General features: G+C 58.6%; 41 protein-coding genes and 1 riboswitch (2 of these 42 only partly in view). Of the genes, 21 read left to right on the forward strand and 20 right to left on the reverse strand.

Annotated features, from left to right (window positions below):
- Nucleotides 1-3,268, forward strand: partial view of a helicase-related protein gene (locus ACGHP5_RS01440; RefSeq protein ID WP_390551691.1) — the 3' portion only. The gene continues 2,855 nt to the left of window position 1, outside the view; only the last 3,268 of its 6,123 coding nucleotides appear in the window; its start codon lies beyond the left edge, outside the window; its stop codon occupies nt 3,266-3,268.
- A 63-nt stretch (nt 3,269-3,331) separates the two neighbouring features.
- Here ACGHP5_RS01440 and ACGHP5_RS01445 read toward each other — a convergent pair whose 3' ends face one another.
- The 9 genes from ACGHP5_RS01445 to ACGHP5_RS01485 all read right to left on the reverse strand — a co-directional run bounded on the left by ACGHP5_RS01445 (nt 3,332) and on the right by ACGHP5_RS01485 (nt 13,675).
- The gene (locus ACGHP5_RS01445) at nt 3,332-4,345 is read right to left on the reverse strand and encodes a YhcG family protein (RefSeq protein WP_118423738.1); all 1,014 of its coding nucleotides are present in this window, start codon (nt 4,343-4,345) and stop codon (nt 3,332-3,334) included.
- 135 nt (nt 4,346-4,480) lie between these two features.
- Entirely contained in the window at nt 4,481-4,807 is a 327-nt protein-coding gene (locus ACGHP5_RS01450; protein WP_004295487.1) for a helix-turn-helix domain-containing protein, read from the reverse strand.
- A gap of 3 nt (nt 4,808-4,810) precedes the next feature.
- The gene (locus ACGHP5_RS01455) at nt 4,811-5,122 is read right to left on the reverse strand and encodes a helix-turn-helix domain-containing protein (protein ID WP_004295488.1); all 312 of its coding nucleotides are present in this window, start codon (nt 5,120-5,122) and stop codon (nt 4,811-4,813) included.
- Between the two features lie 398 nt (nt 5,123-5,520).
- Nucleotides 5,521-6,381, reverse strand: a complete 861-nt coding sequence (locus ACGHP5_RS01460) for an RteC domain-containing protein (RefSeq protein ID WP_004303821.1) — start codon at nt 6,379-6,381, stop codon at nt 5,521-5,523.
- Nucleotides 6,382-6,486: 105 nt separating this feature from the next.
- Complete coding sequence (locus ACGHP5_RS01465) at nt 6,487-7,344, reverse strand: helix-turn-helix transcriptional regulator (protein ID WP_118423737.1); 858 nt, start codon at nt 7,342-7,344, stop codon at nt 6,487-6,489.
- A gap of 366 nt (nt 7,345-7,710) precedes the next feature.
- Nucleotides 7,711-9,813: a GH92 family glycosyl hydrolase gene (locus ACGHP5_RS01470; RefSeq protein ID WP_337771504.1), complete on the reverse strand. Its 2,103-nt coding sequence runs from the start codon at nt 9,811-9,813 to the stop codon at nt 7,711-7,713.
- A 308-nt stretch (nt 9,814-10,121) separates the two neighbouring features.
- Entirely contained in the window at nt 10,122-11,306 is a 1,185-nt protein-coding gene (locus tag ACGHP5_RS01475; RefSeq protein ID WP_390567881.1) for a hypothetical protein, read from the reverse strand.
- Nucleotides 11,307-11,440: 134 nt separating this feature from the next.
- Nucleotides 11,441-12,733 (reverse strand): threonine synthase, encoded by a 1,293-nt coding sequence (thrC, locus tag ACGHP5_RS01480; RefSeq protein WP_390567882.1) that lies wholly within the window; start codon nt 12,731-12,733, stop codon nt 11,441-11,443.
- A gap of 15 nt (nt 12,734-12,748) precedes the next feature.
- Nucleotides 12,749-13,675 (reverse strand): homoserine kinase, encoded by a 927-nt coding sequence (locus tag ACGHP5_RS01485; RefSeq protein WP_390567883.1) that lies wholly within the window; start codon nt 13,673-13,675, stop codon nt 12,749-12,751.
- Between the two features lie 869 nt (nt 13,676-14,544).
- Here ACGHP5_RS01485 and ilvD point away from each other — a divergent pair.
- The 6 genes from ilvD to ACGHP5_RS01515 all read left to right on the forward strand — a co-directional run bounded on the left by ilvD (nt 14,545) and on the right by ACGHP5_RS01515 (nt 21,994).
- On the forward strand, nt 14,545-16,371 hold the full coding sequence (gene ilvD, locus ACGHP5_RS01490) for a dihydroxy-acid dehydratase (RefSeq protein WP_015546321.1): 1,827 nt from the start codon (nt 14,545-14,547) through the stop codon (nt 16,369-16,371).
- A gap of 15 nt (nt 16,372-16,386) precedes the next feature.
- Nucleotides 16,387-18,123: a biosynthetic-type acetolactate synthase large subunit gene (gene ilvB, locus ACGHP5_RS01495; RefSeq protein WP_390567884.1), complete on the forward strand. Its 1,737-nt coding sequence runs from the start codon at nt 16,387-16,389 to the stop codon at nt 18,121-18,123.
- Nucleotides 18,124-18,136: 13 nt separating this feature from the next.
- Nucleotides 18,137-18,688 carry an acetolactate synthase small subunit gene (ilvN, locus tag ACGHP5_RS01500; protein ID WP_337755898.1) on the forward strand — a complete coding sequence of 184 codons (552 nt, stop codon included), beginning with the start codon at nt 18,137-18,139 and terminating at the stop codon, nt 18,686-18,688.
- A 38-nt stretch (nt 18,689-18,726) separates the two neighbouring features.
- Nucleotides 18,727-19,773 carry a ketol-acid reductoisomerase gene (gene ilvC, locus ACGHP5_RS01505; RefSeq protein ID WP_290531704.1) on the forward strand — a complete coding sequence of 349 codons (1,047 nt, stop codon included), beginning with the start codon at nt 18,727-18,729 and terminating at the stop codon, nt 19,771-19,773.
- Nucleotides 19,774-19,908: 135 nt separating this feature from the next.
- Nucleotides 19,909-21,015, forward strand: coding sequence for an ROK family protein (locus ACGHP5_RS01510; protein WP_337755897.1), 1,107 nt, complete (start codon nt 19,909-19,911; stop codon nt 21,013-21,015).
- 13 nt (nt 21,016-21,028) lie between these two features.
- Entirely contained in the window at nt 21,029-21,994 is a 966-nt protein-coding gene (locus ACGHP5_RS01515) for a type I phosphomannose isomerase catalytic subunit (protein ID WP_390567885.1), read from the forward strand.
- 76 nt (nt 21,995-22,070) lie between these two features.
- On the opposite strand, the gene ACGHP5_RS01520 is transcribed toward ACGHP5_RS01515, so the two are convergent.
- Genes ACGHP5_RS01520 through ACGHP5_RS01540 form a run of 5 tightly spaced genes read right to left on the reverse strand, consistent with a single transcriptional unit; the run spans nt 22,071 to nt 32,733 of the window.
- Complete coding sequence (locus ACGHP5_RS01520) at nt 22,071-24,320, reverse strand: PL29 family lyase N-terminal domain-containing protein (RefSeq protein ID WP_390567886.1); 2,250 nt, start codon at nt 24,318-24,320, stop codon at nt 22,071-22,073.
- A 19-nt stretch (nt 24,321-24,339) separates the two neighbouring features.
- Nucleotides 24,340-26,916 (reverse strand): DUF4955 domain-containing protein, encoded by a 2,577-nt coding sequence (locus ACGHP5_RS01525; protein WP_390567887.1) that lies wholly within the window; start codon nt 26,914-26,916, stop codon nt 24,340-24,342.
- A 13-nt stretch (nt 26,917-26,929) separates the two neighbouring features.
- Entirely contained in the window at nt 26,930-28,468 is a 1,539-nt protein-coding gene (locus tag ACGHP5_RS01530; protein ID WP_390567888.1) for a sulfatase, read from the reverse strand.
- 6 nt (nt 28,469-28,474) lie between these two features.
- Entirely contained in the window at nt 28,475-31,507 is a 3,033-nt protein-coding gene (locus ACGHP5_RS01535; protein WP_390567889.1) for a chondroitinase family polysaccharide lyase, read from the reverse strand.
- Nucleotides 31,508-31,518: 11 nt separating this feature from the next.
- Entirely contained in the window at nt 31,519-32,733 is a 1,215-nt protein-coding gene (locus ACGHP5_RS01540; RefSeq protein WP_390567890.1) for a glucuronyl hydrolase, read from the reverse strand.
- Nucleotides 32,734-32,927: 194 nt separating this feature from the next.
- Between ACGHP5_RS01540 and ACGHP5_RS01545 the strand changes: the two genes are divergently transcribed.
- The 9 genes from ACGHP5_RS01545 (at nt 32,928) to ACGHP5_RS01585 (ending at nt 47,807) form a co-directional block, all read left to right on the forward strand.
- Entirely contained in the window at nt 32,928-35,870 is a 2,943-nt protein-coding gene (locus tag ACGHP5_RS01545; protein WP_390567891.1) for a chondroitinase family polysaccharide lyase, read from the forward strand.
- Nucleotides 35,871-35,899: 29 nt separating this feature from the next.
- Nucleotides 35,900-39,037 (forward strand): SusC/RagA family TonB-linked outer membrane protein, encoded by a 3,138-nt coding sequence (locus ACGHP5_RS01550; protein ID WP_390567892.1) that lies wholly within the window; start codon nt 35,900-35,902, stop codon nt 39,035-39,037.
- Nucleotides 39,038-39,060: 23 nt separating this feature from the next.
- The gene (locus tag ACGHP5_RS01555; RefSeq protein ID WP_295904687.1) at nt 39,061-40,890 is read left to right on the forward strand and encodes a RagB/SusD family nutrient uptake outer membrane protein; all 1,830 of its coding nucleotides are present in this window, start codon (nt 39,061-39,063) and stop codon (nt 40,888-40,890) included.
- 23 nt (nt 40,891-40,913) lie between these two features.
- Nucleotides 40,914-41,909: a DUF5017 domain-containing protein gene (locus ACGHP5_RS01560; RefSeq protein WP_290531715.1), complete on the forward strand. Its 996-nt coding sequence runs from the start codon at nt 40,914-40,916 to the stop codon at nt 41,907-41,909.
- Nucleotides 41,910-42,053: 144 nt separating this feature from the next.
- On the forward strand, nt 42,054-43,151 hold the full coding sequence (locus ACGHP5_RS01565) for a phosphotransferase enzyme family protein (RefSeq protein WP_295904681.1): 1,098 nt from the start codon (nt 42,054-42,056) through the stop codon (nt 43,149-43,151).
- 3 nt (nt 43,152-43,154) lie between these two features.
- Nucleotides 43,155-43,796, forward strand: a complete 642-nt coding sequence (locus tag ACGHP5_RS01570; protein ID WP_390567893.1) for a carbohydrate-binding family 9-like protein — start codon at nt 43,155-43,157, stop codon at nt 43,794-43,796.
- A 25-nt stretch (nt 43,797-43,821) separates the two neighbouring features.
- Entirely contained in the window at nt 43,822-45,771 is a 1,950-nt protein-coding gene (locus tag ACGHP5_RS01575) for a 6-phosphogluconolactonase (protein ID WP_290531718.1), read from the forward strand.
- 48 nt (nt 45,772-45,819) lie between these two features.
- On the forward strand, nt 45,820-46,620 hold the full coding sequence (gene nagB, locus ACGHP5_RS01580; RefSeq protein ID WP_290531719.1) for a glucosamine-6-phosphate deaminase: 801 nt from the start codon (nt 45,820-45,822) through the stop codon (nt 46,618-46,620).
- A 161-nt stretch (nt 46,621-46,781) separates the two neighbouring features.
- Nucleotides 46,782-47,807: a LacI family DNA-binding transcriptional regulator gene (locus ACGHP5_RS01585; protein ID WP_337772034.1), complete on the forward strand. Its 1,026-nt coding sequence runs from the start codon at nt 46,782-46,784 to the stop codon at nt 47,805-47,807.
- Nucleotides 47,808-47,918: 111 nt separating this feature from the next.
- Here ACGHP5_RS01585 and ACGHP5_RS01590 read toward each other — a convergent pair whose 3' ends face one another.
- Nucleotides 47,919-48,755: a DUF4465 domain-containing protein gene (locus tag ACGHP5_RS01590; RefSeq protein ID WP_337772032.1), complete on the reverse strand. Its 837-nt coding sequence runs from the start codon at nt 48,753-48,755 to the stop codon at nt 47,919-47,921.
- A 159-nt stretch (nt 48,756-48,914) separates the two neighbouring features.
- Nucleotides 48,915-49,118: riboswitch (cobalamin riboswitch) on the reverse strand.
- A gap of 49 nt (nt 49,119-49,167) precedes the next feature.
- On the opposite strand from ACGHP5_RS01590, the gene fabD reads away from it, so the two are divergent.
- The 3 genes from fabD to ACGHP5_RS01605 all read left to right on the forward strand — a co-directional run bounded on the left by fabD (nt 49,168) and on the right by ACGHP5_RS01605 (nt 51,970).
- Nucleotides 49,168-50,049, forward strand: coding sequence for an ACP S-malonyltransferase (gene fabD / locus ACGHP5_RS01595; protein ID WP_295904665.1), 882 nt, complete (start codon nt 49,168-49,170; stop codon nt 50,047-50,049).
- 161 nt (nt 50,050-50,210) lie between these two features.
- Nucleotides 50,211-51,440 (forward strand): ROK family transcriptional regulator, encoded by a 1,230-nt coding sequence (locus ACGHP5_RS01600; protein WP_290531723.1) that lies wholly within the window; start codon nt 50,211-50,213, stop codon nt 51,438-51,440.
- Nucleotides 51,440-51,970, forward strand: a complete 531-nt coding sequence (locus ACGHP5_RS01605; protein WP_337772028.1) for a GNAT family protein — start codon at nt 51,440-51,442, stop codon at nt 51,968-51,970. Before ACGHP5_RS01600 ends, ACGHP5_RS01605 begins: the two co-directional genes overlap by 1 nt.
- A gap of 70 nt (nt 51,971-52,040) precedes the next feature.
- Here the strand turns inward: ACGHP5_RS01605 and galK are convergent, their stop codons facing one another.
- The gene (gene galK, locus ACGHP5_RS01610) at nt 52,041-53,168 is read right to left on the reverse strand and encodes a galactokinase (protein ID WP_337772027.1); all 1,128 of its coding nucleotides are present in this window, start codon (nt 53,166-53,168) and stop codon (nt 52,041-52,043) included.
- A 262-nt stretch (nt 53,169-53,430) separates the two neighbouring features.
- Between galK and ACGHP5_RS01615 the strand changes: the two genes are divergently transcribed.
- Nucleotides 53,431-54,195 (forward strand): glycerophosphodiester phosphodiesterase family protein, encoded by a 765-nt coding sequence (locus ACGHP5_RS01615; RefSeq protein ID WP_290531726.1) that lies wholly within the window; start codon nt 53,431-53,433, stop codon nt 54,193-54,195.
- Between the two features lie 51 nt (nt 54,196-54,246).
- Here the strand turns inward: ACGHP5_RS01615 and ACGHP5_RS01620 are convergent, their stop codons facing one another.
- From ACGHP5_RS01620 to ACGHP5_RS01635, 4 genes are all read right to left on the reverse strand, one after another.
- Nucleotides 54,247-54,792 (reverse strand): hypothetical protein, encoded by a 546-nt coding sequence (locus tag ACGHP5_RS01620; protein WP_290531727.1) that lies wholly within the window; start codon nt 54,790-54,792, stop codon nt 54,247-54,249.
- A gap of 22 nt (nt 54,793-54,814) precedes the next feature.
- Entirely contained in the window at nt 54,815-55,087 is a 273-nt protein-coding gene (locus ACGHP5_RS01625; RefSeq protein ID WP_290531728.1) for an NVEALA domain-containing protein, read from the reverse strand.
- A gap of 30 nt (nt 55,088-55,117) precedes the next feature.
- The gene (locus ACGHP5_RS01630; RefSeq protein WP_390567894.1) at nt 55,118-56,281 is read right to left on the reverse strand and encodes a 6-bladed beta-propeller; all 1,164 of its coding nucleotides are present in this window, start codon (nt 56,279-56,281) and stop codon (nt 55,118-55,120) included.
- Nucleotides 56,282-56,413: 132 nt separating this feature from the next.
- Nucleotides 56,414-57,208 carry a DeoR/GlpR family DNA-binding transcription regulator gene (locus ACGHP5_RS01635; protein WP_290531730.1) on the reverse strand — a complete coding sequence of 265 codons (795 nt, stop codon included), beginning with the start codon at nt 57,206-57,208 and terminating at the stop codon, nt 56,414-56,416.
- Nucleotides 57,209-57,411: 203 nt separating this feature from the next.
- Here ACGHP5_RS01635 and ACGHP5_RS01640 point away from each other — a divergent pair, with 203 nt between their 5' ends.
- A protein-coding gene (locus ACGHP5_RS01640) for a glycerol-3-phosphate dehydrogenase/oxidase (RefSeq protein WP_337656595.1) crosses the window boundary here: on the forward strand, nt 57,412-57,671 show its 5' portion. It continues 1,312 nt past the right edge of the window; only the first 260 of its 1,572 coding nucleotides appear in the window; its start codon is at nt 57,412-57,414; its stop codon lies off the right edge, out of view.

Genomic DNA, 57,671 nt, shown 5'->3' on the forward strand with positions numbered 1-57,671 from the left:
GCTGGAGGCTCTGCGCGAGGCGACGCCCAAACCCATCGCTTTCGACGACCTGGATTTCAACCTGGGCGAACGGTGGATTCCAAAAGGTGTTTACGAGCGTTTCGCCTCCTCGCTCTTCGATACGGAGGTGAAGATCACCTTCGCCTCCAACCTGGACGAGTACGGCGTGAAGGCGGAAGCGACGAACGTGAAGATCACGGAGCAGTATGCCGTCAGCGCGCAGACCCGTAAGTACAACGGCCTGCACCTTTTGAAACACGCCCTGCAAAACACTTCGCCCGACATCACCAAGACCGTCCTCAAATGGGTGGACGGCGAACGGCGGGAGGTCAAGGTGCGTGACGGGGAGGCCATACAGCTCGCCAACAGCAAGATAGACGAGATCCGGGGTGCTTTCCCCGAATGGCTGCGCGAGCAGTCGTCCGACTTCAAAGACCGCCTGACAGACCTCTATAACCGTACTTTCAACTGTTACGTGCGCCCGAAGTACGACGGGACGCACCAGGAATTCCCCGACCTCGACCTCAAGGGGCTGGGAATCGACAAACTGTATGACAGCCAGAAGGACGCGATATGGATGGACAAACTGCTCGGCGGCGGGATAATCGACCACGAGGTGGGCGGCGGAAAGACCCTTATCATGTGCTGCGGGGCCTACGAGAAGAAACGCCTCGGGCTGGCCAACAAACCCATGATTATCGGGCTGAAAGCCAACATCCATGAAATAGCCCGGACGTTCTGCACCGCTTACCCAATGGCCAAAGTCCTCTACCCGGGCAAGGAGGATTTCACGCCCCGGAAGCGTGAGCGCATCTTCCGGGAGATACGCAACAACGACTGGGACGCCGTGATCCTCTCGCACGAACAGTTCGGCATGATACCCCAGTCCCCGGAGATACAGCAGGAGATATTGCAGGCCGAGCTGGACTGCGTGGAGGAGAACCTCGAAGTGCTCAAAGCACAAGGCAGGGACGTTTCCCGCGCCATGATGAAAGGGTGTCAGAAACGCAAGGCCAACCTGGAAGCCAAGTTGCAGAAGGTGGCGCACGCGCTGGAAACACGCAAGGACGACGCCGTGGACTTCCGCCTCATGGGTATCGACCACCTCTACGTGGACGAGAGCCACAAATTCAAGAACCTGACTTTCACGACCCGGCATGACCGGGTGGCGGGCCTCGGAAATCCCGAGGGGTCGCAGCGGGCGCTCAACATGCTTTTCGCGCTGCGTACCATACAGCAGCGCACGGGCCGCGACCTGGGGGCGACGTTCCTCTCGGGAACGACCATCTCTAACTCGCTCACGGAACTGTACCTGCTTTTCAAGTACCTGCGCCCGAAGGAACTGGAGCGTCAGAATATCCGCACCTTCGATGCCTGGGCGGCCATATTTGCCAAGAAAACCATCGACTACGAGTTTTCCGTGACCAACGAGGTCGTGCAAAAAGAACGGTTCCGATATTTCATCAAGGTTCCCGAACTGGCCATGTTCTACTCCGAGATTACAGATTACCGCTCGGCGGAGGATATAGGGATCGACCGACCGCAAAAGAACGAGATATTGCACAATATCCCGCCGACACCCCAGCAGACGGAGTTCATAGAACGGCTGGTGCAGTTCGCCAAATCGGGCGATGCCACGCTCCTGGGCCGCCTGCCGCTCTCGGAGCGGGAGGAAAAGGCGAAAATGCTCATTGCCACAGACTACGCCCGCAAGATGTCGCTCGATATGCGTATGATAGACCCCGAACTATACAGCGACCACGTGGACAACAAGGCGAGCCACTGCGCCCGTATGATTGCCGGTTACTACCGCCGTTTCGAGGCGTACAAAGGTACGCAGTTCGTATTCTCCGACCTGGGAACCTACAAACCCGGAGCGGGGTGGAACGTCTATTCCGAGATACGGCGTAAACTCGCGGAGGATTACGGCATACCCCAAAGCGAGGTGCGGTTCATCCAGGAGGCGACCTCGGAAAAAGCGCGCAAGGAGATGATCGCTGGTATGAACGCCGGAAAAATCCGCGTACTCTTCGGATCGACCGAGATGCTCGGGACGGGAGTGAACGCGCAGAAACGCTGCGTGGCGATACACCACCTGGACTGCCCCTGGCGTCCCAGCGACCTGGAGCAGCGCGACGGGCGGGGAATACGCACCGGGAACGAGATCGCCAAACTCCATGCCGACAACAAGGTGGACGTGATATTATACGCCGTCGAGAAGTCGCTCGACGCCTACAAGTTCGGGCTGTTGCACAACAAGCAACTGTTCATCCGCCAGCTCAAGACCAACAACATGGGAAGCCGTACCATCGACGAGGGGGCCATCGACGAAAAGAGCGGCATGAATTTTTCCGAGTATGTCGCCGTCCTCTCGGGAAATACAGACCTGCTGGACAAGGCCCGCCTGGAGAAGAAGATTGCCACGCTCGAAAGCGAACGCCAGGCATTCGTGCGCGGCAAATCATCGAGCCGCTACAAGCTGGAGCAGATCACGGAGAAGATAGAGAAGAACAACGACCTGATACGGCGTATCGGCAAGGATCTGGAACACTTCAAGGCCCGCGTCGAGTTCAACGAGGACGGCTCGTACCGCAATCCCGTGAAACTGAACGGGCTGGAAACCTCCGACCCCAAGCTCATCGGGAAACAGCTCAACCATATCGCCGAAACGGCACGCACGCTCGACAGGCTCGAACCCATCGGGAGCCTCTACGGGTTCGAGCTGCTCGTCCAGAGCGAAACGACCGGGAAAGACGGGCTCGACCTGGTGCAGAACCGTTTTTATGTCCGGGGTGAAGGGGATTATCTATACCAGTATAACTACGGGAATATCGCCTCCGACCCGCGACTGGCGGCGATGAACTTCATCCACGCGCTCGCGACCATCGAGCCGACACTGGAGAAATTCCGGAAAAAGAATGAGGAACTGGAGAAAGATATTCCCGTCCTGCGGGAAGTGGTGGAAAGTTCCTGGCGCAAGGAGCCCGAACTGACGGCCCTAAAAGCTGACCTGACGGAAATAGACCGCAGGATACAGCAAAGCCTCAAACCGATAGAAGAGAGCGAGGGAAAGGAGGCGGAGGAGGATAACGACGTGTGCCGGGAACGGCATGACACGGCGGAAGAACTCCCGGGGAAAGACAACACGGCGACCCGTATTCCTTCCCGGCTGCGGCAGATTGCCGACGCCTCCGGGGGGCGCATCGTCATCGCGGGCGTGGGCAGCCCGCCGGAGAACGGCCCTGCGAAGAAAGGGATCAAGATGTAAACGAAAAGCCGACGGAAGTACAGATTTCCGTCGGCTTTTTTCATATGCCCGTGAGCGTTGTTGTCACACTTCCTGCAAGAGTGTTTGCAGCTCCTCCTGCGTGGGAAGATAGGTCATGTACTGGGCGGCGAAGACCTGCTTTTCATCTTCGGGCAGCGTGTAACGGACGACCGCGTCGTTTTTCTCCGCGCAGAGGACGATACCCACCGGAGGGTTATCCCCGGGATTCATCAACTCACGGGTGTAGTAATTGACATACATCTGCATCTGCCCCAAATCCTGATGGGTCAGCTCCCCGGATTTCAAATCTATTAAAACGAAACAACGGGCCAGGTAATTGTAAAAGACCAGGTCGATGTAGAAATGCTTGTCGTCGAAGGAGATACGCTTCTGTCGCGCGACGAAGGCGAAGCCTTTCCCAAGTTCGAGCATGAAGCGCTGCAAGCGGCTGATGAGCAGTTGCTCCAGATCGGTTTCCAGAAAATGCTCTCCCTGCGGGATCCCGAGAAACTCCAGGATATACGGGTCGCGGATGATCTCTTTGGGTTCGACACGCCCGGGTTCGGTACGGGAAATTTCCTCTTTCACGGCTTTCTTGTCTCGGCTGGCCAGCAGGCGGTCATAGAAAAGCGTGTTGATTTGGCGGTCGAGCTGCCGGACACTCCAGTTTTCCTTGACGCACTCGTGCAGGTAAAAATCACGGGCGGCATCGCCCGACACCTTGAGAAGCGTGCGGCAATGCGACCAGCTCAATTTATCACACAGCGTGTGATATTTCGGGTAGCACTGGTAAAACTGCCTCATGTACCGCAGGTTGGTGGCCGTGAACCCGTTTCCGAACTCCGCCACGAGCCGCCTGGAAAGGGTGTTGATGACAGCCTTGCCATATCCGGCACGGTCGGTTCCCTGCTGCTCGTACTCCACTATGTATTTCCCTACCTGCCAGTAAGCCCTCACGAGGGTCGAATTGACATGATGTATCACCTTCGCGCGCGCTTCCTGCAAGATATGGCGCACGTTATGCAGCAGCTCTTCCTCCCCTTTGTCGGCAGGATGTACTTTATCTGTTTCTTTCATTGTTCATTATTATATAGGCTTCCAAGTGCAAACATACTGATTTTACGGCAAATATCGAACGGTTGTACCGTCTTGTCGTGCCTTATTCCATGTATCTCCGCGTTTTTCCATGACGCCGGACTCTCGGGACAGGGCCTAACCGGAACCGGCAGGACGATCCTTTTTCAGCTTGCGGAAATTACTGAAGTTACGCTCGATGAACCGCAGGACGTCCGATTCCCGGTAGAAGGTCTTGTGATAGATCATCTCGTAAGGCAGCTCTCCCGAGGTACGGTAACGCTGGAGGGTGCGCTTGCTGATATTGAGCATACGGCACAGGTCGTAATTGTCCAGAAGACGCTCCCCGTCAGGCAGGATGGAAAGCGGTTGCTCCACGTCCCCCGCGCACAGCTTCTCGATACGTTCCAGCCGTTCCGAGAGCCGCTGCATCCATCCGTCGAAATATTCCTTGTCCAGAAACATGGCCTACTCCTTTGGTTGGTTCTTGCGCCGCACGGAACGCTCCTTCAGCACACGGCGGATTTCCGTGAGGGAATAATACAGCTTCCGGTTGATGGCCGAATAGGTGATCACGTGATCCGAGCGGAGGCGTTGAAGGGTACGCCCGCTGATGCCCAGGTAACGGCAGACCTGCTCGCCGTCCATCCATTCGTCGTTTATATACTCCTTATTCCATGCACGCCCCTTTTCAGGGAGAGAGGCGATTGCAGCCTCTATTTTCTCTATACGCCCGACAAGCTCGTTATAGGCTCGCGAACCGATCACTATGATTTTCATACTCCTTTGTTTTTTAGTCTGTTACAAAGGTCGGGCTTATATGGACAGCTTAAAACGAGGTCGGTACGACTTTTTTTTGATAATTTGCAGTGAACTGATTCTCAACGGTTCATGCGGTGAAGAAGGCAGTGTTTTTTACCGAAATCCGCGGCCCGTACTCGGTATTTTTATTGGCAGAAATGCGATTGAATACTGTGATTCAACGCTTAACGGTGTTCTAATCCGGACGGGGCTACAACGGAACACCCGTATCGGCTCCTTATACGGGTGCAAATACGGGCGTTCGGGAAAGTTCCTTTCGAGAGTTACGGGGGAAAACCGACCTCGGTTCTTTTGTTATATACAACGCTGATTATCAGTGTTTCTATAAGGAATAGAGTGCTTTACCGGTTCATATTCTACTCGGAATTGCCGTTTTTCTTGTTTCGCTTCCATGTCTGCATACGTTTAAGCAGGGCCTCTTTCGCCTTGTCAAGCCACGGTGTCGGGTTGTTTCGGATTTTCATATCGCAGAATGTCCTCGAAAGGTTCATGTCGAGGTGTACGTTGAAAGCGTTGGAAATGTAGCTGGCAAGTTGCGTGAGTGGCACATTGCCGAAACAGCCTTTACTGTCGAGCAGGTAAATAAGTTCCGTCAGATCCGTCTTCGAGTCCTGCCATGTCGGACGCACGTCAGACAATGGCAGAACCATGTTCCGGAGGTTCGTGCTCTCCAGTGATTCCAATTCGCCCATAAGATAAACCGACAACATATCGTTGGCCAGGATTTTAGCCACCTTGAAATCCGCGTTTGTCGAAAACTGCGGGTCGAGTTCATAGTAGAATGTTTCCAGGTATTGTTCCGTGTCGGTCTGCCCGCGCAGGAAATAGAGGCTGTCCAGGTGTGTAGCGCCGCTGCGGAAATAGCGGATAAAGTCGAGGCGTTTCTGCGTGTACGCGTTGATGGCCCGAACATGGGCGTCCAGGTACTCCCGTTGTGCCTCGATACTTCCTACCGGACGGTTCATCTCGATATTGTAGAGCTTGCGGTAATAGATCAGACGGCAAAAAAGACGGGGTTTGATTTCTTTGAAGAACTTTATTTCCTCGTCATCGTTTTGAAAACGGTAGCCGATGATATATTGTTTCAAACGGTCGAACGCTTCTCCCAGGACACGTGACGCTTCAAGCGACTTTTTCAACACGTCGGTATCCCGCGATTCGATACGTTCGATACTCCGCAGGACTTCGCTGTTTAATTTTTCTATAAATGCAATCATAATCCGTCTTGTTACTTTCGCGTATAAAGTTAGCGAATCGAAAAACCGGCGGATTACGATTTTTATCTTTCTCTTCGTTTTTTTATCACGGAGCCGATTTTAATGTCAGATCCGGCCTTCCTGGCGGATGGAAGTGGGATTGCTCCCCATATTCCGCTTGCAAAAGTCCGTAAAGTGGGATTGGGCGGAGAAACCGCACATGTAGGCTATTTCCTGCAACGTGTAGTGTGTCGTCCGCAGCAACTCCCCGATACGTTCGATACGGCGCTGACGTAACCACGAGGAGGCCGAGCAGCCGAAAACCCGCTGGAAACGCCGGCGGAAGGTAATCGTGCTGGAATACCCGCAAACCCCGGCGAGTTCCGTGACGTTATCCGAGGCAAGATAATTCGATTTGACACGGGAGATGAACTCGTAATCGTCCCCCAGGTGCAACAGCTCCTCGAACTCCCCGACATCGGCGGGAGTGAGATGTTCATAAGAGGCGTCGAGCATTTTCAGCATGACAGCAGCGTTACATTCAACGGGCATACCCAATGTCTTACGGGCTTCACGCAGGTAATTCTTGAACCGCAGCCGCAGCGTGTCGTGATGCGGGTAGGAACACTGGGACAGAATGGTGCAGACCGTCCGCAGTTCATCGACACAACAGTAGCCGAAATACCACGTTACAAGACGCTCGACGTAATGGACGGCATGAAACTCCTCCGAAAGCATCAGAAGAAGCAGGAACGGGGTGAAATCCTGGTATTCCCCCGTTATGGGACGGGGTGCTTCGTCAAGCAAGGAGGCAATGTCCCGCATCAGAAGAGAATCTCCCGAGTACGCTTTTATTTGTTCGGAACTGCGGGCATAATCCCGGTAACGCGATATGACCGCCGACAAAGCATTGAACTTCACGGCGTGAACGCCTTCTATAAAGGAAGGGCGAAGACTGTTGTAAATGGATAAGTCGGTTTGCATAAGTCATTTCTATAAAACGGAGCCGCATCCCCTTGTTGCCAAAGCTCCGCAAGTCGTTACTTATGAACCGCTTGGAACACGGTACGAATCCTAATTACAAATATATCGTATCCGACAATCCGGAACAAATATCAGCAGGCAAAAATGAAAATAAACCTCGTTATTTTTGATTTTTACCTGCAATAATATTATATTTGCAAACAAATAAGAGTTGTTTGACAGCATGAGAAATATAGTGTATCAAAGCACTTTACCAATTTCTTATCCGTTGCCTATTCTCATGCGAGTTTCTTTTAATCTATTTGTAGTCAATTAAATACCTTCAGACTACATCAAATATAGTAAAAAAATCACAACAGACAATCCTTACCGTTTCGGCCGGACCTTTTTCAGGTGAAATACGATCTCGGCCCCCCGGGCTATATCGCCGTGACGCAGCCAGGGATGCTCCAGACGACGTCCGTCGAGCGTGATATAATCCACCTCATTGCGCTCCGCAGACAAACCGGGAGCCTTCACAACCAGTTTTCCCCCATTCTCCATTGTCAGAACCGCCTCGGGAATACCCGGTGTAAAAAGGTAATAGAGATCCTGTCCGGCATTGGGGAAAAGTCCCATCGACGTAAAGACGTACCATGCCCCCATGGCACCGCTGTCCTCGTTGTCCGGATAACCCCGCGTCAGCGAAAAATCCTTTTCACGCAAACGGTGCACGTAACGGGCCGTCAGATCGGGGCGTCCGCAGTGATGAAAAATGAAGGGCGACAAAAAGCCCGGTTCGTTCGTCAGATTGATCAGGCGGTTGTCGAAGCCGTAACAAAGCCGCTCCGCCATCCGTTCGGGACCGCCGCACAGCGAAATCAGACGTTCGAAATCATGCGGAACGAAAAGCGTATAAATCCAGGAATTCCCCTCGTAGATATACTCCAGCCAGGAGCCATAGTGTTTGGCAGGGTCGATGTCGATCCATTCGCCGTTTTCTCGTCTCGGAGCGATGAAGCCCTTGAATCCCCGGCTTTCCAGCTCCGGATTGAAGATCCTGTCCCAGTTGCGCGAACGTTTCCGCAGCAACTCCGCATGCTCCGCATCGCCGACCATCGCCGCCACTTCCGCGGCGCAGAAATCATTATAGGCGTATTCCATTTCGTAGCTGCAACTCATGATCGCACCCGTTTCGGGCTGCCATCCCAGACGCAGATAGTCACCGCTCCGCCCGCTGAACGCATGGTATTTGATCAGTTCATACGCCCGGAGCGGATCGAATCCCTTTACCCCCTTGACCATCGCATCGGCGATAACATTATCCACATCGTCACCACCCTGCTTCTTCGGACCGTCCCACGAACTGGTAAATGTCGGCTGACACATTCCGTTATGCGCATAACGATCGATGAACGAATTAACCGTCCGGGCCACATAGCTCTCCTCGAGAAGGATCATCAGCGGATATTTGGTCCGCCAGGTATCCCAAACGCAGTAATGATCATCCAGATGAGGCATGTCGCTCTCCCAGCGGGGATTGTCACCCGTCCGGTCGCGCGGCATGACATGACTGTGGTAAAGGGACGTATAAAACAGCTTCTCCTGCTCGGGAGAGACACCTCCGATACGTATTTTACCCAACGTGCGGTTCCAGATACCTTTGGCATCGGCGCAGATCGCATCGAAACTGCGGCCGACGGTCTCCTTTTCCAGAAAAGCGAGCGCATTACCGGAATTTTTAAGCGAAATCCCGACATCCAGCCGCACGTGTTTCACACCGTCAGGCAGACTGATCTGCGCATACAGCGATTTCTCTCCACCGTCGGAAATCTTCACTTCGCTCGGAGCAACGTTCAGCTTTACAGCAAAATACACCTCATAGGGAAGCTTGCTGCCGAACCCGCCGTAATAGCGTCCGAATCCCGTCAACAAGGATTCCCTGGCATCGTAACGGATTTCGCCGCCTTGAAAACGCCCACCGACGAAAGGTACGATGTGCTGGGTCAGATTATGAGCGATGTCCAGCAGGATATGCTGATCGTCACCCCCCGGAAAGGTCATCCGGTACACCGCGCAATGATGGGTAGGGGTGATTTCAGTCCGGATTCCATACCGGTCGAGCGTCACGCCGTAATAATAAGGTGTCGCCTTTTCGTCCGACTTCGGAGAGTCGTGCCCCTCCTCCGAAGGATCAAATCCTACCTGGGGAGAGAGGAATACCTGTCCGTAACGCCCCCAACCTGTTCCTGAAACATGCAATTGCCCGAATCCCCGGATCGGTTGTGCCGGATCGTAACCGTCATGCCCGCCTTTCGGAGTTTGCGGAGAGGGATTGGTCGAGCCGTGGGGAAGCTGCGGTCCGATTACACAACTGCTCCGGCCATATACACCCATAAACATATCGACCCGGTCCGCCGGAGCGACAGCATAACACAACGTGTTGAAACAGAATATAAAACCAATTAATGAAAGTACCTTGATACGCATACGCTAAAATTTCGCCACAACAATATGTATTGATAAACTTCAATATGTTCATGCAAATAAACGCAAAATATCTGAAAAATCAAACAATATGTTCGAAATATCAAAAATACGGACCTAAAAACATACAGAATCACTCCGAAGAAGATGTCCGAATCTACTATTTCGCAACCGGAGAATCGACGAATAACCCACGGCCTGACGACACGCAAGCGTATTCCGCCGAGATGTCCTCCGTCCTGCTTCATCAAAAAGCAAATGCCCGGCCGCTCCTGCGAGCAGCCGGGCGCTTGTCACCGACCGGGGAAAGGTTATTCGACCAGCTGGAAGGGGGCATCCGCGTCGCCGGTCCACCGGTAGAGACGAACGGTACTGCTCTGCTGTTTGGTCTCCTTCGAACGGGCGTTCTGCGAAATGTAGAAATAGCCGCCGCCGAGCGGGCACAGGCCGGTCGTTCCCCATTTGAAATCCCAGCCGTAAATGCCGCCGGCCGATTTCCCGGCGGGAACCAGCGAGAGCACCTCTCCCTCGGTGGGCGTATCGAATCCCTGCAAAAGTTCTTTGCGGGCGGGTTTGCCGCCATCGATCACAAAGAGCGAATAGTTCGGATACTGCAATTTCTTGCCCTTGTAAACCGCCGCATAGCAGTTGCCCGACGCAGGGTCATAGGCCAGATTCTGAATTCCCCACGAGGTATTGCCCGTGCGGACGAAATATTTGTGGTCGGGCGCCGCAGGACCGCTTTTGTGCAGACTGCCCTGCGAGAGCGGCTGCTCGAAACGCTTCCAGTCCTTCGTGTCGTAGGCCAGCAGCACCTGGTAATCGTTGTCCGTGCGCAGCGTATCGCCGTAAACGCCATAGGCCACATAGAGATAATCGCCGCCCTCCTTCGTCCCGAACCGGGGCGCGAAGGTCACGCCGTCGATGCCCGAACAGCCGAACCGGTGCTCGACCGTCCGTCCGCCGTTCTCCGCCGTTGCGAAATAGTCGTCGACGGCCTCCCTGATATAGACCGTGGTCATCACACGATCCTTTTCGGCATCCATGTCCGGGCGCGTGATGCGGTCCACGTCGAAAATGGCGACGTAGAATCCCGTCTGGTCCTTTTCGTCTTCAGGCGCCACCTGCCCGGCGTCGAGCGTCCTGCGGATGCCCTTGCCGATCGCATCGTCCTTGTATTCCAGCGAGCCGTAAACGCGGCCGTCGGCAGGATTCATCGTCAGGCAGCCCAGATGACCTGTCATGCCGTCCACGCTGCCTATCAGGTTGCCTTCGAGGTCCATCTTCAGCAGTTTGGTCGTGAAGGAGAAATAGATGTAACCGCGTTCGAGATCGACGGCAATGCCCTGTACATGGAACGGGCCTTGTTCGCCCGAGCAGATTTCGCGCGGCAGGTTACGCAGATCGGGAGCGTTTTTCGTCCGGTTGGTGCCCGACGGGCAGGCCGTCAGCAGCAGTGGAACGATCAGCAAAGGAAGCAGACGTTTGAGGTTCATCGGAAGTTTTTTTACGTTAGTATCGGATTTATTTGCTTTTTCGCAACAAATATAAGCAAAAGCAACCGAAAACACAACCGAAAATACAACAAAAGAAAGAATCCTCCGCCCGGTCAGGCGGAGGATTTTCACATTCAGACGTTCGCGACGAACTCTTCGAGGGCGGCAAGATCGACCGCCAGCGGTTCGGAGGATTGCGGCCGTTGCGTCAGCCATTCGAGCCGCTCCGGAAGCGGGACCCGCGCTCCGGTCACCGACTCGATGACCTCCCCGAACTTGGCGGGATGCGCCGTGGAGAGGTAGAAGCCCGGGCGATTCAAAGCCATCGAAGCCGCATAGCCGACCGCGCTGTGAGGATCGGAGAAATAGCCGTGACGCTCATACAGCTCGTCGATCGTCCGGCGGATGCAGGCATCGTCGCAGCGGAATCCCTCCAGTTCGGCGCGCAGCATCTCCGGATCGCCGTCGCAGAGCCACAGCATCCGTTCGAAATTGCTCGGTGCGCCGACATCCATCGCATTGGCCGGGGTCCGCACCGACGGCCGCGGACGGTAGACGCCCGTGCGGATGAACTCGGGCACGACATCGTTGACGTTCGACGCGGCGACGAAGCCCCCGACAGGCAGCCCCATACGCTGCGCCAGCATACCTGCGGCGAGGTTTCCGTAATTGCCGCTCGGCACGACGACGACGGGACGGTCGCCGCCCGTGGCCTGCCGCCACTGACAATAACCGTAGAAATAGTAGAACGCCTGCGGAATCCACCGCAGCAGGTTGATCGAATTGGCCGACGTCACCCGCCGCCGCTGGCGGAACGAGGCATCGGCGAACAGCTCCTTCACGAGGCGCTGGCAGTCGTCGAACGTCCCGGCGACGCGCAGCGGATGGATGTTGCCGCCCAGGGCGGTCATCTGGCACTCCTGCAGGCGGCTGATCTTCCCCTCGGGATAGAGCACCACGACCTCGACGCCCGGAACGTTATGGAACCCGTGCGCCACGGCGCTGCCCGTATCGCCCGAGGTAGCCGTAAGAATCACCAGTTTCTCCTCCGCGGCGCCCAGCAGGCCGGTCATCCGGCCCATGAACCCGGCGCCGAAATCCTTGAAGGCGCAGGTCGGACCGTGGAACAGCTCCAGCGTATAGCGGCCCCTGCCGACCACGCGCAGGGGCACGGGGAAGTCGTAAAGGCCGTCCAGTTCCCGCTGCACGGCCTGCGGATCGAAATCGCCGTCGAAGAACAATCCTGCCAGATAACCCGCCAGCGCCGGGTAAGACTCGGCGGCCAGGCGTTCCGCCACGGCCATATCGGCCTGCGGAATCCGTTCGGGGACGAACAGCCCTCCGTCGGGGGCCAGCCCCATCATCGCGGCCTCGCGCAGCGAACAGCCGTGCGCCCGTTCCCGATCTCTCGTACTGTAATAGTTCATCGTCCTTCGTTTTTGCTATTCGACAACCCGCGCCCCAGCGTTCGACACGCGGCCCGCATAGATGTTACACCCGATTCCATGCCCTTCGAAATGCCGCTTCATCTCCTCGGAAATCCGCACGGCAGCCTCGTAGCTTGAGGCCAGCGCGAAGACCGAGGGGCCAGATCCGGCGATGTTCATGGCCAGCGCGCCCCCGGCCAGCACACGCTCCTTCAGCGCGTCGTACCCGGGGATGAATCCCTTGCGGTACGGCTCCGCCACGACATCGTGCATCGAACGGCCGATCAGCGCCACGTCCCGCAGCGCAAACCCGGCGACCAGTCCGCCGACGTTGCCCCACTGCTCAACGGCATCCGACAGGGGAATCTGCTTCGGCAGGACCTCGCGCGCCTCCTTGGTGCTGACCACGATGCCGGGATGTGCCACGGCGTAGAAAAAGTTGTCGGGCACGGGCAGCCGCACGATATCGAAGGGCCGGTAACCGCGGACCAGCACCACGCCGCCCAACAGCGCCGGACCGACGTTGTCGGCATGGGGCGTACCGCCGTTCAGCGCCTCGCCCATCATGGCGAATTCCACCAGCTGCTTGCCCGAGAACGGGCGGCCCAGCAATTCGTTGACGCCGTAGACGGCGGCGGCCGACGAGGCGGCGCTCGACCCGATGCCGCTGCCGGGAGCGATCTTTTCGAGAATCTCCACCTCGACCCGCACCGGACGGCCGTAGGCTTCGAGCAAAGCCCGCACGGCAGGCGTAATGACGTTTTCCTCCACATTTCCGGGGAGTTCCACCCCGCTGCGGTTACGGATTTCGAATCCCTCGGCGTTTTCCGCAACGCCCACTTCCAGCACGTCGCCCACGCCGTCGAGCGTAAGCCCCATCACATCGAAACCGCACCCCAGATTCGCGACCGTTCCCGGCGCGAAAACCTTACTATGTTTCATACCAATTTTTTTGATGAATTGAACTACCGTTGTCTGATTTTCTGCTTCCGCTCCGGCAGCCTTGGCCGGAATGTGCACACGCGGGTATGCGGACGGAATATTGACTACTGAACCCCCACGGGGGTCGTGGTAGTCGTCGCGGTAGTTGTAGTGGTCGTGAAGATACCGGTATAAGCACAAGCGACGGGATTGCCGATAAATCCGCAACCTCGCCCAGTCGTCGTGTTATGCCGTTTGGTAACCATCATCGGCAAATATAAAACAAATATTTTAATAATCCAAATCCATATAACAATTTGTAAGCGGCCCACAGCTGCACGGACAGCCCTTTATATATATAGGAGTAGTACAAAAGGGCTGCAAAAATAGTTCCGGGAATAAAAATGAAAGCCGTTCGGCGCATACCAACCGGGCCACAGAAGGAAAACGCCCGTAAACTGCATCCGGAAGCCAAAATACAGGTTTCAGATTGTAAGCAAACACGAACTGCCACGCACAGTTGAGAACTTCAGAAAAGAATCTGCTTTCGGACTGTTACAATATTAAATTTTTTTAGGAAATTATTTGTTCAACTGATTTAATATCCATATCTTTGCCATAGTCAGATAGAAAGCACCCGGCATAACAAGCGGACTTGCCCTGCACGCGGATGCACTGTCGCTGAAAACAAACAAACACGGAAAACCGGCTATGAACGCCCTGAATCATTCGAATATTCACGTCATTACCCTGCTGCTCGTCGTCCTTCGGAGATAACGGGAGAAAGGTGGCGTGCATAGTTGATTGAAAATAAAGCCTTTCTCCCACCGGGGAAAGGTTTTTTTGTTGCAGGACCGGACCCGGCAGGAGACTGAAACGAAAACGGAAAGATGAAACACACACTCAAAAGCGCCGTCACCACGACGGGCCGCCGGATGGCGGGAGCCAGAAGCCTCTGGCGCGCCAACGGCATGCGCGAAGAACAGTTCGGCCGGCCGGTCATCGGCATCGCCAATTCGTTCACCCAACTCGTGCCGGGGCACGTACACCTGCACGAAATCGGACAATATGTCAAACAGCGCATCGAAGCCCTCGGGTGCTTCGCCGCGGAGTTCAACACCATCGCCGTCGACGACGGCATCGCCATGGGCCACGACGGCATGCTCTACTCGCTGCCTTCGCGCGAGATCATCGCCGACAGCGTCGAGTACATGGCCTCCGCCCACAAGATCGACGCGCTGGTCTGCATCTCGAACTGCGACAAGATCACCCCCGGCATGCTGATGGCCGCCATGCGGCTCAACATCCCGACGGTCTTCGTCTCGGGCGGGCCGATGGAGGCCGGAAAATTTCAGGGCCGCAGCGTCGACCTGATCGACGCCATGGTGATGGGGGCCGACGAGACGTGCAGCGACGCGCAGATCGCCGAGATCGAGCGCTGCGCCTGCCCCGGCTGCGGATCGTGCTCGGGCATGTTCACGGCCAACTCGATGAACTGTCTGACCGAGGCGCTGGGTCTCTCGCTGCCGGGCAACGGCACGATCGTCGCCACCCACGTCAATCGCCGCCGGCTGTTCGAGGACGCTGCGGCGCTCATCGTCCGCAATGCCGAACGTTACTACTTCGAGGGCGACGAGCGGGTGCTTCCGCGTTCGATCGCCACGAAGGCCGCCTTCGAAAACGCCATGTCGTTAGACATCGCCATGGGCGGCTCGACCAACACGGTCCTGCACCTGCTGGCCGTGGCCCACGAGGCCGGCGTCGATTTCACGATGCAGGACATCGACCGCCTTTCGCGCCGGGTCCCGGTGCTCTGCAAGGTCGCCCCCAACTCACACTACCACATCCAGGACGTCAACCGCGCCGGAGGCATCTTCGCCATTCTGGGCGAGCTTGACCGTGCCGGACTGCTCGACACCTCGGTCCTGCGCGTCGACGGGCGCACGCTGGGCGAAGCGATCCCGGCCTGCGACATTCTCAACCCGGCAGCCGCCGACGCCGCGCGACGCCGCGCGCTCAGCGCCCCGGCAGGCCATTACAGCCGCGAGCTGGGCGCACAGCACTCCTACTACGAAGAACCCGACACCGATCGCACGGCGGGCTGCATCCGCGACGTGGAGCACGCCTATTTCCGCGACGGCGGACTGGCCGTGCTGACGGGCAACATCGCCCGGCAGGGCTGCGTCGTCAAAACCGCCGGCGTGGACGAAAAACTGTTCGTCTTCCGCGGCCCGGCGCGCGTTTACGAATCGCAGGAGCAGGCCATGAACGGCATTCTCGCCGACGAGGTGCAGCCGGGCGAAGTGGTCGTCATCCGCTACGAAGGCCCCAAGGGCGGCCCGGGCATGCAGGAGATGCTCTACCCCACGTCGTACCTCAAGTCGAAACACCTCGACAAGGCCTGCGCGCTGATCACCGACGGGCGTTTCTCGGGCGGAACCTCGGGGCTTTCGATCGGCCACGTCTCGCCGGAAGCCGCCTCGGGCGGAGAGATCGCCGTCGTCCGCACGGGCGATGAGATCGAGATCGACATCCCCGGCCGCTCGATCCGCCTCGCGGTCGACGACGCGGAGATCGCCGCCCGCATGGCCGCACAGGAACGCTTCCGCCCCGCCGGCCGCGACCGCCGCGTTCCGGCGTCGCTGCGTGCCTATGCCCGGCTGGTCAGCTCGGCCGACAAAGGCGCCGTACGTATCGTCGACGATAACGAAGAATAAAAAAACGGACCCGCAATGAATACCTCTCAAACACTCCGTCCCGAAGAGCGACGCGCGGCCTCCGACCCCTCGATGACGGGATCGAAGGCCCTGATCGAATCGTTTCTCCAAGAGGGCGTCGAAACCGTTTTCGGCTATCCCGGAGGCGCGATCATCCCCGTCTACGACGCGCTTTACGACTACTGCGACCGCCTGCGCCACATCCTCGTGCGTCACGAGCAGGGCGCCGTGCACGCCGCACAGGGCTATGCCCGCGTCAGCGGCCGCGTGGGGGTCTGTCTGGTGACCTCGGGTCCCGGCGCCACGAACACCGTGACGGGGCTGGCCGACGCGCTGATGGACTCCACGCCGCTGGTGCTCGTCACCGGACAGGTCGGCTCCGCGCTGCTGGGCACCGACGCCTTTCAGGAGACCAATTTCGTCGGCATCACGCAGGCCGTCACCAAATGGAACTGCCAGGTCAAGCGCACCGAGGACATTCCCGCGGCCATCGCCAAGGCCTTCTACATCGCCCGCTCGGGCCGTCCGGGTCCCGTCGTGGTCGACATCACGAAGGACGCACAGTGCGGAACAGCCCCGTTCCGCTACGAAAAAATCACCTCGATCCGCAGTTACCTCCCCTCGCCCGCACCCGATGCGGGACGCATCGACCAGGCCGCACGGCTGATCGACGAGGCCCGCCGTCCGCTGGTCATGGTGGGTCAGGGCGTCATCCTGGGCAACGCCGAAGCCGAGCTGCGGGCGCTGCTCGACAAGAGCGGCATGCCCGCCGCCTCGACCCTGCTGGGCCTCTCGGCCCTGCCGACCGACCATCCGCAAAACGTGGGCATGCTGGGCATGCACGGCAACTACGGACCCAACATCAAAAACCAGGAGTGCGACCTGCTCGTGGCCGTGGGCATGCGCTTCGACGACCGCGTGACGGGGAACCCGGCTCATTTCGGCGCCAACGCCAAGGTGATCCACCTGGAGATCGACCCTGCGGAGATCGGCAAGATCATCCCGGCCGACGTGGCGGTCGTGGGCGACGTGAAACGCTCCCTGCCGCTCCTCACCGAGCGTATCCGCAAACGCGACCACAGCGAATGGATCGCAGGGTTCAGGACCTGCGACAAGATCGAATACGAAGCCGTCATCCGCAAGGCCGTGCACCCCGCCGAGGGGCGTATCCGCATGGGCGAGGCGGTCGCCGCCGTGGCCCGGGCCTACCGTAACGACGCGGTGCTGGTGACCGACGTGGGCCAGCAGCAGATGAACGCCGCGCGCTATTTCGGATTCCGCCGCACGCGCAGCATCGTCACCTCGGGCGGTCTCGGAACGATGGGATTCGGACTTCCGGCGGCCATCGGGGCCAAACTCGGAGCGCCCGACCGCGAAGTGGTGCTCTTCGCCGGCGACGGCGGTCTGCAAATGACCATTCAGGAACTGGGCACGATCTTCCAGTCGCACGTTCCCGTGAAAATCGTTCTGCTGAACAACTCGTTCCTCGGCATGGTGCGCCAATGGCAGGAGCTGTTCTACGACCGCCGCTACTCCTTTACGGAGATGGTCAATCCCGATTTCGGGCTGATCGCCCGCGGCAACGGCCTTGCCTACCGCTGCGTCGAACGGCGCGAGGAGCTGGACGAGGCCATCGCAGCCATGAAAGCCTCCGAAGGCGCCTTCCTGCTGGAGGTGCGCGTCGAGGGCGAAGAGAACATTTTCCCGATGGTCCCGGCGGGCGCCCCGGTATCGGAAATCCGGTTCGAGTAAAACGAAACAGCGTATGGAACAGGAATACATCATCACCGTATTTTCGGAGAACAAGGTGGGCCTGCTGAGCCAGATCACCACCGTCTTCACCTGCCGCGACGTCAACATCGAGAGCCTCACGACCTCGGAATCGGCGTTGCAGGGCATTCACAAATTCACCATCGTGGTCCGCACCACGCCCGACCAGGTAGACAAACTCGTGCGGCAGGTCGAGAAGAAGATCGACGTGCTGAAGACCTTCGTCTACACCCCCGAGGAGGTCGTGCAGCAGGAGATCGCCCTCTACAAGGTGACCCGCAGCCGCAACGTCGAGCAGCTGGTGCGCAAACACAACGTCCGCATCCTGGAGATCGACGAGGACTACATCGTCGTCGAGAAAACCGGGCACAAGGCCGACACGCAGGCGCTGTTCAGGTTGCTGCAACCCCACGGCGTCCAGCAGTTCGTGCGCAGCGGCACGGTGGCCATCATCAAGTCGCGGCGCGAGCTGCTGAACGAATACCTCGAGGAGATCGACCGTTTGAGGGCCGAATCCAACGAAGAAGGCAACAAAGACGAAAAATAACTTTCAGATCGTATAACAAACTTAAAATCACGAAAACTATGGCAAAGATCAATTTCGGCGGCGTCGAAGAGAACGTCGTAACCCGCGAGGAGTTCCCTCTGAAAAAAGCGCTCGAAACACTCAAGGACGAGACCATCGCCGTCATCGGCTACGGCGTGCAGGGTCCCGGACAGTCGCTGAACCTGCGCGACAACGGATTCAGGGTCATCGTGGGCCAGCGCGAAGGCTCCAAAAGCTGGGACAAGGCCGTGGCCGACGGCTGGGTTCCGGGCGAAACGCTCTTCGGCATCGAGGAGGCCGCCGAGCGCGCCACGATCATCCAATACCTGCTCTCCGACGCCGGGCAGATCGCCGTATGGCCTTCAATCAAAAAGCACCTCACGCCGGGCAAGGCCCTCTACTTCTCCCACGGCTTCGGCATCACCTACAAGGAGCGCACGGGCATCGTACCCCCGGCCGACGTGGACGTGATCCTGATCGCCCCGAAAGGCTCGGGAACCTCGCTGCGCCGCATGTTCCTCCAGGGCCGCGGGCTCAATTCGAGCTACGCGGTATTCCAGGATGCCACGGGCCGCGCCTTCGAGCGCGTCGTGGCGCTGGGCATCGGCGTGGGTTCGGGCTACCTGTTCGAAACCGATTTCAAGCGCGAGGTCTACTCCGACCTCACCGGTGAGCGCGGCACGCTGATGGGCGCCATCCAGGGCATCTTCGCCGCCCAGTACGACACGCTGCGCGCCAACGGACACACCCCCTCGGAAGCCTTCAACGAAACGGTCGAGGAGCTGACCCAGTCGCTCATGCCGCTCGTGGCCGAGAACGGCATGGACTGGATGTACGCCAACTGTTCGACCACGGCCCAGCGCGGCGCACTCGACTGGTGGAAGAAATTCCGCGACGCCACGAAACCCGTTTTCGAAGAGCTGTACAGAGAGGTGGCCGCCGGCAACGAAGCCCAGCGTTCGATCGACCTGAACAGCAAACCCGACTACCGCGAGAAACTCAACGAGGAGCTGCGCGATATGCGCGAAAGCGAGATGTGGCAGACCGGCGCCGTCGTGCGCAAACTGCGTCCCGAAAACAACTGACACAAGGCAAGGGTCCTGAAAAAGGCCGGCGGCAGCAGTCGCCGGCCTTTTCCGCGCAATTCGGTTTTGCTCCCGTTCAATTTTTATGTATCTTTGTCTGCCGGAACACCGACAATCCAAACAAAACTACTCAATATGTACAGCCATGACAACCGGGTGGTCATCACCCTCGACGCCGGCGGCACGAACCTCGTGTTCGGCGCCATGCAGGCCAACAAATTCATTGTGGAGCCGATCACCCTCCCGTCGCATGCGGAGAACCTCGACAAATGCCTCGCGGCGATGGTCGAAGGTTTCCAGGCCGTCATCGACCGCCTGCCCGAAAAACCCGTAGCCATCAGCTTCGCATTCCCCGGCCCGGCCGACTATCCGAACGGCATCATCGGGGGCTATCTTCCGAACTTTCCGTCGTTCCGCGAAGGCGTGGCGCTGGGTCCGTTCCTCGAAGCGAAATTCGGCATCCCGGTATACATCAACAACGACGGCGACCTGTTCGCCTACGGCGAGGCGCTGGGAGGCGCGCTGCCCGAGGTGAACGCCCGGCTCGAAGCGCTGGGAAGCCCCAAGAAATACAAAAACCTCGTCGGCTACACCTTCGGCACGGGCTTCGGCGTAGGGCTGGTGATCGACAACCGGCTGAACCGCGGCGACAACTCGTGCGTCGAGACCTTCTGCCTGCGCCACAAGAAGATGCCCGAGGTGATCGTCGAGGAGGGCGTTGCCGTGCGCGCCATCAAACGCGTCTACGGCGAGGCGTCGGGCAACGTGAACCATAAGTTCGAACCCAAGGAGATTTGCGAAATCGCCGACGGGAAACGTCCGGGCGACGCCGAAGCCGCCCGGAAGGCTTTCGCCGAACTGGGCGAGATCGCCGGCGACGCCATGGCTACGGCCGTGACGCTGGTGGACGGACTGATCGTCATCGGCGGCGGCATCACGGCAGCCCGCAAGTGGATCATGCCCGCCCTGCTCAATGAGCTTCGCGGCAAGATGCATACCATCGGCGGCGAGGAACTCAACCGCGTGCAGATGAAGGTCTACGACCTGGACGACGAAACGGAGTTCCGCCAATTCGCCAAGGGCGCGCAGCGGCCCCTGAAAGTCTACGGCACGGACCGCTACGTGGCCTACGACCCGCAGAAACGCATCGGCGTCATGGTTTCGAAACTCGGCGCGAGCCAGGCCATTTCGGTCGGCGCATACGCTTTCGCTTTGAGCCAGCTCGACGCAGAGAACGCATAAAAGTATATCGACCATGTATAAATTTCAACCGATTCTGAAATCCCTGATCTGGGGCGGCGAGAAGATCGCCCCCTACAAAGGGATCGCCACCGACCAGCGCAACATCGGCGAAAGCTGGGAACTTTCGGGCGTCAAGGACAACGAATCCGTCGTCGCCGAAGGTCCCGAGGCCGGGACGACGCTCCCGGAGCTGATCGCCCGCCACGGCGCCGCACTGCTCGGCAAAGCCAACTACGAACGCTTCGGCGAGGAGTTTCCGCTGCTGATCAAGTTCATCGACGCCCGGCAGGACCTCTCGATCCAGGTGCACCCAAACGATGAACTGGCCTGGGAACGCCACAAATCCAAGGGCAAGACCGAAATGTGGTACGTGGTGTCGGCGGATAAGGACGCACACCTGCGTTCGGGCTTCTCGAGACAGGTGACCCCGGCCGAGTACGAGGCCAGCGTCGGAGACAATACGATCACGGACATTCTGGCCGACTACAAGATCGCACCGGGCGACGTATTCTTCCTGCCCGCGGGACGCGTGCATTCGATCGGCGCAGGGTCGTTCATCGCCGAAATCCAGCAGACCTCGAACATCACCTACCGCATCTACGATTTCAACCGCCGCGATGCCAACGGCAACACCCGCGAACTGCACACCGAACTGGCGAAGGGCGCCATCGACTACACCGTGCTGCCCGACTACCGGACCCATTACGAGCCGGCGCAGGACACGCGCGTGGAACTGGTGTCGTGCCCCTATTTCACCACGTCGCTCTACGATTTGACCCGCCCCGAGACACTCGACCTCGCGTCGCTCGACTCGTTCGTCGTGGCGATCTGCATCGAGGGCCGCGGCACGCTCACCGACAACAGCGGCGCAACGGTTCCGGTGCACCAGGGCGAAACGGTCCTGATTCCTGCTTCGGCCCGTTCGCTCGCCTTCACGCCCGACGGCGGCATGAAAATCCTGACGAGCTGGATCGGCTGACACGCCCGCCAATTCCAATAAAAAAGCTCCGGTCTGCAATCGCAGACCGGAGCTTTTTCGTCACGGCAAGCCGGAATTACTCCGCCTTGAACCACTTTTTCGTGTCATAAACCGCTCCCGCACCCGTCGTCACAACCGAAGTGTTGATCGGGAAATATCCCTTCGCCGCATCCATCGAGGAGAACGGAGCTTCGACCCCTTCGCCCATCTGGTTGTTTACAGGCGTGTAGCTTCCGGTATGCTTTGCAGACCAGAAATTAGCATCGGTAACCGGCGTCGTATAGAGGTAATTGTAGGTCACCTCCGCCTTGTCTGCCGTAAATCCGGCTGTGTCATACACACCCGTCAGATAATTTTTCGCGGTAACACCGGTATAATATCCGACATTTTTGGTCACGGTCAGCCCTGCGAGGACATAAGCCCGGATCATAATGTTCGGCTGGTAAATATTATAAAGCGTATTGTTCGTCACCTCGATCTGAAGCCGGGTCGTCTGGAATGCCTGCGACCTGTCCCCGCAGTTGATCAGGTAGTTCTGCAAAGGCGTTTCGGCATAAAATACGTTGTTATCCAAACGAATCAGCTGCTGCGTATGCGCTTCCTTCGCCTTCGTCGAGTAGAACGGCTTGTTGGCAACGGTCATCTTCACGATCGAATTCCCGAAATAGATCTTCTTGAAGTTCTGGGTATTGTGCGAATCGTAAACCACATTGTAGGCGGCATCCACGGTACAATCCTCGACATGCAGCGTCGGATCATAGGTGGCATTGGTCGTCGTAAAGAGGTTGTAATTGCCCGAGGCCGCGATATGCAGGTTCTTGAAAGCCGCATTGTACTTGCAACGCAGTTCCGGTCCGGAAATCGTCGCCTGCTCGCGTTCGGGATAACGGCCGATCAGCACGATATCGCCCATGTTTATCGACGTACCCGCAATCGTGAACGACAGATCGGCTGCATCGGAGTTGTCGACGAAAATCAGGCCTCCGGCCGTAATGATCGCAGCGGTCAGCTCCGACGGTTTGAGCAGCTGCGCTTCCGGATAAGCCGCCTTGCTGATCGTCAGGTCGCCCAACGTGATGTTCCCGCCGTCGAGGTACTCCCGGTAGTAGTCCGCTTCGGTAGGAACGGGAGCCGCCGCCGTCGTATTCCCGACGCTTGCCACTTCACTGGTCAGGTCGCCGGCATAGGCGACCACGTAGATCGTATAGGCCGTATTGGCATCGAGGTTTTCGACCGTCACGCTCGTACCCGCACCGGCCGTGCCGTCGGCAAGAACCTTGTCGGCGGCGGGAGCCGCTTCCGTCGATTTGAGGCAGAGGTATTTCCAGCCGTCGGCATTGGCCGAGGGCGCAACGTCGAAGGTCAGCGCCGACTGCGTGGGTTCTACCGTCGCGGAGTTGGTCACCGCAACCGTCGGAGCGGCGGGAGCCGTTCCGGTGCTCTCGACCTGGATTTTGGCCACCGTCGAAAGCCCGCCGGCCGCAAAGGCCTCGATGGCCACGTCCTTCGACGTGTCGGCCGTGGCGCGGGTCACGGCTGCGGGGGCCGTCACGATCAATTCGGCCCTCTCATCCACGGCATCGGTCAGGCGCGCCGTCCAGCCCTCGGGAGCCGACAGTTTCACCTGCTCGACACCCCGGATCTCCACCACGAAACGCTTGGTGGCCCCTGCGTCGAAAGTCTGCACGCCTTCGGTCGGCGTGATGATCCGGCAGAAGAAATCGCTCACGATCGGAATGCGCAGCTCCTCTCCGCCGAGCAACTTGATATAGAGGTCGCTGCCGTCGACCTTCACCTCCTCGAAGAACTTGTCGGTCACCGTACCCGAGCCGATGGCCTTGACGGGCTGGCCCTTGGTGTCCTTCACATTTTCGAAGGACGTGCCGCCGTCGTAGCTTACCTGCCAGTAGCCGGTGGCCTCGTCGATGCGGAACCGGGGTGTCGTGCCGTCCTCGGCCACGGCCTTCACGCCGAGCGAGGTGAACGTGGCGCCGTTGTCCGTCGACACCTGCCATTCGCCCTTGTCGTTGATCGAGACGATCGGAATCACGGCCTCGGCCTCGCTGCCCTGCACCAGTTCGATAGTCTCGCCGTTGGTCAGCGTGACGACGTATTTGCCGCCGACGTTCTCGACCTTGGAGATCGTGGCACCGCCGTAGAGTTTCTGCAACGCCTCGATGTTGCCGTTCAGCGCGTCGACCTGCGTTTCGAGCGCCTGCACGCGGCTCTTCAGGTCGTCGATCGCATCCCACAGGTCGTCGTTGTTGTCGCACGACTGGAAAACCGCAGCCAGCGCGACGAAGATCAGGATCAGATACTTTTTCATAATATAATTGGTTTTTATTCTATTTCAATGAATTGAGCCATGCGGGAACATACCCTAACCGCTGGCGCAGCTGTGCTTCGTAGAGCGACAGCGGTTCGACGGCCGCGCCGTTGCTTTCGAGGTATTTGACCTGCTCGGGGCTCTCGTCGAAGGTGACCGCCGCACCGTGGAAACCGACGATGATCGGCGGCATGGTCTTCCACCATTTGTCCGAGGAGAGCCACCACTTGAACGGCTCGGCCCCGAAATCGTGCACCGCACGCGTGGCGTTCAGGTTCCAGATCGTCAGGTCGCCCAAGTGGTTGGGCACGTTGGTTTCGTCGCCGCCGAAACGCCACTGCACGAATCCGCCCGTGCAGCGGTCGACGAGCGTGGCGCGCGGCTGCTTGGAGTGCGACTCGAAGAAGGCGTCGTCGCCCCACGTGTTGTTCCACAGCACGGCCCCCAGCGAGGTGTTCGACACGCCCGAAGCGTGGTACTGCCCGGCGTTTTCGAAATACCCCGTGCTCGTATAGGGCGGCGACACGGCCTGCCCGCGGCTGTGGTCATAAACCTTGCCGATGAAGATGCGCGACGAGGACTGCGAGCGCACGCCCGAGTGGCCGCGGTTGCCGCTGATCTCGATGTCGTAGGCCGAACAGTTGGCGCTCGACACGATCGACAGCGCCTCGCTGACGCCCTTGAAATCGACGCGGCGGATCCACGAATCGGTCAGGCGCATCATGTTGAGCGGCTTGTAGGCCCCGTCGTCCTCCCACGAGGCGTGGTGGCCGAAGTTCTCCTTCGAGCGGCCCTCGAACGTAAGGTCCTCGACGCCGACGTTCTCATAATGGGGGTATTTACGGATTTTCCAGCCCCACCTGGCCTCCACGGCGTGCATGATCGGCTCGACGAAAGTCACGCGGTTGCCGCTTACGGAAGCCACCTGGTGATAGTCCTCGACCGTAATGGTCTGAATATCGGTCATGTTCCCCTCGACCCGGTGCGGCGCCAGCTCCTGCGCAACCAGCGTCGGGTCGTTGTTCGAAAGCGAGAGGCACACCCAGTCGCCCTTCCCGATGCCGGCCGCCGAAGCCACCTCCACCGAGAACGTGCCGCGTGCGGCATCGCCCGTCACCGTCGTGAGGTCCGAAAGCCCCGAATTGTGCTTGATATTGATCATCATGGGCGACGACCACATCTGTTCCGAGTTGTTCGGCAGGTTGGGCGTGTCCATGACGAGCGTCGTCTTGCCGCGGCCCGCGCCCTTGAGCACGAAATTACCGCCGCGGATGAAAATTTCCTCACTCTTGTTGTTACCCTTCGAGTCGGTGTATTTCTGATTGGCGGAGGTTGCGTCCACCACGTTGTCATCGTCGTTATGGAGGATGAAACGCCCTTCGGGGAAATAGATCACCGCCCGGGCATTGGCATTCGCGAGGTTCGCCCCGGCGTCGCTCTGCCCGGAGAGCTTCAGCTCCCTGAGCAGCGCAGTCAACGCCGCGCGCGAGGATTTCGCACCTGTGGGATCGGCGCCGTAGTCGACGACGTTGTAAACCTTGTAGCCCAGTCCCCAGACATCGGCCGGAGCCTCCTCGCCGTGCTTGTAACCGGCATACGAATAATCGAGCAGGACGTTATCCGCAGTTCCGGCCTTAAAATTCCGCCACGCCAGAGCGGCGTCGGCATCCAGCTGCTCGTCGAGCAGCGTCACGTTCAGCGTGACGAGTTTCCGGTATTTCCTGTCCGAATAGACCGTCACCGAGATCGCCGCCTGCTGCGAAGCGGCGTCGAACGTCGCAGGGGCCTTGACCGTCAGCGTCGTCTCTCCGAGCACGGCCGTCCAGCCCGCAGGCGCGTCGATCACCGCCTCGGCGACGTTGTTCTGCACGACCTCGAAGGCCCGGGTCTCCCCGAGGCGGAAAGTCTCGTTGTCGGAAGCCGTCACCGTCAGTCCGAAATCGTCGAAGACGGGAAGCGTGAGCTTCTTGCCGTCGAGCAGTTCGACCGCCAAAAGTCCGGTCGTCGCATCGTAAGTCACCGACTTGAAGGCCGAACTGTAACTGACGACGACCTTGTCGCCCAGCGCGTTGACAGGCCGGCCGTCCTGCAGCAGCGGCGCGTAGGTCACCCCGCCGTCGAGGCTCACGAGCCACTCCCCGTCGGCCGAGACTTTCAGCTGCGGGGTGACGCCCTCGGCGCCGGGCCGGTGGTCGCCGCCCGAAACGGGCCAGGCCGAAACGTACTCTCCGCCGACCTTCAGCCGCTCGGAGGTGGCTCCGCCGTCGAGACTCACGGTCCAGTAGCCCTCGGCGTCGATGCCCATGACGGGAACCAGCGCCTCGATCTTTTCGCCGAGAATGACGGGCAGCCGGGTTCCGTCGCTCAACTCGATCTCGTATCCCTTTGCATTGGATTCGATCCCGACGATGATCGTAGACTCGTCCATCAGTTTGTGGAGCGCCACGATGGAGGTGTTCACGCCGCCGATCTTCGACTCCAGCGCGGCCACCCGGTCGCGCAGGCTCCCGATCTCGTCGCGGATGCCGTCGGTGTCCTCACACGATTGCAGCACGAAGGCCGAAGCCGCTGCAATCCACAGAAACAATTTGTTCATATCCGATTGATTGTTAGTTATTCGTATCATAGGGAACCACGTCGGACAACACGCCCTCGCGGAACCACACGTCGTCGTTGTCGCGCAGCAGCACGGCCAGTTCGCGGCACAGCGCGGCGAACAGCGCGGGATGCTCCTCCGGCGCGAGGTTGTGCAGCTGGTAGGGGTCGGCCGCATCGTCGAACATCAGCACCCTTTCGAGCTTCCCGTCGCGGCCGATGCGCAGCTCCATCGTATGCGTCGCGGTCTTCACGCCACGCGCCTGGGCGAAGAAGCCCCGGACCAGTCCGTCGGCATCGCGTCCGCCGTCGAGGTTGCGCATGTAGAGCGCGGCGCGCGGACGCGCGGGCTGTACGGCGTCCTGCCGCAGCACGGCCGAGTAGTCGCGGCCCTCGACGCTGGCGGGAATCCGCTCCCCGAGGCCCGCCAGTCCCAGCAGGGTCGGCATGATGTCGGGCGTCGAGAGCAGCAGGTCGTCCACACGGTGCGGAACCCGCCCCGGATAGCGCACCAGGAAGGGAATGTTCAGCGATTCGCGCCAGATCGAGTTCTTGGGGTCGTCGGTCGAATGGCTGGTCATCGTCTCGCCGTGGTCCGAAGCGAAAACCACGATCGTGTTCTCCGTAAGCCCCGCCCTGTCCAGCGCAGCGAGCAGGCGGCCGAACTCACGGTCGATGCCGCTCACGTTGGCGAAATAGTAACGCGCGGCGGCAGCCTTGGCCATCGTCGTGTCGGCGTTGTCGCGCACGAGCAGTTCGGTCAGCGACTTGTCCCTATACAGTTCATACCCCTCCAGGTCGCAGTCGTCGGTCGAAGCGTAGGGCGAATGCGGCGGATTCATGCCGATCATCATCAGGAACGGTTTTCGCGGATTGCGCACGCCGCCCTTGTTCTCGATATAGTCGATGGCTTTCGAAACCTCGTGCCGCGGCGACCACTCGTCGACATCGTGGCGGTTGCCTTCGGTATCCCAGTAGTGGGGATGCTTGTGCACGTCGTACGTACCGTAGGAGTACCAGTAATTGAACCCGTGACGGCGTTCGGGCGGGGTGTAGGCGTCCCACTCGGGAACGGCGTCGCTGACGTAGGTCCCCGGACGCTGAGGGTTGTTCTTCGTCGGGAAGTCGGCGTGCAGCTTGCCGATGTAGGCGCAGTCGTAGCCCGCCGCCGAGAAGACGTCGCCGATACATTCGGCGTCCTCGCGCAGCGAACTTTCCGGACGCTCCGACATGCAGTTCAGCACCACGCCGTTCCGCTCGGGATACATGCCCGAAAGCAACATGCCCCGGTGGGGACTGCTCACGGGAAAGTTGCTCACGGCCTCGGTCAGCACCGTGGCTTCGCGGGCGAAGCGGTCGAAGTTGGGCGTGAGGACCGGATCGCCCCTCCACCCCACCTTCGAGGCAAATTCGGCGTCGTTCCAGAACCCCAGCGAAGAGTTGCGGAACTGGTCCGGAAAGACGTAGATCACGTTGGGGCGCTCGGCCGCCGACTGCCCGCAGGCCGTCAGGGCGAGGCCCGCGAACGGAATTGCAATTCTAATTTTCAGCATCGTATCTTATTTCATTTCAATCAGGTTCACTTCGCGCGTCGCCCCTTCGCGGCACGTGAAGGTCAGCGAAGTATTGGCTCCTTCAACGGCAATCCGGCATCCCGGCGTATCGCCCTCCGGCTGCCAGCGGCCGCGGATCACGACCTCCAGCTGCGACGCCCCCGAGGGATTGTCGATCCATTTGCGGGAGTAGACGCTCCGCTCGACGCGCTTGCCGTCGGCGTCGAACACCTCGTCGCCCGGCCCTTCGTAGAAACGCAGGTCGGGGTCCGCAGCGCTCACCGTCAGCCCTTCGCCATCCCCGCCGATCATCACCAGCGAGGGCAGCGAAACGCTTTCCAGCAACCCTTCGCCCACCTTGCCGGAGGCGAAGAGCGCATACCCCACCGCACCCGACAGCCTGTCGCGCAGGATGTGCGCCGAGGCGTCGCGGCGCAGCACCTCGTAGGGAAGCTCCCGCGCGTAGCGGGCCGCCTCGCCGTCCGAAGCGTGCACGACCAGCATGTATTCGTACCCGCCGCCGCTGACAACCCCGCTGCCGTGGTCGATCCACGCCGTCGCGAAGTCGTTCTGCGTCGGGGCGTCGGTCTCCTCGTCGAGCGAGCGCTGCAACCGCTTCGTAACGCAGACCTTACCTTCGGGCACGAACCAGACGTTGTGCAGGTTATCACGCAGGACGGCGCCGCCCGCAAGTTCGGCCCGGTAAGGGAACTGCGTCACCGCCTCGCCGTTCACGACGAGCGTATCGGAAACGTTCTCCATGAAATTCTGGAACAGCGTCGTATGCAGACCGCCCCCGGCCTTGTTTTCGATGTCGGAACCCATACAGACGATGCGGTTGCCGAAGAAAAACCACGACTTGCTCGCCCGCAGCGAACCGTTGTATTTGTCGTGCTCGTGGAGTTTCATCGCGAACACCCCGTCGCGGCCCCTGTGGCTGACGCCTCCGGCGAAAGCCTCGTCGGAGAGGAGCATCTCCTCGTAGCCCGAGCAGGTGTCGACGTTCCGGATGTCGGCCTTCATCCGCTCCATCGGGATTTCGAGCGCCGTCGTTCCGGGAATGTGCCGCCAGTCCCAGCCCTCCTGCCGGAACCCGCTGCCGAAGGCGCTCACGGGATCGCCGTCACCGAGCAGCTGCATGCTGCCGTGCGTCAGGTAGCGGCCGTAGTGGTTGGCTCCCTGGTAAATCTCCGCCGACCAGAGGTAGCGGCTGTGGCCCGCGACGGTCACCAGCCAGTCGGCGCGCCGGTGCGACACCGAGGCATTGTAGCCGTAGACGCGGTTCCCCGCAGGCGAAGGTTCGGGTGCGAAGCCCTTTTCGGCGAACAGCCGCGTGTAGGCGTCGTCGCCTTTGGCCACGCGCAGATAGGCGGCGGCCAGTTCCGGGTCGATCTCCCCGCTGCCGTCGGGCGTACCCGCAACGGCCAGCCGGGCAAAGTGCCACGGAACCAGTTCTCCGCGGCCGTCGGGATGACGCCCCGAAAGGGCCAGCGGGAACGACCGCAGGTTGCAGTAGAAACGCATTTCGAGCAACGCGCGTTTCAGGACGGCATGACTCTCGGCGCTCACCGCGAACTGCGTCTTCGACAACAGCCACACGGCGTTCACAGCCCCGCCGCTGAATCCGTCGACGGCATAGGCCGGGTAGTGGTGGCGGTGGTGGAAGACCGTGCCGTCGCTCTTGAAGCAGGGTCCGGTCCCCTCGGTGACCTTATAGCCGTTGTCGACCCAGCGGGAGAAGGCCTCCAGCCAGGCCGCCTTCGCCGGGGTGTCCGGGAGCATCACGATGCTCGCCAGACGACCGATGAGCGAGGTGTTGAACGCGTCGATATCCATGCCCGGCTGCGCCGGCGGGAGTTTCACCTCGCCCACGCCCGAGAACCACTCCATGGCCTGCTGCACCTCGTGTTCCAGCCCGGCACGGCGCAGCACGTCGCGCATCACCACGGGGGCCGTATAGAAGTTGCGCATGCTGTAACCCAGGTGGTGCAGGGTCCCCAGTGCACTTCCGGCGGCAAAACCCTGATCGAGCAGATGCCGCGTCAGCAGCACATACATCCGTTCCAGTTCCGCCCGCTCGGCGGCGTCCGCGGCGGCATCGTGGGCCACGGCGACCTGGAACATGAAGTCGTTGTATTTGCGCAGCGTCTGGTCGTTGTCGTTGAAAAGTTTGCCGATGTCGGGATGGCCCAGATTAATATAGGTCTCGGCATAGCGCACGAACCAGATCGGCTTGCCCCGGACCGTTCCGTCGGGATTCTCCGCAATGCCGTATGCGTCGAAGCGTTTGTGCAGGGCCTTCATCGCCATCGGCTTCCGGCCTTCGAGCAGCAGTTCGCGCAGGCGCGCCCCGACGGTCGCCATGTCGCGCCTCTCGGCCTCGCCGATCGAGGCTGCGACCGCAGGCATCGGGTTGCGCCACGACTGCAGCAGAATGAGCCAGTGGCTCGTAGTCGCGGCATTGATGAACGGCGCCTGGAAATCGGCCGTATGATGCCGCACGTCCTGGAACGAGGAGAGAATCAGGTGGTCGAAGTACAACTCGCCCCGTTTGACGCCCTCCGCCGTGACGACCAGCTCGTCCATCCCCTCCTCGGGCCTGCCCTGCATGTCGCGGTCGAAGGCCACCCACGCCCCGCGCCAGCCGGTGAACTCCAGGCCGTAGTCGAACCATGCGCAGGTGCGCCCCTCCTTGCGGAACTCGAAACGCAGTTTCCCGTCGAGCGCCTTCGGGGCATAGACCCAGAATACGAAGGTCGAAACGGAGGTCTCCCTGGGATTGGGATTTTCCGACAGGTAGCCCACCGGGGATTCGATGCGCACCTGGGCGCCCTCCCGCGACCATTGCCAGCGGAGCGCGTGCGCGCCGTGCTTGTAATGGTCGCCCGAGACGGACAGCGACGAGCCTTTCGACGCCGTAAAAGGCGCCGCAGACTCCTCGAACGAAAGAATCCGCGCATCGGCGACCTCCCGCACCGACTGCGCCGGTGCGGCCAGCGGCCACACCGACGCAGCGGCGAGAAACAACAGTTTATACATGGACATTCGGTTTAAAACAAAGGTTCCCCCGCCTCCACGCGGGCCTTGCGGATCAGCGCCTCAAGGAAATAGTAGTCGGCGTAGTTCAGCGGCACGTCGATATTGCTGCCGTGCGGAATGCTGCCCACGGAGTGCATCAGCAGAAAGCCGCCGTTGCCGCCCACCGGAGCGCGGTAGGCCGGCGACGAAAGCGATTCGACGATCCTGTCGGCCTTTTGCTTATACAGTTCGTCACCCGTATAGGTGTACATTTCGTAGAACGCCGAGGCGATGATGGCCGCCGTCGAGACGTCGCGCGGCTCATTCGGGATGTTCGGTGCGTCGTAGTCCCAGTAGGGAACCAGATCGGCGGGCATGTTCTTGTCGTCGAGCATGAAACCGGCCACCTTCCGCGCATGGTCGAGGTAGCGTTTGTCACCCGTGTAACGGTAGCAGGTCGTATAGCCGTAGACGGCCCATGCCTGCCCGCGCGCCCACGCCGAGTCGTCGGCATACCCCTGCGCCGTGCAGCGTCCGCGCACGCCGCCCGTCGTCAGATCGTAGTCCACGACGTGATAGCAGCTGTAATCGTCGCGGAAGTGCTCCTTCATCGTACGGTCGGCATGCTTCACCGCGATATTATAATAGGTGCTGTCGCCCGAGAACTCCGTGGCCTTGAACATCAGTTCGAGATTCATCATGTTGTCGATGATCACCGGGCACTGCCAGCCGCGTTCGCCCTGCCAGCCCCGGTCGGCGTCCCACGACTGGATGACGCCCGGAACCGGGCGGAAACGCGTCGCGAGCGATTTGGCCGTCTGGACGATCACGCCCTCGTAGCCGGGAACGTTTTTCAGCCGCAGGCCGTTGCCGTAGCTGTCGTAGATCATGAAACCCACGTCGTGATGCCATTGCAGATACTGCACCGAGTCGAGAATCTCGGTATGCTTCCGCGCACGTGCGGCCCACGCCTCGTCGCCCGTCAGTTCGTACATGTACCACAGCGTCCCGGCGAAGAAACCGCTCACCCAGTCGTCGACGGGCACGTAGTCGATCCGCCCGTTCTTCCAGGTCGAGGGGATGCGGATCACACCGCCCGTCTCGCTCGAATCGGCCAGCATACCGATCTGTTTTTCGGCGACGGCGATGTTTTCGTCGATGATCGAAGCGCGCTCCGAAGGCTGCGAGCAGGCGGCAGCTCCTGCCAGGAGGAGCGCGGCGGTCGCATATTTAAATAAGATCTTCATAAGTAGGTAATTAACGTAATTATTTTGGTAAACCAAACTGGCTTTTCGCACAAAGATAAAGCATTTTTCGGACTTGCAGCATATTTTAATAAACTTTTCCGATGAAACTAAAATTTTTATTATTTTCCTCCGTTAATATTTTGGTTATCCAATTTCTTTGTTTAAATTTGACCAAATATGAATCTATGAAAAACATGTTAAAATACGTTGTGCCAGCGATTTTGGGGTTGTTCGCCACCCTTTGGAACCAGACCGCCGCAGCGGCGATCGATGCCAAAATCAGTTTCGAAACGGAAATTCCCAAGGCTTTCGTATGCGGCGAAAACAGCACGGCCGAATCGAGCGATCTCCACTACAAGGACGGAAGCCGCTCGCTGCGCTGGTCGTGGAGCGCCCCGTCGACGCTCCGCTTCAACGATTTCGGACAGCTGATGCGCTCGTTCCGGGTCAAGGGCGCGGGCATCATGCTCTGGATCTACAACCCCAAGGCCGCCGACGCCGACATGAGGTTCTCGTTCGAGACGCCCACCGGCGAAGTTCCCTACCGGTTCGATTTCCACATGGACTTCACGGGCTGGCGCGCCTGCTGGATCAAGTACAACGACATGCCGGGCGACCACGCCTCGCAGCAGGTTTCGCGCCTCGTCATCTCGACGCCCGCCGGGGTCGAAAGCGGCGAGCTGTTCCTCGACCGCCTGACCTTCTCCGAGGTCAAGCTCCACGACCAGATCACCCCCGACAAGCAGATTCCGGACAACAACTGCAACCTCAAACGCGAGCTGTGGCACTGGGCGCGTCTCTGGGAATGGGAGCAGTACGAATACGACGAGCCGCTGCACGACGTCACGCCCGCGGAAAAGGCCCAGCTCGACGCCGTGAAATCACGCATCGAAAGCATCGTCGCAGCCAACATGTCGAGCGCCAATTACATCAACGGCACGATCATCCCGCGCGCGCTGGAGACCTTCGGGAAAGCTGCGATCCGCCGCACCGGCGACGGCGGCATCATCGGCGCCCCGCTGCTCTCGAACGACGAGTGCAACCGCCCGAAAGGCGAACTGCGCCTGGACGACATCGAGAACATGCTCAACGCCTTCGCGCTGAACAGCCACATCAACAAAGATTCGAAATACGACGACGATTTCTTTCTCGTGATGGACCACGCCATCGACCAGGGCTTCGCCTTCGGCCACGGCAACGGAACCAACCACCACTACGGCTACAACGTGCGCAAGATCTACGACGCCATGTGGCTCATGCGCGACAAGATCGCCGCACGCGGCAAGACCGACGAATACGTCAAGGTGCTGGCCTACTGGAGCGGCCTGGCGGAGACCCGCAAACCCTACGTCTACGGCCGCGACGAGCTGCTCGACTCGTGGCACACGCTGCTGATCCCCAAGCTCATCAGCGCATTGATGCTGCCCTCGGAAGCCGAGCAGTACCGCGCCATGAAGGGCCTCGGCGTATGGCTCTCGGGGAGCCTCGGCTTCACGCCGGGCACCATCGGCGGCATCAAGCCCGACGGCACGACCTTCCACCACGGCGGCTTCTACCCCGCCTACTCGACCGGCGCGTTCGCCATGATCGGCTACTGGTGCAAGGCCACGCGCGGGACCGACTTCATCCTCTCGGAACAGGCGCGCCGCAACTTCAAGCTGGCGCTGATGTCGATGGCCAACTACACCGACCTGCGCGACTGGGGACTCGGCCTCGCCGGCCGCCACCCCTTCGGCAAGAACGGCCGCATCCCCGACGCCGACGTCAACGCCTTCGGCTACCTCGCGGCACTGGGCGACCTGACGGGCAGCGGCAAGGGCGCGGATCCCGAACTGGCGGGCGCCTACCTGCGTCTGAAAGGCACGGACAAGGAGCTGAACAGCCTCTTCAAGAAGGAGGGCATTTCGGCGGGTCCCACGCCCTCGGGTTTCTTCGTCTATAACTACGGCGCCGCGGGCATCCACCGCCGCGGCGACTGGATGGTGACGCTCAAGGCCTACAACTCGGACGTCTGGGGTTCGGAGATCTACACCCGCGACAACCGCTACGGACGCTACCAGAGCTACGGCTCGGCCCCGATCATCGGCTCGGGCAACCCCGTCTCGGCCGCCGCGAGCGGATTCGTGCAGGACGGCTGGGACTGGAACCGCGTGCCGGGCGCCACGACCATCCACCTGCCCTACCCCGAACTGGAAAGCCCGCTGCCGGGGACGCTCATGGAGCGCAACCCCGAACGCTTCTCGGGCGCCTCGTCGCTCGAAGGCCGCAACGGTGTGCTGGCGTTCCAGTTCGTCGAAAGGGACCGCAAGAACTTCACCCCCGGGGCCACGGCGCACAAGTCGGTCTTCTGCTTCGACAACCGGATGGTCTTCCTCGGCAGCGGCATCGACAACGATAATCAGGCATATCCCACCGAAACGACGCTTTTCCAGCTGCGGATGGACAGTCCGGGCGAACAGCTCGAAGTCGACGGCGAGATCTACGACGCCTTCCCGCTCAACCTCTCGAAGGGCGGCGAGCGGCTGGCGCTCTCCGACACGAAGGGCAATTTCTACGTGGTGAAAAACGCCGCGGCGGTGAACATCCTCAAGCAGGAGCAGACCTCGCCCAACGACAAGACCCGCGCACCCCAGACGGGCAACTTCGCCACGGCTTACATCGACCACGGCCGCGCCCCCAAGCAGGCCGGATACGAATATGCGGTCTACATCCAGCCCACGAACAAGGAGATCACGCGCGTGATCAAGAAAGACAGCTACGAAGTGCTGCGCCGGGACAACACGGCCCACGTCGTGAAAGACCTCGCCACGGGCATCACGGGCTACGTCTGCTTCGGGGAATACACGGGCCAGGGGCTTGTGCGCAAGGCGACCGGGGAGTCGATCGTCATGGAGCGCACCGACGCGGACGGACAGGTCGTGATGAGCGTCTGCACGCCCGACCTCGGCCTCACGGAGAAAACCTACACCACGCGCCAGGAGAGCCGGCCCATCGAAAAAGAGGTGCTTTTGGACGGCGCATGGGAGCTTGCCGCACAATATCCGGGCGTGGAAGCCGTTTCCCACGATACCGGAACGCTGCTGAAGATAACCTGCCGCCACGGACAGCCCGTGGAGTTCCGGCTCAAGAAGAAATAACCATTTTTACCCACAACCTGATTTAATTTATGAAAAAAGCACTTAAACGCATGGCCGCGGCAGCGCTGGTGACCCTATCGGTACTCCGGGGGGGGGAAGCCTTTGCGCAGAACGCCGTGGACGGACGCGTGGTTGACGCCAACGGTGCACCGCTGGTGGGCGTGACCGTCCTGATCAAGGGAACGCAGTCGGGAACGGCCACGGGCGCCAACGGCAGCTACTCGATCAAGGTCCGGGAGGACCAGACGCTGGTCTTCTCCTACCTGGGTTACACGACCGTCGAGGAGTATGTCGGCAAACGCACGGCGATCAACGTCAAGATGACCGAAGAAGCCTCGCAGATCGGCGCCGTGGAGATCGTCAACATCGGCTACGGAACCACTACGCGGCGCGACCTCACCGGATCGGTGGCCAAGGCCGACCTGGGAACGATGATGAAGGCCAACGTCACCAACTTCGACCAGGCGCTGGGCGGACGCATCGCCGGCGTGGTCGTCACCACGGGCGACGGCTCGCTGGGCGCCGAAGCCAATATCACCATCCGCGGAAACAACTCGCTCACGCAGAGCAACGCCCCGCTCTACATCATCGACGGATTCCCGTCCGAAGGGTCGTTCGCCGCGTCGATCAACCCCGCGGACATCGAGTCGATCGACGTGCTGAAAGACGCTTCGGCGACCGCCATCTACGGAGCGCGCGGAGCCAACGGCGTCATCGTGATCAACACCAAGCGCGGCAACGAGGGCAAGCCCACGGTGAACTTCAGCGCCTCGTTCTCCCTGAACAAGATCGCCAACAAGGCCGACCTGATGGGTTCCTACGAGTTCGTCCGGCTTCAGAGCGAACTGATCAGCGAGGACACGATGAACAAAAGCTATTTCAGCGAAGGGCTGACGCTCGACGACTACCGCACCATCCCGGGCATCGACTGGCAGGATCAGCTCTACCGCACGGCTTTCCAGCAGAACTACAACGTTTCGCTCTCGGGCGGCAACAAGGAGGGCCTGCGCTACAACGTGGGCTTCTCGGCGCTCGACCAGGACGGCATCATCATCCGTTCGAACTTCCAGCGTTACCAGGGCAAGGCCAACTTCACGCTGCCCATCTCGAAAAAACTCACGCTGAACGCCAACGCCAACTATTCGCGCACGGCGACCAACGGCGTGACCCCCACCACGGCGCAGACCACCTCGTCGTCGTCGGGCTGGCTGATGTACTCGGTCTGGGGCTACCGCCCCGTAACGCCTCCCGGGCAGGACATCCTCGACTCGATGCTCGACGAAGCCGTAGACGGATCGAACGACTACCGTTTCAACCCGGTGAAGACCGCCAAGAACGAATACCGCAAGACGCTGGTGGACTATCTCAACGCCAACATGGCGCTGACGTGGAAGATCACCCCCGACCTGACGTTCAAGGCCACGGGCGGCTACGTCCTGAACAAACGCCGCCGCGAGGAGTTCAACGGCAGCGAAACCTACACGGGCTACGCCGGCTCGCCCAGCGGCAAGGGCGTCAACGGCGCCATCTACTGGACCGACCAGACGAGCTGGTCGAACGAAAACACGCTCAACTATAAGAAGCGTGTCGGGCGCAGCCACAACCTCGACCTGATGGCGGGACTCTCGCTCCAGGGACAGAAGAACACCTACGACGGCGTTGCGTCGACGCAGATCACCTCCGAGGAGCTGGGCATCGCGGGCATCCACACGGGCAACTACCAGAAGGTCCAGAGCAACTACTACGACTGGCGGATGATGTCGGCCTTCCTGCGCGCCAACTACAACTTCCGCTACAAATACTACTTCACCTTCTCGTTCCGCGCCGACGGCTCGTCGAAATTCCCCTCCGACAACCGCTGGGGCTACTTCCCCTCGGCCGGCCTTTCGTGGAACTTCAACCGCGAGAACCTGCTGAAGAAGAGCGACTGGATGAGCAACGGCAAACTGCGCCTCTCGTGGGGCCTGACGGGTAACAACCGCACGCAGACCCCCTACGACTTCTACTCGCAGATCACCGTCAACCCGGGTTCGGGCAGCTCGCTCGACTACGTGTTCGGCGGCGAGCGCGTGCCGGGCTACTACGTCTCGAACATGGCCAACGAACGGCTCAAGTGGGAGACCACCGAGCAGTGGAACGCGGGTCTCGACCTCGGGTTCTTCGAGGACCGCATCAAGGTGACGGCCGACTGGTACGACAAAGTGACGCGCGACCTGCTGCTCTACGCCCTGCTGCCCGCCTCGTCGGGCTTCGAGCAGGGGATGCTCAACATCGGCAAGATCCGCAACCGCGGCTTCGAGCTGACGCTCGAGACGGTGAACGTCAAGACCCGTCAGTTCCAGTGGTCCACGTCGTTCAACATCGCCTTCAACCGCAACCGGATCCTCGGGCTGGTCGACGGACAGAACACGCTCCAGAGTTCCGTATCGTGGGAGACGCGCTTCAACTCGCAGTTCCCCTACATCTCGCAGGTGGGCAAGCCCACGGGCATGATGTACGGCTTCATCTACGACGGGACCTACAAGGCCGAGGATTTCGACGACAAGGGCAACCTCGTCAGCGGCGTTCCCTCGTTCAAGGGCAACACGATGCAGCCGGGCGACATGAAATACCGCGACATGAACGGCGACGGGGTCATCGACGACTACGACCGCACGATCATCGGCTGCGGACAGCCCCTCAACACGGGCGGCTTCGGCAACAACTTCAACTGGAAGAATTTCGACCTGAACATCTTCTTCGCATGGAGCTACGGCAACGACGTATTGAACGCCAACCGGCTGGTCTTCGAGTCGGGCTGGAAGAGCCAGACCAACCAGCTGGCCTCCTACGCCAACCGCTGGTCGCCGGAGAATCCCACGTCGAACATTCCGCGCGTAAACGCCGTCGGCCGCGAGGAGTACTCGTCGCGCGTCATCGAGGACGGCTCGTTCCTGCGGCTGAAAAACGTCTCGCTGGGCTACACGCTGCCGAGCCGTTCGCTGCGCAAGGCGGGCATCAGCCAGATGCGCGTCTACGTCTCGGCCGACAACATCTGGACCCTGACGGGTTACAGCGGTCCCGACCCCGAGGTATCGACCCGCAATTCGGTGCTGACGCCCGGGTTCGACTGGTCGGCATATCCCCGCGCATTCGGCTTCACGGCCGGCGTAAACCTCACATTCTAACGGTTTAAACGCAACATTACGCCATGAAAATCAAAAGCATATTGAAACTGGGAACGCTGGCGCTGCTCACCGCGGCCCTCCCGGCGTGCAGCTTCCTCGACACCGATCCGCAGATCATCCCCGGCGAAGGCTACTACAACAGCGAACAAAAGCTGATCTACGGTCTGGCGGGCGTCTACGGCGTGCTGAACAGCGAAGCGCTCTACGGCAACTACTACTCGCTGCAGATCGCCAACGCCGACGACCTCTGCTACTTCAACAACTACAACAACAGCGAATCGCGTCCCGACCGCTACAACCACAGCGCCGGCACGGCGGCGATCTACGACGCCTGGTCGAAACTCTACGAGGGCATCAAGAACGCCAACCGCTACATCGAGGCCGTCGAAAAGACGGAGATCGACCCCGAGAAACTTTCGGTGGGCATCGAACTTTACATCGCCGAAGCGCGGTTCCTGCGCGCCTATTACCACTTCCTGCTGGCGCAGGCGTGGGGCGACGTGCCCCTGCGCGTCAAGGCGACCACCTCGCCCAACCCCAACGACGTGCAGATGGCCGCAACGCCGCAGGAGCAGGTGCTCAAATGGTGCGCCGACGAGATCGAAGCCACGATTCCCGACCTCTACGAACCCATCGACAACACCCCCTCGCGCGTCAGCCAGACCGTCGCCCAGGGCATCCTGGCCCGCGTCTACCTCTTCATGGCCGGCGAGAGCGTCAAGCAGATCGACGGACTGGACAAGAAGGAGATGTACCGCCGCGCCGCCTACTGGGCCAACGAGGTGATCTCCTCGCACAAGCACGACCTGAACGAGAGTTACGAGGAGGTCTTCATCAACATGATCCGCGACCAGTACGACACGCAGTACCACGAGTCGATGTGGGAGGCCGAATTCCTCGGCGACCGCACCAGCGCGACCGACTGGACGAACGGCCGCATCGGCGACCTGATCGGCCTGCGCTCGCAGTCGGGAACAACCAACTACTCGGAGTGGGCCTGCAACTACTCCTACGGCTATTACAACGGCTCCTACACCCTCTGGCAGCTCTACTGGGAGAACGACCGCACGGCCGACGAAACGGGCAGCGCCACGGTCATCGACAAGCGGCTGACGTGGAACCTGCCGGGCTACAACTACCGCGGGATGAACAACCAGAAAATCTCTTACAAGAACAAGGAGGGCGAGACCGTGACGCGCTACCTGCAACAGACGCAGAGCATGTTCAAGACGCCGTGGGTCTACAACAACAGTTTCGCCATGCCCGACATCGAAGGACTGGACCAGACGATCGAGGACGCGTTCGACCCCGCCGATCTGGTTTACGACCCGACGGTGATGTGCGCCGTCCGCAATGCCGGCAAATGGCGCCGTGAGACGGTCTACGAGAAACAGATGTCGGCCAAGAGCCTCTACACGACGATCAACTTCCCGATCCTTCGCTATGCCGACGTGCTGCTGATGTACGCCGAGGCGATCAACGAATACGCCGGGGCGCCGGACGACCAGGCCAAGGAGGCCGTCCGGGAAATCCGCCGCCGCGCGGGCGTCAAGACCGACGAGAGCCTGCTCGGCGACTACCGTTCGTTCCGCGACCTGGTGCGCAACGAACGCGGACGCGAACTGGCCTTCGAGGGGCTTCGCAAGTGGGACCTGATCCGCTGGGGCACGTTCGTCGAGCAGATGCACAACGCCGGAACCAACCAGCCGACGGAGAACAAGTACCGCAACGTCAGCTATACGAACTATGCGTCGGCGAACTACGCCAACGTGACGGCACGCCACATCTACCTCCCGATTCCGACCAAGGAGCTGGCGGTGAACCACGCGCTCAGACAGAACCCCTTATGGTAAAACGCTTAATTGCAGAGCATACGATGAATACGAAACGAATCACATACCTCGCGGCGACGCTGGCCCTTGCAACCGCGGCGGCCTCGTGCGAGCACGAAGAGATCTACGAGCCGCTGGAGTTCTCGGTACAGCTGGCGCCGACGAACACCTACCGCACGGGCGACCCGGTGGTCTTCAACTTCGGCGGCAACGCCGACTTCATCACCGTCTGGACGGGCGACCCGGGACACGAGTACAAGCACCGCAACCGCACGAAGGTCGACATCGCCGACATCGAGTCGTGCGAACTGGAGATCGAGATCAGCCAGCAGTACGGCACGCTGAACAATCTCGATCTGTTTGCGGGCAACAAATTCGCGGGACTGAACGGCAGCGATGCCGCCACCGACCGCCCCGTGGTCGAAGCCATTGCGGCGAACGACTGCGCCGACTGGACCAAATTGGAGTTCACGCCGAACAATGCGAACAAGTTCGAAACCTACACCTACGACATCACCCGGTTCGCCGACAGTTTTTCGTGGGGCATGCACCTTTTCTATCCGGACCCCAAGACCACGATGCGCACCTATCGGATCAACCCGAAGATCACGGTCAAGTTCAAGGGCCACGACACGCAGGTGTACAACTACCCGGACATGGAATTCGTCCCCTTCTCGCTGGCTTCGCAGCACGCCGACGACCCCTATATCCACAACGTATCGGGCAACGGCAACCTGAAATTCCAGGGCCAGCCGGGATCGAACAATACCGCCAATATCGTCTTCCAGGGCTTCAGCGCCGGGGCCTTCCCCGAAATCGACCAGTGGGCTTTCATGCAGCCCGTCGCGCTCAACACGATCTCGCCCGACACGGGCCAGAACATCAAGGGCGTGACCGACGACCTGCCGAGCTACTCGTACATCTACACCGAGCCGGGAACCTACACGGTGACCTTCATCGTCGCCGGCGGCAACTACCAGGGACAGTCGGCGCCCGCTCCCTACGAGGTGACTTTCACGGTGATCGACCCGATCGAATAACCCGTCCGAAAGCTTTCGCAAGCCCGCCCTTCCGCAAGAAAGGCGGGCTTTTTCACAACATCGGGTTGCATTTCTGCGTTCTTTTCAGTAACTTTGGAGGTGAAACTTAACCTTTAACAACCAAAACCGAAACAACCTCATCGTATGAAGGCTGAATTACAGGAAATAGCGTCGCAGTTCGCGCTGGAAGGCGCCATCACGGCAATCGACTCGCTGGGCGAGGGATTTATCAACGACACGTTCATCGTCCGCACGGCAGGCGATGCGCCGGATTACATCCTCCAGCGCAAAAACAAGAACATCTTTCCCGACGTTCCGGCCATGATGGAGAACATCCGCAAAGTGACGGATCACATCCGCCGCCGCGTCGCAGCCGCCGGAGGCGACCCCAAACGCGAGGCGATGACGGTCGTCGCGACCCACGACGGGAAACTCTGCCACGTGGACGCGCAGGGCGAATACTGGGCCGTTTCGGTTTTCATCGGCGACACGATCGCCTACAACAAGGCCGACTCCCCGGAACTGGCCCGCAAGGGCGGCGAGGGCATCGGCAAGTTCCAGGCCCAGCTGGCGGACTTCACCGAGCCGCTGGCCGAGACGATCAAGGGCTTCCACAACATCCGCCACCGCTTCGTGCAGTGGGACGAGGCGCTGCGCCGCGACGCCGCGGGCCGCGTTAAGGATTTGAAGGAGGAGATCGGCTGGATCGAATCGCGCCGCGACGAGATGCTCGCCTTCTGGTCGAAGGTCGAGGACGGCACGATCCCCACGCGCGTGACCCACAACGACACGAAGATCAACAACATCCTCTTCGACAAGCAGGGCGAGGTGCTGTGCGCCATCGACCTCGACACGGTGATGAACTCCACGTCGCTCAACGATTTCGGCGACGCCATCCGCTCCTACACCAACACGGGCGACGAAGACGACCGCGACCTTTCGCGCGTCGGCATGTCCCTCGAAATGTTCCGCGCCTATACCGAAGGCTATCTGTCGCAGCGAGCCGGACAGCTCAACCAGGCCGAAATCGACCACCTGGCCTTCTCGGCCCGTTACATCACCTTCGAACAAGTGCTGCGCTTTTTGATGGACTACATCGACGGCGACACCTATTACAAGACGAAATACCCCGAGCACAACCTCGTGCGCACGCACGCCCAGTACAAGCTGCTGCAAAGCATGGAAGAGCAGTACGGCACGATGTGTGAAATCGTACGGGAAACCGTCGCCAAATACAAATAAGGAATGGAAATTCGCAAGATAGCAGGCATCGAGCCCGACGACCGGGCCGCCGTGGACGAGGCATTCGCCGGAATCGAACCCCGACCGGTGGCGTGCTGCAACTGGCCCGCGGAATTTCCCTATGCCCCGGAAGTCAGCTTCCGGATGTTCCATACGGGCGACTGGCTGATGCTGCGCTTCGACGTTGCCGAACGCTACACGGCTGCGCTCGTCACGGAGGACAACGGCGAGGTGTGGACCGACTCGTGCGCGGAGTTCTTCATCGCGCCCGACGAGGGGATGTACTACAACTTCGAAACCACCTGCATCGGGCGGATGCTCCTCGGGGCACGCAAGTCGCGGACCGAGGCCGAACACGCCTCGCCCGAGGTGCTGGCAGGCGTAAAACGCTACACGACGCTTCCCGGCGAGCCTTTCGCCGAGCGCGAGGGCGACAACCGCTGGTCGCTCACGCTGGCCATCCCCCCGCAGGCGCTTTTCCGCCACGGACTGACCGACTGGAGCGGCCTCAAGGCCCGCATGAACCTCTACAAGTGCGGCGACAACCTCTCGCACCCCCATTTCCTCTCGTGGCGGCCGATCCAAACGGAGAAGCCCGATTTCCACCGTCCCGAGTTTTTCGAGCAGGTGACGTTTGAGAAGTAGAAAAAGACTAAAACAATATCGAATCATGAACAACAAGTATTCACTCCCCAAAGACGGCGGTCTGATTTCCGAATCGGCTCCGCGCGACATCATCCATCGTTACGAGAAGATCCACACCAAGGTCTACGAAAACGAGTACGAAGGTGTGCAGTACGTCGCCGACAACATCGTCAAGGCGATCCGCATGTACAACGAAATCCACTGCTCGAACGAGGTCTACGAGGAGTCGCAGCCCTTCGTGCTGGGCCTCACCACGGGCCGCACGCCGCTGGGTCTCTACCGCGAGCTGGTCAAACGCCACCAGGAGGGGCAGATCAGCTTCCGGAACGTCGCCGTTTACAGCCTCGACGAGTTCTACCCTATCCGATCGACCGAACAGCAGAGCCGCAACTACCGCATCCACGAGGAGTTCCTCAACCACATCGACATCCTGCCCGAGAACGTGCACATCCCCGACGGCACGGTTCCCGAGGACCGCGTTTCGGAATACTGCGCTTCGTACGACCACTCGGTGCGCCGCATCGACCTGATGATCATCGGCGTCGGCGAGGACGGCCAGATCGGCTTCAACGAGCCGGGGTCCTACTCCCGGTCGCGCACGCGGCTGGTGCAGCTGACCTACAACACCCGCAAAATCCAGTCGGGCGCTTTCTTCGGGCTGGAGAACACGCCCAAGATGGCGATCACGATGGGCATCGACACGATCATGCGCGCCAACCGCATCATCCTGATGGCCTGGGGCGAGGAGAAGGCCCACATCGTCCAGCGGGTCGTCGAGGGCGAGATCACGGATCAGGTTCCCGCCTCGTACCTGCAGGCGCACCAGAACATCGAGGTGGTGATCGACGACAACGCCGCGCAGCTGCTCACCCGCGAGCAGACGCCGTGGATGGTGGGTCCCTGCGAGTGGACGCCGAAATTCGTCCGCAAGGCCGTGGTATGGCTCTGCGGCGTGGTGAAGAAGCCCATCCTGAAACTCACCTATAAGGATTACATCGAAAATTCGCTGGGCGAACTGCTCGAACAGGGCCGCGCCTACGACCAGATCAACATCGACGTCTTCAACGACCTCCAGCACACCATCACGGGCTGGCCGGGCGGCAAGCCCAACGCCGACGACTCGACGCGCCCCGTGCCTTCGTCGCCCTTCCCCAAACGGGTGATCGTCTTCTCGCCGCATCCCGACGACGACGTGATCTCGATGGGCGGTACGTTCATCCGCCTCGTGCAGCAGGGACACGACGTACACGTGGCCTACGAAACCTCGGGCAACGTGGCCGTGCACGACGACGTGGTGCTGCAAAACATCGACACGGCGCGCGAGCTGGGCTACGGCAACCACTACGCCGAGGTCGAGAAGATCATCGCCGGCAAGAAGAAGGGCGAACCCGAGCCGCGTCCGCTGCTCGACCTGAAGGGCGCCATCCGCCGCGCCGAAGCACGTGCCGCCGTGCGCTCGTTCGGTCTGAACCCCGACACCAACGCCCACTTCCTCAACCTGCCGTTCTACGAAACGGGCGGCATCAAGAAGGGCCAGCTCACGGAGAAGGACATCGAAATCATCGTCAATCTGCTGCGCGAAATCAAGCCTCACCAGATCTACGCTGCCGGCGACCTTGCCGACCCCCACGGCACGCACCGTACGGCCATGGAAGCCATTCTGGGCGCCCTCGAAGTCGTGAAGGACGACGAGTGGCTGAAGGAGTGCCACCTGTGGCTCTACCGCGGCGCCTGGATGGAGTGGGACCTCGGCATGGTGGACATGGCCGTACCCCTGTCGCCCGACGAGCTGATCATGAAGCGCCACGCCATCTACCGCCACCTCTCGCAGAAGGACATCATGCCCTTCCCGGGCAGCGACCCCCGCGAGTTCTGGCAGCGGGCCGAGGAGCGCACGCAGAACACCGCAAGACTCTACGACCAGCTCGGCATGGCCGAATACCAGGCTATCGAGGTATTTGTAAAGATGTTTTAGAAACATCTTTACAAATGCCAAAACATAAAAAACAAAACACACCATCCCATGCGCTTAATCATTGAAAATACCCCGCAGCAGGTAGCCCAGTGGGCCGCCAATTACATCATCGCCCAGATCAAGAACAAGGAGCAGCACACCTCGTCGCCCTTCGTGCTGGGCCTGCCTACCGGCTCGACCCCGCTGGAGACCTACAAAGAGCTGATCCGCCGCCACAAAACGGGCGAAGTGTCGTTCAAGAACGTCATCACGTTCAACATGGACGAGTACGTGGGTCTCCCCGAGGAGCATCCCGAAAGCTACCACTCGTTCATGTGGAACAACTTCTTCAAGCACGTCGACATCAAGCCCGAGAACGTCAACATTCTCGACGGCAACGCCGACGACCTGGCCAAGGAGTGCGCCGACTACGAGGCCCGCATCGTCGAGGCCGGAGGCATCGACCTCTTCATGGGCGGCGTGGGCGAAGACGGGCACATCGCCTTCAACGAGCCGTTCTCGTCGCTCAACTCCCGCACGCGCCTCAAGACGCTGACGCAGGACACGATCCAGGTCAACGCCCGGTTCTTCGGCGGCGACATCTCGCTCGTGCCGAAAACCGCGCTGACGGTCGGCGTGGGCACGGTGCTGTCGGCCAAGAAGGTGCTGATCCTCGCCACGGGCCACAAGAAAGCCCGCGCGGTGCGCCACGGCGTCGAAGGCTCCTACAACCATCAGTGGACCATCTCGGCCCTCCAGGTGCACCCCAACGGCATCCTGGTCTGCGACGATCCGGCCGCCGAGGAGCTGCGCGTGGCCACCTACCGCTACTTCAAGGACATCGAGCGCGAAAACCTGATCTCGAAATAAGCGCATTCCCGGTACGAAAAAATCCCGCAGGGCCTGCCCTGCGGGATTCTGTTGCTTCCATAGCCCGGATAAAGAACTCCCGGCGTCATTTTACGGCCGGATTATTTGCCGAATGCCGGAAAAATTTTATCTTTGTAGAGCATTGCTTATACGGAGAAATCGTGGGAGCGTCACTCAAAGACATAGCCTGCAAACTCAACCTCTCGAAGACGACCGTTTCATGGGTCCTCTCAGGGCAGGGCGACAAAAAAGGGATCAGCGCAAAGACGCAGAGCCGCGTGCTGGCCTGCGCCCGCTCCCTGGCATACGAACCCAACCTGCTGGCCCGAAGCCTCAACACGGGCGTATCGAAAACCATCGGACTGATCCTGCCCTCGATTTCGGACACCTTCTTCGCCCACATCGCCGACCGGATCGAGTCGGAAGCCGAGCAGGAAGGCTACTCGCTGATGATCGCCGGTTCGAATTCCGAAACCGAGCGGGAAAACGCCCTGATACGGCTTTTCCGGTCGAAGAAGGTCGACGGCATCATCATCGCCCCGGCCGACGCTTCGGGACGCGAAGTCGACCGCCTCGCGGAGAGCGGCTGTCCGGTCGTGCTGTTCGACCGCTGCCTCGCGAAAACGGATGCCGGCTGCGTGGTGATCGACAACGAGGCAGGCAGCCATGCGCTGGTCCGCCATCTCACGGCCCGGGGATTCCGCAAAATCGCCATCATCACGACCTTTCCCCACCTCCCGACGATGGAGCTGCGGTACAGGGGCTATCTCCGTGCGCTGGCGGAAGCGGGACTGCCCGCCGATCCCCGTCTCTACGGAGAGGTTGCCTACGCCGGCTACCGGCAGCACGTCTGCGATACGCTCGACCGCATCCTCGGCACGGTTCCCGACACCGACGCCTTTTTCTTCACCACGCATATCCTCGCCACCGAGGCCCTGCGCTATTTCCACGACCGGGGCATCGGCATCAGCGACGGGCGTCCGGGGCTTGCCTGCATGCACGAAGACCCGCTTTTCCGTCTGGCCGCGCCCCGGATGAGCGTCGCCCGCTTCCCCGTCGAAGAGATCAGCGCCCACGCCGTGCGCATCCTGCTGCGGCAAATCCGCGAAAACCATTCGCCCGGCTCCGTCCGCCCGACTCCCGAATCGGTAGTGCTGCCCTGCCGCATAGAGTTCCGGGACGAATAAACTCCCGTTCCACCCGGACAGCCCGGCCCCGGTCGTCCCCGGTTCCCCGATACGAAAGACCCGCAAAACAATGAAGTCCTGCGGGTCTTTCTCCGGAAACTAATCTCTAAATTACTTCTCGGCAATCAGTCCGATTTCGTCGACACAGAAATAAGCCGGGCAGTTCAGATAATTGCCGCTCATATCGTTCGACTGAACCTTGAAACGCAGTTCGTCCACCTCGCCCAGCGACGAACAATCGACCTTCACCCAGTCGGCGGCAATGTTTTCACCCTCGATGAGCGTCTGTTCCACGCTACCGCCCTCGGCATTTTTGAGATACCCCGTCACAACGACTTTGAACCAGTAATTCTCAACACGGCTGGTATATTGCGCCGCCACGGTCGCATTGGCCAGGTACAAATAGGCCACTTTGCGCGGCTCGGTAAATTCAATCTTCGGCGTATGGTAATTGTAAACCCCGTAGCCATTGTCATAAGCGATTGCAAACGTAGCGCTTGCATTGGCTCCGGCCGTCGCCCAGGCGGAAAATCCATCCTTGCTGTAATCGGCCGAACCGCCGTTGCTCCTCTTGCTGAAGTTCTGCGAAAGGACAAATCCGCCCCAAACGTCGGAAGCTCCATAGGAACTATATTTGTTGTCGGTGAAATAAGACCCGAATCCGATCTTTTTATCGGCCGTCGTAAAGAGCAGGCCGTCGAAATAAGTTCCGTTGAAATCCTCGTCCATCATATACTCCTTACCGCACAACACATTGCTAAAGTCACCGCCGGCCCAGTCCCCGGCAATCGTAACATCGCGCAATTCAACGGGCATTTCAGCCACATCGAGCATCCCTTCGCTCTTTTCAAAAGAAATTACGTCGTAACGAGGTTCCACCGTATTGTCCTCGTCCGAGCAGGCGGCCAAAGCGAAGGCCGCAAATGCGAAAAGCAAGAGTTTTTTCATCTTTCGTTTGATTTTAAGTATGTTCGTAAAATAAAAAATCCGGTCCCGGAACCTCCCGGAATCGAACCTTTTTCACGTCCATACCCGCATTTCAGCCACGAAATACCAAGACTTGCGATGCTCCGTTCTCCGCAGACACACCCCGAAAAAAGATTCTTCCTCGTCGGGAAGCTGCAAGGCAGGTCTTCTGGCTCGTCCCTGCCGCAACGCCTTCCCGGTCCTCTCGGACCAGTGGCTTTCAGCGTGTCGCGGCAACTTTCGGAACTTACAGCAACGGGAACTGCTGCCGATTTTCACGGCATTCCCATTTAATCACACGGGGCCTTGCCCGGCCCTTTGTGAACCATTGCGGTGCAAATTTAGGAAATAAATTCGTATCTTTGCCCCTGCAAACATAAAATTCGAAAAAATTATGAAGCACGCATACGTATTCCCGGGCCAGGGCGCCCAGGCCGTCGGAATGGGCAAAGACCTCTACGACAAGGTTCCGGCTGCGAAGGAACTCTTCGAGAAAGCCAACGAGATTCTCGGTTTCCGCATCACCGACATCATGTTCGCCGGTACGGACGAGGAGCTGAAGCAGACCCGTGTCACCCAGCCCGCCGTATTCCTCCACTCGGTCGTCATGGCCAAGGCGCTGGGCGTGAAGCCCGATGCCGCCGCCGGACACTCGCTCGGCGAATTCTCGGCCCTCGTGGTTGCCGGCGCCCTCTCGTTCGAGGACGGCCTGAAACTCGTATCGAAGCGCGCAATGGCCATGCAGGCCGCCTGCGAGGCCCAGCCGGGAACGATGGCCGCCATTCTCGGCCTCGAAGACAAGGTCGTGGAGGAAATCTGCGCTTCGACCGACGGCGTGGTCGTCGCCGCCAACTACAACTGCCCGGGCCAGCTGGTGATCTCGGGCGCCGTGGAGGCCGTAGACGCCGCCTGCGAAAAGGCCAAGGCCGCCGGAGCGCGTCGTGCGCTGCGCCTGCCGGTGGGCGGAGCGTTCCACTCGCCGCTGATGGAGCCAGCCAAGCAGGAACTCGAAAAGGCCATTGCCGAAGCACCGTTCCAGACGCCCGTGTGCCCGATCTACCAGAACGTCGACGCCAAGCCTTATACCGACCCCGCCGCCATCAAGGCCAACCTGATCGCCCAGCTGACGGCCCCCGTGCGCTGGACCTACATCGTGAAGAACATGCTGGCCGACGGCGTGACGGAATTCACCGAACTCGGCCCCGGCAGCGTGCTGCAGGGACTCATCCGCAAGGTGGACCCCAACGCAGTTGTGGAATCGAAATCGACTTTATAAAACAAAAAGTCCCGCTTAAAAATTAACGCCCTGAAAATCAGGGCGTTAATTTTTCATCTCTCATTTTGAAGCAAAATTTATTAAATTTTATTAAAAACTTGTTGCATTTATTAAAGATACTCATTATATTTGCAGAGTTAGTTAAAAATGAGACTGGAAGGATGACATCACTTACCGAATTTTTCAACAAACACGAAGACGACGCCCTGAAGGGCATTACGCACAAAAACAGCATCATCAAGCGCAACATCATTGCGCACATGGCTGTCAACGGAGAATGCACGCTTTCGGAGCTTACCAAAGAGCTTCACATCAGTGTCCCCACGATCACCAAACTGGTCCAGGAGCTGGTCGACGAGAACATCGTGACGGACCTGGGCAAGGTGGAAACCCCGGGCGGACGGCGCCCCAACATCTTCGGCCTGGCCAACTCGGCGATCTATTTCGCCGGGGTGAACGTCGGTCGTGACAACATGCGCTTCCTGATCACCGACCTGCAGAACAACATCATCAAGGAGGAGAACGACTTCACGTTCGAGTTGCTCGACCGTCCGCAGTGCATCGAGCGCATCTGTTCGGGCATCGAGAACTTCATCGCCACATGCGGCATCGACCGGGGCAAGATTCTCGGGCTGGGCGTCTGCATGACGGGGCGCGTGAATCCCGACACGGGCCGCAGTTACAAATACTTCACGTCGAGCGAACAGTCGCTGCGCGACTTGCTCGAAGAGCGCGTCGGCATCCGCGTACTGCTGGAGAACGACACCCGCGCCCGCTGCTATGCCGAGTACACATGCGGCAAGTCGAAGGACGAGAGCAACGTGCTCTACCTCCACATGGGCCGCGGCGTGGCCATCGGCATCGTGGTCGACGGACAGCTCTACTACGGCAAGAGCGGTTTCGCGGGCGAGTTCGGGCACATCCCCTTCTTCGACAACGAGATCATCTGTTCGTGCGGCAAGAAGGGCTGCCTCGAAACCGAAGTTTCGGGTATCGCCATCGAGGACAAAATGTGCCATCTGATCCAGAAGGGCGTGAACACCATCCTCAAGGAGAAATACGACCAGCAGAAGACCATCCATATCGACGACATCATCGCCGCGGCGAAGAATGACGACAACCTTTCGATCGAACTGATCGAGGAGGCGGGCGAGAAGGTCGGCAAGGCCGTTGCGTTCCTGATCAACACGTTCAATCCCGAGACGGTCATCGTCGGCGGCAACCTCGCGGCGGCGGGCGACTACATCATGCTGCCGCTCAAATCGGCGACGAACAAATATTCGCTCAACCTGGTGTACAAAGACACCAAGTTCCGCGTGTCGAAGATGACCGAGAATGCCAACGCCTGGGGCGTGGCCATGCTTATCCGGAACAAGATCATCGGCCTGTAATGAACATCGAGGGCCGCACCATCCGCCTGCGGGCCGTGGAGCCGGGCGACGTCGACCTGATGTACGAGTGGGAGAACGACTGCGACATCTGGCCGGTCAGCGGTACGACGGAGCCGTTCTCGCGCCATCAGCTGGAACGCTTCGTCGAACGGCAGCAGGGCATCGCCGGGGTGCTCTGCGACGGACAGCTGCGGCTGATCATCGAGACGCTGTCAAGTTCCAAACCGGTCGGGGCGATCGACCTGTTCGAATACGACCCGATCCACCGCCGGGCGGGCGTCGGCATCCTCATCTACGAACAGAGCGACCGGGGACGCGGCTACGCCTCCGACGCCGTGGAGACCCTCTGCCGCTATGCACACGATACGCTGCGCGCGCATCAGTTGTGGTGCAACGTCGGGGCCGACAACGAAGCGAGCCTGCGCCTGTTCCGCAACGCCGGATTCACCGAGATCGGCACGAAGCGCGATTGGCAGTGGCGGGCCGACGGCTACCACGACGAAGTGATGCTGCAAAAAATGCTGGAATAGCCACCTCCGGCATATAAAAATCCCGATACTCGTGAGTATCGGGATTTTTCATTCGGCAGTTCGACAGCGGTTACAGCCGGCGCGAACCGTCGGAGATCACAACGTCGTAAACCTTCGGTTCGTGGCCGTATTTGGCATTGAACTTCTCCTTGGCCGTGGCGATGAACTTGTCGTAAAGTTCGTCCTTCACCAGGTTGATCGTGCAGCCGCCGAAACCGCCGCCCATGATGCGCGAACCCGTCACGCCGCACTCCTCGGCGACCTCCGCCAGGAAGTCCAGCTCCTCGCACGACACCTCGTAGTCCTTCGACATGCCCCAGTGGGTCTCGTACATGCGCTTGCCGACGGTCTCGTAGTCGCCCTTTTCGAGCGCCTCGCACACATCCAGAACGCGCTTTTCCTCGCCGATCACATAGCGGGCACGCTTGTAATCCTCCTCCGAAATCTGATCTTTGATAGCTTCAAGCTGCTCCATCGTGGCGCCGCGCAGGAACTCCTGGCCCAGCACTTTCGCAACGCGCTCGCACGAAGCGCGGCGGTCGTTGTACGGAGAGCCTACCAGTTCGTGCTTCACGCGCGAATCCAGCAGCACCAACTTATAGCCCTTCGGGTCGAACGGGAAGTAGGCATACTCCAGCGAACGGCAGTCCAGACGGATCAGGTTGCCCTTCTTTCCGAAAACCGAGGCGAACTGGTCCATGATGCCGCAGTTTACGCCGCAGTAGTTGTGTTCGGTCGACTGGCCGATCTTCGCCAGTTCGAACTTGTCGATACCGCAGTTATAGAGGTCGTTCAGCGCAAAGGCATAGGTCGACTCCAGCGCTGCCGACGACGACATGCCGGCGCCCAGGGGCACGTCTCCGGCAAACACCGTGTCGAAGCCGCCGATCTTGCCGCCGCGCTTCTGAATCTCGCGGCAGACGCCGAAGATGTAGCATGCCCAGCTCTCGGCCGGTTTGTCCGCCTCGTTCAGACCGAACTCCGAGCTTTCGCCCAGGTCGAGCGCATAGGCGTGCACCCTGTCCGTGCCGTTGAGCCGGATCGCTGCGACAATCCCCTTATCGACCGCCCCCGGGAAGACGAAGCCCCCGTTGTAGTCCGTGTGCTCGCCGATCAGGTTGATGCGGCCCGGAGAGGCGAACAGGATAGCTCCCTCGCCGTAAAGTTCGTTGAATTTCTTGCTGACTTTTTCTTTCATGGCTCTTATTTTGTGGTTTTAAGTTTGAGTATCCGGAATCGGATTGCACGAAGATAGGAAAAAATCCGTGACGCCCGGCATAATTTTGTTTCAATTAACAATAAAAATCGACCTTTTCGCGCCCGAAATGCCCGAAAACGGCTGCGGTGACATCTCTATGAAAACAAAAGTTTTGATTCCCTTTCGACTTGTAAATCCGGAAATGTTTGCTACCTTTGTAATGGTTTCGTTTCAGAAGTCACCAACTAACATTTCAAACGATATGACAAAAAACCTCATTTTGGCCGCCGCCATGCTGTTAGCAGGGGGCGCCGTCGTCGCCCAACCCAAGGTAATCGCGCACCGCGGTTACTGGACCGCCCCCGAATCGGCGCAGAACTCGATCGCTTCGTTCACGAAAGCCGACGCCATCGGTGTCTTCGGCTCGGAAATCGACGTATGGCTCACCGCCGACGACAAACTGATCGTCAACCACGACCGGGTTTACAAAGGCACGGACGTCAACATGGAGAAATCCACCGCCAAGGAGATCACGGCCATCGTGCTGCCCAACGGCGAGAACATCCCCACGTTCGACGCCTACCTGAAGCTCGTCGCCTCGAAACCCGACACGCGCCTGATTCTCGAAATGAAGTCGCTTTCGGATTACAACCGCGAGGACCTCGCCGCCAAAAAGATCGTCAAGCAGCTCAAGAAATACGGCGTGCTGGACCGTACGGAGATCATCGCCTTCTCGATCAACGCCTGCATGGCATTCAAGAAGCTCATTCCCGACACCAAAATCTACTACCTCAACGGCGACCTGGCTCCCAAGAGCATCAAGAAACTGGGGCTGTCCGGCATCGACTACTCGATGAAGGTGCTCCGCAAAAATCCCGAATGGGTGAAGCAGGCCCACGACCTGGGACTCGAAGTCAACGTCTGGACCGTGGACGAAGAGGCGGACATGAAATATTTCATCGACCTGGGCGTGGATTACATCACCACCGACTACCCCGAGCGTCTGCAGGCCCTGCTGAAGAAATAGGGGTTCCCATAATTAAGAGAAATGAGCAGCTGAATAGCTTGCTCATTTCTCTTAATCAACGAATAACTTTAAAATTGGAAAAGACTTGTCATCGTAACGAATACAATCAACTTTTTCTAAAACCGGATCATATTTAAAAAAAAGGACATCAGCCATATGAATGGTAGAAAAAATGCTTTCTTCGTCAAAAAGAAAATTTTTAAAGCCAAAAGATTGTGCTTCCCGTTTTAATTGAATATCTTTTATTCCACTAATAAATAAAACATCACTAGTTTCTTTTTCTATATCCTTTAATGATGTATACAAACTAGATAAACAAGATCGACAAACATTCGGAGATATATAAGCGACATATACATCTTGCATATTCACAGCATATAACGTTCCCAGATTCTTTACATGTGAAATAATGTTTTCATCAACTCGTATTTGAGAAAAACTTTTATTTATATAAGATGCATAAGACTTATTTATACCACACAATTGCTCTAACCCATCAATCAACCTCCGATTACAAATTATCTGAAAGACATTTACAAAAAATAATATGAATACAAGAGCAATAAATAAACGAAATATGTATTTATTTTTAATCATATTTTAATTATTACAATTGCATTCAGCATCCGCTTTGACCTTCACAGATTTCGAATCGACACGTCGTATATCCCCAACAACATCCCGTTTTCACATTCCAAGCCCCCTTACCCTCTTCCGGACAATTTACAGCTTGGTCTCGCCTGTGATCTTCATCGCCAGGCCCTTCTCCCCACGCTAAAGCCTCGACATTCTCCAGTAATAGTTTTACCGTTTTTACCTTTTTGTAATTTACGCCTAACGTAATAGCAGCTATAACAATAATAGCCACAACATAAAAGAAATTTGCTTTCATAGTTTTGCAGTTTAGATTAATAATAAGGTTCTATTCAAATTTAATTTTAACAATTATCGGATTATCGTCCTCATTAAGATGCAAATGCTGAACAGTCATCAGATACGCTAACATAGGATCCAAATTTTCAGTATTTACAGAAGGATCGAGATATTTATCGAATACACCATAAAAAAATTCCTCGTCCGAACCTACGATGAAAAAAGGTGTTGTTTCGAATTTATCTCCGCTGTTCCAATTGATTCCTTGCATAATGTCTTTATCGACCAAAAAATAATAGATTCTATTGTAAGGGCCAAATGCCGACAAAAACAACTTCTTTTTGGTTTCCTGAATATTAAAAGGAAGTTTAAAATAATCGGAAGCCATAAATTTTTCCAAGTTCAACCAAGGATTTTGAACATTCTGAAATGAAAATAATGGAGGAATATTCTCATTTCCGAAATGAATCTTTACTTTTTTAGATAATCCATGATTCGAAATACAATAACAGATATTTTCATTTTCTTGCGGTTTCAACAGATAAGTATTATCAAAATTCTGTGTTACGAACGGAATCATATTCATATTAATATTGAAATCCATCCGTAACAACTCTTCCTCGACCAATTTTCCTTTTTTATCGAATCGTTTCAAACAATAAAACGGATTTTTTAGATTGCTTTCATCGCTCGGATTAGGCACATACAAGTAAAAGCCGTTATCATCAGCCGGAATTAAAGCCGAGGCATTCGGAATTTTCAATTTAGGAGAGTGCGTTGAAACAGTCTCAATATATTTACCTGTGGTAAGATCATATTTTATAATTGCATTCATATGGTTTAAACACCATAGTTCGGTATGATCTTTATTTAGGCTAATGTCATATATTTTAAGATATTCACCGGGTCCACGTCCTACATTACCATATTGTCTTTGGAATTCCCCCTTATTACTAAATCGATATAAACGCGTTCCATCCATTAAAATAAAATTCCCCTTCTTATCCAAAAGAAGTTTTGTAATTCCCGTAACAACAATTGAGTCCGGAGACGACAGATTAATTACTTCCACTCGATTAACATATTTATCAATTTGATCGATTGACTTTGTTATTTTAAGTGGATTAATTTCCGGGATATCCATCGTTACTTTTGGCCTACATCCTTGAAGTCCCAGAATCAAACATCCGATTATAAATTTGTTGATACCCATACAGCTATTAATAAATATTATATACAAATACATAACAAAATATACAATTTTAAGCCGATTATTTAGAAATAAAAACTTGCCCCAAGACAATAAATGCCTTGGGGCAAGTTTTTCTCCAAATAAACTACAATCTCAGACATCCACCACCGTCACCTCGATGCCGCGCTCGCGCAGGCGGTCCAGGTAAAGCTGCTGCACGCCGCTGTCGGTGATGATGCGGTCTACAGCCTCCAGGTCGCAGATCTTGCTGAATCCGCGGCGGCCGAATTTCGACGAATCGGCCAGCACCACGACCTTCTGCGCGGCATTGATCATCGCATCGTTCAGCGAGGCTTCGAGCATGTTGGTCGTCGTCAGACCGAACTCCGTGTCGATACCGTCCACGCCGACGAACAGTTTGCTGCAATTGAAGTTGCGGAGCATCGCCTCGGCAAAGGGACCCACGACCGACACCGAACTGCTGCGGGTGATACCGCCCAGCTGGAGGACATCCACATCGGCGTGCTGCGAGAGGATCTGGGTCACGGGAACCGCTGCCGTGATGACCGTCAGGTGACCGACGGGCTTGATCTCCCGGGCCAGGAAAGCCATCGTCGTTCCCGAAGCGATGATGATCGAATCGTCCTGCGAGATCAGCGCCGCAGCGGCCGCGCCGATGGCCCGCTTCTCGGCCACGTTCTTCTTCTCCTTTTCGTTGACGTGACGGTCGCTGATATAGGGACTTATGAGGATGGCGCTGCCGTGGGTGCGGTAGAGCTTCTTCTGCTGTTCGAGGTAGGACAGGTCCTTGCGGATGGTCACTTCCGAAACCTTGAAAAGCTCGGAGAGCTGCGTCACCGAAATCGAACCGTTCTGCTGCAACAGCGAGAGGATGCGGCTGTGCCGTTCCGGAAGGCTCAAAATGGGTTCTTCACCTGGTTTGTTCATGCGCAATTAAAATTTTAAAGTTTCGAGAGACTAATATAGGAAAAATATTCGAAACACGCACATTTCGCCGCGAATATTTTCCTTCCCGGCAGAAATAAAGCGTCCGATCAGAATATTTCAAATTAAAAGCCATTTTATTTTGAAATAGCCGAAATCATTTGTACTTTTGTTCCGAAACGAAATCAATCAACAAACCGATACTTATGGAAAGAGCATCACAAATCAAAAAGCTGTCCGACAAGGGCAAAATCTGGGACATGGTAGTCGTAGGCGGCGGTGCGACCGGACTGGGCGTCGCGGTGGACGCAGCCACGCGCGGCATGAGCGTAGCCTGCCTGGAGAAGACCGACTTTGCGAAATGTACGTCGAGCCGTTCGACCAAACTCGTGCACGGCGGCGTGCGCTACCTGCAAAAGGGCGACGTGATGCTGGTGCTCGAAGCGTTGCGCGAGCGCGGCCGCAT

Origin of the sequence: Alistipes sp. i18-0019-D1 (genome assembly GCF_042852885.1) — a bacterium.
Classification (GTDB): Bacteria; Bacteroidota; Bacteroidia; order Bacteroidales; family Rikenellaceae; genus Alistipes.

Bases quoted from the DNA above. Each gene is read 5' to 3' on its own strand.
- ACGHP5_RS01510 (WP_337755897.1), top strand. From the start codon at position 19,909: ATGTACAGCCATGACAACCGGGTGGTCATCACCCTCGACGCCGGCGGC.
- ACGHP5_RS01635 (WP_290531730.1), bottom strand. From the start codon at position 57,208: ATGAACAAACCAGGTGAAGAACCCATTTTGAGCCTTCCGGAACGGCAC.
- ACGHP5_RS01530 (WP_390567888.1), bottom strand. From the start codon at position 28,468: ATGCTGAAAATTAGAATTGCAATTCCGTTCGCGGGCCTCGCCCTGACG.
- ACGHP5_RS01550 (WP_390567892.1), top strand. From the start codon at position 35,900: ATGAAAAAAGCACTTAAACGCATGGCCGCGGCAGCGCTGGTGACCCTA.
- ACGHP5_RS01545 (WP_390567891.1), top strand. From the start codon at position 32,928: ATGTTAAAATACGTTGTGCCAGCGATTTTGGGGTTGTTCGCCACCCTT.
- ACGHP5_RS01450 (WP_004295487.1), bottom strand. From the start codon at position 4,807: ATGTTTCTGGACAAGGAATATTTCGACGGATGGATGCAGCGGCTCTCG.
- ilvN (WP_337755898.1), top strand. From the start codon at position 18,137: ATGGAACAGGAATACATCATCACCGTATTTTCGGAGAACAAGGTGGGC.
- ACGHP5_RS01590 (WP_337772032.1), bottom strand. From the start codon at position 48,755: ATGAAAAAACTCTTGCTTTTCGCATTTGCGGCCTTCGCTTTGGCCGCC.
- ACGHP5_RS01460 (WP_004303821.1), bottom strand. From the start codon at position 6,381: ATGATTGCATTTATAGAAAAATTAAACAGCGAAGTCCTGCGGAGTATC.
- ACGHP5_RS01560 (WP_290531715.1), top strand. From the start codon at position 40,914: ATGAATACGAAACGAATCACATACCTCGCGGCGACGCTGGCCCTTGCA.
- ACGHP5_RS01470 (WP_337771504.1), bottom strand. From the start codon at position 9,813: ATGCGTATCAAGGTACTTTCATTAATTGGTTTTATATTCTGTTTCAAC.
- ACGHP5_RS01455 (WP_004295488.1), bottom strand. From the start codon at position 5,122: ATGAAAATCATAGTGATCGGTTCGCGAGCCTATAACGAGCTTGTCGGG.
- ACGHP5_RS01540 (WP_390567890.1), bottom strand. From the start codon at position 32,733: ATGAAGATCTTATTTAAATATGCGACCGCCGCGCTCCTCCTGGCAGGA.
- ACGHP5_RS01465 (WP_118423737.1), bottom strand. From the start codon at position 7,344: ATGCAAACCGACTTATCCATTTACAACAGTCTTCGCCCTTCCTTTATA.
- ACGHP5_RS01600 (WP_290531723.1), top strand. From the start codon at position 50,211: ATGACATCACTTACCGAATTTTTCAACAAACACGAAGACGACGCCCTG.
- ACGHP5_RS01485 (WP_390567883.1), bottom strand. From the start codon at position 13,675: ATGAAACATAGTAAGGTTTTCGCGCCGGGAACGGTCGCGAATCTGGGG.
- galK (WP_337772027.1), bottom strand. From the start codon at position 53,168: ATGAAAGAAAAAGTCAGCAAGAAATTCAACGAACTTTACGGCGAGGGA.
- ACGHP5_RS01630 (WP_390567894.1), bottom strand. From the start codon at position 56,281: ATGGGTATCAACAAATTTATAATCGGATGTTTGATTCTGGGACTTCAA.
- ACGHP5_RS01615 (WP_290531726.1), top strand. From the start codon at position 53,431: ATGACAAAAAACCTCATTTTGGCCGCCGCCATGCTGTTAGCAGGGGGC.
- ACGHP5_RS01620 (WP_290531727.1), bottom strand. From the start codon at position 54,792: ATGATTAAAAATAAATACATATTTCGTTTATTTATTGCTCTTGTATTC.
- ilvC (WP_290531704.1), top strand. From the start codon at position 18,727: ATGGCAAAGATCAATTTCGGCGGCGTCGAAGAGAACGTCGTAACCCGC.
- ilvD (WP_015546321.1), top strand. From the start codon at position 14,545: ATGAAACACACACTCAAAAGCGCCGTCACCACGACGGGCCGCCGGATG.
- ACGHP5_RS01605 (WP_337772028.1), top strand. From the start codon at position 51,440: ATGAACATCGAGGGCCGCACCATCCGCCTGCGGGCCGTGGAGCCGGGC.
- ACGHP5_RS01525 (WP_390567887.1), bottom strand. From the start codon at position 26,916: ATGAACAAATTGTTTCTGTGGATTGCAGCGGCTTCGGCCTTCGTGCTG.
- ACGHP5_RS01575 (WP_290531718.1), top strand. From the start codon at position 43,822: ATGAACAACAAGTATTCACTCCCCAAAGACGGCGGTCTGATTTCCGAA.
- ACGHP5_RS01475 (WP_390567881.1), bottom strand. From the start codon at position 11,306: ATGAACCTCAAACGTCTGCTTCCTTTGCTGATCGTTCCACTGCTGCTG.
- nagB (WP_290531719.1), top strand. From the start codon at position 45,820: ATGCGCTTAATCATTGAAAATACCCCGCAGCAGGTAGCCCAGTGGGCC.
- ACGHP5_RS01625 (WP_290531728.1), bottom strand. From the start codon at position 55,087: ATGAAAGCAAATTTCTTTTATGTTGTGGCTATTATTGTTATAGCTGCT.
- ACGHP5_RS01555 (WP_295904687.1), top strand. From the start codon at position 39,061: ATGAAAATCAAAAGCATATTGAAACTGGGAACGCTGGCGCTGCTCACC.
- thrC (WP_390567882.1), bottom strand. From the start codon at position 12,733: ATGAACTATTACAGTACGAGAGATCGGGAACGGGCGCACGGCTGTTCG.
- fabD (WP_295904665.1), top strand. From the start codon at position 49,168: ATGAAGCACGCATACGTATTCCCGGGCCAGGGCGCCCAGGCCGTCGGA.
- ACGHP5_RS01520 (WP_390567886.1), bottom strand. From the start codon at position 24,320: ATGAAAAAGTATCTGATCCTGATCTTCGTCGCGCTGGCTGCGGTTTTC.
- ACGHP5_RS01515 (WP_390567885.1), top strand. From the start codon at position 21,029: ATGTATAAATTTCAACCGATTCTGAAATCCCTGATCTGGGGCGGCGAG.
- ilvB (WP_390567884.1), top strand. From the start codon at position 16,387: ATGAATACCTCTCAAACACTCCGTCCCGAAGAGCGACGCGCGGCCTCC.
- ACGHP5_RS01535 (WP_390567889.1), bottom strand. From the start codon at position 31,507: ATGTATAAACTGTTGTTTCTCGCCGCTGCGTCGGTGTGGCCGCTGGCC.
- ACGHP5_RS01565 (WP_295904681.1), top strand. From the start codon at position 42,054: ATGAAGGCTGAATTACAGGAAATAGCGTCGCAGTTCGCGCTGGAAGGC.
- ACGHP5_RS01570 (WP_390567893.1), top strand. From the start codon at position 43,155: ATGGAAATTCGCAAGATAGCAGGCATCGAGCCCGACGACCGGGCCGCC.
- ACGHP5_RS01445 (WP_118423738.1), bottom strand. From the start codon at position 4,345: ATGAAAGAAACAGATAAAGTACATCCTGCCGACAAAGGGGAGGAAGAG.